General features: G+C 69.2%; 54 protein-coding genes and 1 riboswitch (1 of these 55 running past the window's edge). Of the genes, 31 read left to right on the top strand and 23 right to left on the bottom strand.

Going from position 1 to position 55,187, the window contains the following annotated elements:
* The 5 genes from ACTVZP_RS19145 to ychF form a co-directional block, all read right to left on the bottom strand.
* Window positions 1–1,527 carry the 5' portion of a 4Fe-4S binding protein gene (locus tag ACTVZP_RS19145; RefSeq protein WP_443213772.1) on the bottom strand. It extends 684 nt beyond the left edge of the window, so only the first 1,527 of its 2,211 coding nucleotides appear in the window; the start codon lies at window positions 1,525–1,527; its stop codon lies off the left edge, out of view.
* A gap of 3 nt (window positions 1,528–1,530) precedes the next feature.
* The gene (locus ACTVZP_RS19140; protein ID WP_443213771.1) at window positions 1,531–1,908 is read right to left on the bottom strand and encodes a hypothetical protein; all 378 of its coding nucleotides are present in this window, start codon (window positions 1,906–1,908) and stop codon (window positions 1,531–1,533) included.
* 190 nt (window positions 1,909–2,098) lie between these two features.
* Window positions 2,099–5,200, bottom strand: coding sequence for an AAA family ATPase (locus ACTVZP_RS19135; protein ID WP_443213770.1), 3,102 nt, complete (start codon window positions 5,198–5,200; stop codon window positions 2,099–2,101).
* Window positions 5,197–6,339: an exonuclease SbcCD subunit D gene (locus tag ACTVZP_RS19130; RefSeq protein WP_443213769.1), complete on the bottom strand. Its 1,143-nt coding sequence runs from the start codon at window positions 6,337–6,339 to the stop codon at window positions 5,197–5,199. The genes ACTVZP_RS19135 and ACTVZP_RS19130 overlap by 4 nt, the downstream gene beginning before the upstream one ends.
* Window positions 6,340–6,557: 218 nt before the next feature.
* A complete protein-coding gene (gene ychF, locus ACTVZP_RS19125; protein ID WP_443213768.1) occupies window positions 6,558–7,655 on the bottom strand; it encodes a redox-regulated ATPase YchF in 1,098 nt (365 codons plus the stop codon).
* Between the two features lie 300 nt (window positions 7,656–7,955).
* Here ychF and trpA point away from each other — a divergent pair, with 300 nt between their 5' ends.
* The 3 genes from trpA to ACTVZP_RS19110 all read left to right on the top strand — a co-directional run bounded on the left by trpA (window position 7,956) and on the right by ACTVZP_RS19110 (window position 11,434).
* The gene (trpA, locus tag ACTVZP_RS19120; protein WP_443213767.1) at window positions 7,956–8,747 is read left to right on the top strand and encodes a tryptophan synthase subunit alpha; all 792 of its coding nucleotides are present in this window, start codon (window positions 7,956–7,958) and stop codon (window positions 8,745–8,747) included.
* 34 nt (window positions 8,748–8,781) lie between these two features.
* A complete protein-coding gene (locus tag ACTVZP_RS19115; RefSeq protein WP_443213766.1) occupies window positions 8,782–9,882 on the top strand; it encodes an HPP family protein in 1,101 nt (366 codons plus the stop codon).
* 388 nt (window positions 9,883–10,270) lie between these two features.
* Window positions 10,271–11,434 carry an alpha-hydroxy acid oxidase gene (locus ACTVZP_RS19110; RefSeq protein ID WP_443213781.1) on the top strand — a complete coding sequence of 388 codons (1,164 nt, stop codon included), beginning with the start codon at window positions 10,271–10,273 and terminating at the stop codon, window positions 11,432–11,434.
* A 47-nt stretch (window positions 11,435–11,481) separates the two neighbouring features.
* Here ACTVZP_RS19110 and ACTVZP_RS19105 read toward each other — a convergent pair whose 3' ends face one another.
* On the bottom strand, window positions 11,482–12,639 hold the full coding sequence (locus tag ACTVZP_RS19105) for an MFS transporter (protein WP_443213765.1): 1,158 nt from the start codon (window positions 12,637–12,639) through the stop codon (window positions 11,482–11,484).
* A gap of 189 nt (window positions 12,640–12,828) precedes the next feature.
* Here ACTVZP_RS19105 and ACTVZP_RS19100 point away from each other — a divergent pair, with 189 nt between their 5' ends.
* Complete coding sequence (locus tag ACTVZP_RS19100; protein WP_443213764.1) at window positions 12,829–13,440, top strand: 50S ribosomal protein L25/general stress protein Ctc; 612 nt, start codon at window positions 12,829–12,831, stop codon at window positions 13,438–13,440.
* A 133-nt stretch (window positions 13,441–13,573) separates the two neighbouring features.
* The gene (locus ACTVZP_RS19095; protein WP_443213763.1) at window positions 13,574–14,290 is read left to right on the top strand and encodes a DUF5765 domain-containing protein; all 717 of its coding nucleotides are present in this window, start codon (window positions 13,574–13,576) and stop codon (window positions 14,288–14,290) included.
* Window positions 14,291–14,294: 4 nt separating this feature from the next.
* On the opposite strand, the gene ACTVZP_RS19090 is transcribed toward ACTVZP_RS19095, so the two are convergent.
* Window positions 14,295–14,609, bottom strand: a complete 315-nt coding sequence (locus tag ACTVZP_RS19090) for an antibiotic biosynthesis monooxygenase family protein (protein WP_443213762.1) — start codon at window positions 14,607–14,609, stop codon at window positions 14,295–14,297.
* A gap of 296 nt (window positions 14,610–14,905) precedes the next feature.
* On the opposite strand from ACTVZP_RS19090, the gene pth reads away from it, so the two are divergent.
* Window positions 14,906–15,583 (top strand): aminoacyl-tRNA hydrolase, encoded by a 678-nt coding sequence (gene pth, locus ACTVZP_RS19085; protein WP_443213761.1) that lies wholly within the window; start codon window positions 14,906–14,908, stop codon window positions 15,581–15,583.
* A gap of 159 nt (window positions 15,584–15,742) precedes the next feature.
* Here pth and ACTVZP_RS19080 read toward each other — a convergent pair whose 3' ends face one another.
* Window positions 15,743–16,507, bottom strand: coding sequence for an NAD kinase (locus ACTVZP_RS19080; protein WP_443213760.1), 765 nt, complete (start codon window positions 16,505–16,507; stop codon window positions 15,743–15,745).
* Window positions 16,508–16,673: 166 nt separating this feature from the next.
* On the opposite strand from ACTVZP_RS19080, the gene glyA reads away from it, so the two are divergent.
* Window positions 16,674–17,969: a serine hydroxymethyltransferase gene (gene glyA / locus ACTVZP_RS19075; protein ID WP_443213759.1), complete on the top strand. Its 1,296-nt coding sequence runs from the start codon at window positions 16,674–16,676 to the stop codon at window positions 17,967–17,969.
* 173 nt (window positions 17,970–18,142) lie between these two features.
* On the opposite strand, the gene ACTVZP_RS19070 is transcribed toward glyA, so the two are convergent.
* A complete protein-coding gene (locus tag ACTVZP_RS19070) occupies window positions 18,143–18,514 on the bottom strand; it encodes a hypothetical protein (RefSeq protein ID WP_443213758.1) in 372 nt (123 codons plus the stop codon).
* Window positions 18,515–18,606: 92 nt separating this feature from the next.
* Here ACTVZP_RS19070 and ACTVZP_RS19065 point away from each other — a divergent pair, with 92 nt between their 5' ends.
* Window positions 18,607–19,380 (top strand): alpha/beta fold hydrolase, encoded by a 774-nt coding sequence (locus ACTVZP_RS19065; RefSeq protein ID WP_443213757.1) that lies wholly within the window; start codon window positions 18,607–18,609, stop codon window positions 19,378–19,380.
* Between the two features lie 72 nt (window positions 19,381–19,452).
* Here the strand turns inward: ACTVZP_RS19065 and ACTVZP_RS19060 are convergent, their stop codons facing one another.
* The 3 genes from ACTVZP_RS19060 to ACTVZP_RS19050 form a co-directional block, all read right to left on the bottom strand.
* Window positions 19,453–19,962: a cytochrome b gene (locus ACTVZP_RS19060; protein ID WP_443213756.1), complete on the bottom strand. Its 510-nt coding sequence runs from the start codon at window positions 19,960–19,962 to the stop codon at window positions 19,453–19,455.
* 29 nt (window positions 19,963–19,991) lie between these two features.
* Window positions 19,992–20,168, bottom strand: coding sequence for a CTP synthetase (locus ACTVZP_RS19055; protein WP_443213755.1), 177 nt, complete (start codon window positions 20,166–20,168; stop codon window positions 19,992–19,994).
* A 402-nt stretch (window positions 20,169–20,570) separates the two neighbouring features.
* A complete protein-coding gene (locus ACTVZP_RS19050; RefSeq protein ID WP_443213754.1) occupies window positions 20,571–21,920 on the bottom strand; it encodes a DEAD/DEAH box helicase in 1,350 nt (449 codons plus the stop codon).
* Window positions 21,921–22,362: 442 nt separating this feature from the next.
* On the opposite strand from ACTVZP_RS19050, the gene ACTVZP_RS19045 reads away from it, so the two are divergent.
* Window positions 22,363–22,689 carry a hypothetical protein gene (locus ACTVZP_RS19045; RefSeq protein WP_443213753.1) on the top strand — a complete coding sequence of 109 codons (327 nt, stop codon included), beginning with the start codon at window positions 22,363–22,365 and terminating at the stop codon, window positions 22,687–22,689.
* A gap of 304 nt (window positions 22,690–22,993) precedes the next feature.
* On the opposite strand, the gene carB is transcribed toward ACTVZP_RS19045, so the two are convergent.
* Window positions 22,994–26,323 (bottom strand): carbamoyl-phosphate synthase large subunit, encoded by a 3,330-nt coding sequence (carB, locus tag ACTVZP_RS19040; protein WP_443213752.1) that lies wholly within the window; start codon window positions 26,321–26,323, stop codon window positions 22,994–22,996.
* Window positions 26,324–26,510: 187 nt separating this feature from the next.
* Here carB and ACTVZP_RS19035 point away from each other — a divergent pair, with 187 nt between their 5' ends.
* From ACTVZP_RS19035 to ACTVZP_RS19015, 5 genes are all read left to right on the top strand, one after another.
* Window positions 26,511–27,650 carry an aminodeoxychorismate synthase component I gene (locus tag ACTVZP_RS19035; RefSeq protein WP_443213751.1) on the top strand — a complete coding sequence of 380 codons (1,140 nt, stop codon included), beginning with the start codon at window positions 26,511–26,513 and terminating at the stop codon, window positions 27,648–27,650.
* Window positions 27,608–28,249, top strand: coding sequence for an aminotransferase class IV family protein (locus ACTVZP_RS19030; protein WP_443213750.1), 642 nt, complete (start codon window positions 27,608–27,610; stop codon window positions 28,247–28,249). Before ACTVZP_RS19035 ends, ACTVZP_RS19030 begins: the two co-directional genes overlap by 43 nt.
* Window positions 28,250–28,380: 131 nt before the next feature.
* Window positions 28,381–29,034, top strand: coding sequence for a lysostaphin resistance A-like protein (locus ACTVZP_RS19025; RefSeq protein ID WP_443213749.1), 654 nt, complete (start codon window positions 28,381–28,383; stop codon window positions 29,032–29,034).
* A gap of 179 nt (window positions 29,035–29,213) precedes the next feature.
* Entirely contained in the window at window positions 29,214–30,989 is a 1,776-nt protein-coding gene (gene aspS / locus ACTVZP_RS19020; RefSeq protein ID WP_443213748.1) for an aspartate--tRNA ligase, read from the top strand.
* A 3-nt stretch (window positions 30,990–30,992) separates the two neighbouring features.
* Window positions 30,993–31,697: a GNAT family N-acetyltransferase gene (locus tag ACTVZP_RS19015; RefSeq protein ID WP_443213747.1), complete on the top strand. Its 705-nt coding sequence runs from the start codon at window positions 30,993–30,995 to the stop codon at window positions 31,695–31,697.
* A gap of 17 nt (window positions 31,698–31,714) precedes the next feature.
* Here the strand turns inward: ACTVZP_RS19015 and ACTVZP_RS19010 are convergent, their stop codons facing one another.
* Window positions 31,715–32,416, bottom strand: a complete 702-nt coding sequence (locus ACTVZP_RS19010; protein ID WP_443213746.1) for a response regulator — start codon at window positions 32,414–32,416, stop codon at window positions 31,715–31,717.
* Between the two features lie 285 nt (window positions 32,417–32,701).
* Between ACTVZP_RS19010 and mce the strand changes: the two genes are divergently transcribed.
* On the top strand, window positions 32,702–33,106 hold the full coding sequence (gene mce / locus ACTVZP_RS19005) for a methylmalonyl-CoA epimerase (protein WP_443213745.1): 405 nt from the start codon (window positions 32,702–32,704) through the stop codon (window positions 33,104–33,106).
* Window positions 33,103–33,384, top strand: a complete 282-nt coding sequence (locus tag ACTVZP_RS19000; RefSeq protein WP_443213744.1) for a DUF1467 family protein — start codon at window positions 33,103–33,105, stop codon at window positions 33,382–33,384. Before mce ends, ACTVZP_RS19000 begins: the two co-directional genes overlap by 4 nt.
* Before the next feature lie 72 nt (window positions 33,385–33,456).
* Here the strand turns inward: ACTVZP_RS19000 and ACTVZP_RS18995 are convergent, their stop codons facing one another.
* The gene (locus tag ACTVZP_RS18995; protein ID WP_443213743.1) at window positions 33,457–34,152 is read right to left on the bottom strand and encodes an EI24 domain-containing protein; all 696 of its coding nucleotides are present in this window, start codon (window positions 34,150–34,152) and stop codon (window positions 33,457–33,459) included.
* The gene (locus ACTVZP_RS18990) at window positions 34,149–34,727 is read right to left on the bottom strand and encodes a nitroreductase family protein (protein ID WP_443213742.1); all 579 of its coding nucleotides are present in this window, start codon (window positions 34,725–34,727) and stop codon (window positions 34,149–34,151) included. Before ACTVZP_RS18990 ends, ACTVZP_RS18995 begins: the two co-directional genes overlap by 4 nt.
* 452 nt (window positions 34,728–35,179) lie before the next feature.
* Here ACTVZP_RS18990 and ACTVZP_RS18985 point away from each other — a divergent pair, with 452 nt between their 5' ends.
* The 7 genes from ACTVZP_RS18985 (at window position 35,180) to ACTVZP_RS18955 (ending at window position 41,766) form a co-directional block, all read left to right on the top strand.
* Window positions 35,180–36,769, top strand: a complete 1,590-nt coding sequence (locus ACTVZP_RS18985; RefSeq protein ID WP_443213741.1) for an ABC transporter substrate-binding protein — start codon at window positions 35,180–35,182, stop codon at window positions 36,767–36,769.
* Window positions 36,770–37,840: an ABC transporter permease gene (locus ACTVZP_RS18980; protein WP_443213740.1), complete on the top strand. Its 1,071-nt coding sequence runs from the start codon at window positions 36,770–36,772 to the stop codon at window positions 37,838–37,840.
* Window positions 37,837–38,739, top strand: coding sequence for an ABC transporter permease (locus ACTVZP_RS18975; protein ID WP_443213739.1), 903 nt, complete (start codon window positions 37,837–37,839; stop codon window positions 38,737–38,739). The genes ACTVZP_RS18980 and ACTVZP_RS18975 overlap by 4 nt, the downstream gene beginning before the upstream one ends.
* Window positions 38,740–38,839: 100 nt before the next feature.
* Window positions 38,840–39,664: an ABC transporter ATP-binding protein gene (locus ACTVZP_RS18970; protein WP_443213738.1), complete on the top strand. Its 825-nt coding sequence runs from the start codon at window positions 38,840–38,842 to the stop codon at window positions 39,662–39,664.
* Window positions 39,664–40,419: an ABC transporter ATP-binding protein gene (locus ACTVZP_RS18965; protein ID WP_443213737.1), complete on the top strand. Its 756-nt coding sequence runs from the start codon at window positions 39,664–39,666 to the stop codon at window positions 40,417–40,419. The genes ACTVZP_RS18970 and ACTVZP_RS18965 overlap by 1 nt, the downstream gene beginning before the upstream one ends.
* Entirely contained in the window at window positions 40,416–41,483 is a 1,068-nt protein-coding gene (locus ACTVZP_RS18960; protein WP_443213736.1) for a dipeptidase, read from the top strand. The genes ACTVZP_RS18965 and ACTVZP_RS18960 overlap by 4 nt, the downstream gene beginning before the upstream one ends.
* 28 nt (window positions 41,484–41,511) lie before the next feature.
* Window positions 41,512–41,766 carry a DUF167 domain-containing protein gene (locus ACTVZP_RS18955; protein WP_443213735.1) on the top strand — a complete coding sequence of 85 codons (255 nt, stop codon included), beginning with the start codon at window positions 41,512–41,514 and terminating at the stop codon, window positions 41,764–41,766.
* A gap of 189 nt (window positions 41,767–41,955) precedes the next feature.
* On the opposite strand, the gene ACTVZP_RS18950 is transcribed toward ACTVZP_RS18955, so the two are convergent.
* Complete coding sequence (locus tag ACTVZP_RS18950; RefSeq protein WP_443213734.1) at window positions 41,956–42,879, bottom strand: MBL fold metallo-hydrolase; 924 nt, start codon at window positions 42,877–42,879, stop codon at window positions 41,956–41,958.
* Window positions 42,880–43,160: 281 nt separating this feature from the next.
* Complete coding sequence (locus ACTVZP_RS18945; protein WP_443213733.1) at window positions 43,161–43,571, bottom strand: metallopeptidase family protein; 411 nt, start codon at window positions 43,569–43,571, stop codon at window positions 43,161–43,163.
* A 440-nt stretch (window positions 43,572–44,011) separates the two neighbouring features.
* Between ACTVZP_RS18945 and gltX the strand changes: the two genes are divergently transcribed.
* Entirely contained in the window at window positions 44,012–45,337 is a 1,326-nt protein-coding gene (gltX, locus tag ACTVZP_RS18940) for a glutamate--tRNA ligase (protein ID WP_443213732.1), read from the top strand.
* Here the strand turns inward: gltX and ACTVZP_RS18935 are convergent, their stop codons facing one another.
* Window positions 45,338–45,718 carry an AAA+ family ATPase gene (locus ACTVZP_RS18935; protein ID WP_443213731.1) on the bottom strand — a complete coding sequence of 127 codons (381 nt, stop codon included), beginning with the start codon at window positions 45,716–45,718 and terminating at the stop codon, window positions 45,338–45,340.
* Between the two features lie 79 nt (window positions 45,719–45,797).
* A complete protein-coding gene (locus ACTVZP_RS18930; RefSeq protein ID WP_443213730.1) occupies window positions 45,798–47,243 on the bottom strand; it encodes a cobyric acid synthase in 1,446 nt (481 codons plus the stop codon).
* Between the two features lie 144 nt (window positions 47,244–47,387).
* On the opposite strand from ACTVZP_RS18930, the gene ACTVZP_RS18925 reads away from it, so the two are divergent.
* From ACTVZP_RS18925 to pqqE, 7 genes are all read left to right on the top strand, one after another.
* Window positions 47,388–47,807, top strand: coding sequence for a YciI family protein (locus ACTVZP_RS18925; protein WP_443213729.1), 420 nt, complete (start codon window positions 47,388–47,390; stop codon window positions 47,805–47,807).
* Window positions 47,808–47,903: 96 nt separating this feature from the next.
* A complete protein-coding gene (locus ACTVZP_RS18920) occupies window positions 47,904–48,914 on the top strand; it encodes a LysR family transcriptional regulator (RefSeq protein WP_443213728.1) in 1,011 nt (336 codons plus the stop codon).
* A 281-nt stretch (window positions 48,915–49,195) separates the two neighbouring features.
* On the top strand, window positions 49,196–49,276 hold the full coding sequence (gene pqqA, locus ACTVZP_RS18915) for a pyrroloquinoline quinone precursor peptide PqqA (protein ID WP_002720979.1): 81 nt from the start codon (window positions 49,196–49,198) through the stop codon (window positions 49,274–49,276).
* Between the two features lie 18 nt (window positions 49,277–49,294).
* The gene (pqqB, locus tag ACTVZP_RS18910) at window positions 49,295–50,197 is read left to right on the top strand and encodes a pyrroloquinoline quinone biosynthesis protein PqqB (RefSeq protein ID WP_443213727.1); all 903 of its coding nucleotides are present in this window, start codon (window positions 49,295–49,297) and stop codon (window positions 50,195–50,197) included.
* Window positions 50,194–50,961: a pyrroloquinoline-quinone synthase PqqC gene (gene pqqC / locus ACTVZP_RS18905; protein ID WP_443213726.1), complete on the top strand. Its 768-nt coding sequence runs from the start codon at window positions 50,194–50,196 to the stop codon at window positions 50,959–50,961. The genes pqqB and pqqC overlap by 4 nt, the downstream gene beginning before the upstream one ends.
* Complete coding sequence (gene pqqD, locus ACTVZP_RS18900) at window positions 50,958–51,254, top strand: pyrroloquinoline quinone biosynthesis peptide chaperone PqqD (protein ID WP_443213725.1); 297 nt, start codon at window positions 50,958–50,960, stop codon at window positions 51,252–51,254. Before pqqC ends, pqqD begins: the two co-directional genes overlap by 4 nt.
* Entirely contained in the window at window positions 51,254–52,396 is a 1,143-nt protein-coding gene (gene pqqE / locus ACTVZP_RS18895; protein ID WP_443213724.1) for a pyrroloquinoline quinone biosynthesis protein PqqE, read from the top strand. Before pqqD ends, pqqE begins: the two co-directional genes overlap by 1 nt.
* Before the next feature lie 106 nt (window positions 52,397–52,502).
* Here the strand turns inward: pqqE and cobD are convergent, their stop codons facing one another.
* Genes cobD through ACTVZP_RS18880 form a run of 3 tightly spaced genes read right to left on the bottom strand, consistent with a single transcriptional unit; the run spans window position 52,503 to window position 54,731 of the window.
* Window positions 52,503–53,477, bottom strand: a complete 975-nt coding sequence (gene cobD, locus ACTVZP_RS18890; protein WP_443213723.1) for a threonine-phosphate decarboxylase CobD — start codon at window positions 53,475–53,477, stop codon at window positions 52,503–52,505.
* A gap of 10 nt (window positions 53,478–53,487) precedes the next feature.
* Window positions 53,488–54,318: a propanediol utilization protein gene (locus ACTVZP_RS18885; RefSeq protein ID WP_443213722.1), complete on the bottom strand. Its 831-nt coding sequence runs from the start codon at window positions 54,316–54,318 to the stop codon at window positions 53,488–53,490.
* Window positions 54,315–54,731: a hypothetical protein gene (locus ACTVZP_RS18880; protein WP_443213721.1), complete on the bottom strand. Its 417-nt coding sequence runs from the start codon at window positions 54,729–54,731 to the stop codon at window positions 54,315–54,317. Before ACTVZP_RS18880 ends, ACTVZP_RS18885 begins: the two co-directional genes overlap by 4 nt.
* An 86-nt stretch (window positions 54,732–54,817) precedes the next feature.
* Window positions 54,818–55,023, bottom strand: a riboswitch (cobalamin riboswitch).
* Window positions 55,024–55,187 lie beyond the last annotated feature (164 nt).

Genomic DNA, 55,187 nt, shown 5'->3' with positions numbered 1-55,187 from the left:
CAGGATGAAGGTGAAGGGGTCGAGCAGGAAGGCCTGCCACGAGAAGCCGTCGCGCAGGGACGAGACGAGCGCCATCAGGTTGACGACGGAAAGCTGGGCGTTCGACATCCAGCCGAGCCAGACGAGGGTGGTCGACAGGAAGGCGATCCGGAACCAGAAGGTCACGCGCGCGGAGCGCGTCACGAGCGACTGGAAGAAGAAGGCGGCCGTCAGGACGCCAAGCATGGTCAGGAGGGCTGCGATCCCCGTCCGGTTGTCCTGCCAGATCCGCTTCCAGAGCTGGGCCTGCGCGGCTTCCTCGCCCGTGGCGGCCGGTGGCGCCTCGGCGCGCGCGGTCGCGACGGGCCGAAGGTAGCTCTCGGGCAGTTGGTAGCCGAGGTCGAACGTGGTGAAGACCTTCTCGATGGCACCGACGCTGCGCTGCACCAGAAGCTGGATGCGGAACGGCTGCGCCGGGTCGAAGCCCGAGTCTGCCGGGATGCGGAAGAGGTCCATCTCGGTCATGTGCGGCGCAGCATCCGCCGCGATGTCGCCGAGGCGGCGATGCATCCGGTCACGGAAGCGGATCGAGAGGTCGCCCTGCACCAGCACGATGCGGTCGAAGATCCCGCCGCGCACGTAGCCCGACCCCTTGTAGGAATACTCGCCACGCCCGGCGAGCATCAGCGCATGGTCGCCCGGCTGAAGCCACGCTGCCAGGTTCGCCTCCTCGTCGGGACCGAGCAGGCTCCGGCCGATGCCGGGAACGCTGACGAGCGAAGCATACATGTCGATGAAGGTCGTGTCGGGGGCCCCCGCGTGAGGGCGCGCCGCCGCACGCGGATCCTCGCTCTGCTCGAAGGCGGCGTTGATCTGGCCCACATCCAGCGACAGGCGCCGGACCGTGCCGTCCCCGGTCAGCGTCAGCCAGTCCGCGGGCGCCTCGGCTTCGGGATTGACCTCGAGCCTCGGCCCCGACGAGGCGGCTCCGGCAGAGAGACCTCCGAGCCCCAGCGCGCGTGCAACCTTCAGGCCCGACCGGACGACGGAATCGTCGATCACCATGACGGTGACGGTCGCGCCCGAGATGATGTCGAGATCATGCGCCGACCCGAGCGCGGCCGCTTCCTGCACGAGATCCATGCCGACGTAGCCCGCGGCCATGGCCTTGATGCGCGTGTCCGGGATGCCGACGAGCACGATGGGTTCGGAATGCTTGACGAGCCTGACGCCCAGCACCTTTCCGTCGAGGCCAAGCGCGACCATCACGTGGATGGGCTTGCCCGAGTAGCCCGTCGTGCCCACGAAGTCCGAGGTGATGTAGGCGTAGCCCTCGGTCTCGCCCCGCTTCAGCACCGGGACGACGGGTATGTCCTCGCGCAGCGCCCCGTAGCCGTCGGCGCCCGGCACCAGTTCGGCCGCCGGAACCTCCGAGGCGAACTGCGCGATGAAGGGAGCATCGGCCCGGACGAGTGCCGGAACGAGCAGCATGATGGCCGCGAAGAGGGGGAGGAGCAGGGAGCGGCCGAAGGCCGAAGCGTCACGCATGGGTCAGGCTTTCCGAAGGGGCGGACCGCGAGCCCGCACATGGGCCGGGCTGCAGAGATCCCGGCCGACGCCGGCACCCCATGCGAAATGCCGGCCGGCGATGGCCAGGGGAGCGGCTTGAGTGGTCGGGGCGGGCAGGGCCACGGCGGAAGGCAGGCACTTGGTGCAGCCTCGGGCGCAGCAGTCGCGAGCGGGATCCACCTGCCGGCCGCTCGCGTCGAGGAGCACGACCTCGGTGCTCCCGTGGGCACAGATCACGGCCTGCGTGACCGGCCCGCGTGCGGCCTCACGCGCGCCGGCCGCACCCGTCAGCATGAGCATCGCGGTCAAGGCGATGGCCAGCATCAGGACAAGGCAGAGGCTGAGGGGGCGGTGCTGCATGTGCCGGAAAATGCAGCGATGCCGCGCGAGGGACGTTGATATGGGTCAAACAACGTGTCTCTTTTGGGTCTCGGTCTCGGTCTCGGTCTCGGTCTCGGTCTCGGTCTCGGTCTCCGCCTCCGCCGATGCGCCGCGGCATGGTGGGGCGCGACGAAGACGCTCTCGGCGCAAGGTCCGGTTGCCGAGGCGATCAGACGAAGGAAACGCCCGGCTGCGTCCAGGCCTGCCGCCTCTCCTCCAGATGGCTCCCGGTCGGCCCCTTGCGGATAAAGAAGCCGTTCGGGATCGCCTCCTGCACCAGCGGCACATGCGAGATCAGGCCCACCGCCCGGTTCTGGCTCACCAGCGAATTCAGCACCTGCAGAACCTGGTCGAGCGTGCCGGAGCCGTTTTCGGTGTCGAGGCTGCCGAAGCCCTCGTCGATGAAGATCGTGTCGAGCCGGACCTTGCCGCTCGTGCTCTCGACCACATCCGCCAGCCCGAGAGCCAGCGCCAATGCGGCGATGAAGGTCTCGCCGCCCGAGAGCGTGCTGGCGGGCCTCGCCTTCCCGGTGAACAGGTCGAACACCTCGATGCCGAGGCCGCGCCTGCCGCGGCCTGCCGCGTCGAGGTCGCGCTCAAGACGGTAACGTTGGGCCGTCATCGGCCCCAGCCGCAGGTTCGCCGCCTGAAGCACCCGGTCGAACATCGCGCCGATGGCGTAGGTCTCGAGATCCAGCCTCTGGCCGTTCGATCCGTTCACGAGACCGGCAAGCAGGCGCAGCGGACCTGACGCGGCCTCGGACTCGTCAAGCTTCCGCAGCGTCTCGGACAGGCTGTCGCGCAGCTGGGTCAACTGGCCCAGCCGCGCCTCGGCACCCGCGCGCCGCGCCGTCGCCTCGGTCAGCCGCGCCGCTGCATCGCGCTGGAGCCCGGAGAGCAGATCCAGATCGGGGCGGGCCAGATCCGCGACGGCTGCCGAGGTCGATCGGGCGAGGTCCTGCGACAGGGCAAGCCTGCGCCGGAAGTCGTCGATGCGCTCGCGATCTTCCTTGAGCGTGTCGATGGCCGGCTTCAGGGACTGAAGCTCGGTCTCGGACAGTCCGCAATCCGCCAGGCGGATGCGGAAGGCATCGAGCGCCCGTTCGCGCCGCTCCCGGCAGCCTGCCAGAGCCTGCACGGCCGCCTCGCGATCCTTCCGCGCGGCCAGCGCCGCCTCGCGACCGGTGCGCGCCGCCGCCTCCGCATCCGCCCGCGCCTTCACGCGCAGCGCGAGCGCATGGCCGGCATCCCGAATCGCGGCGGCGAGGGCTGCCGCGTCCTGCAGGTCTTCGGGCACGCCGGAGAGGATCTCGGACCGGCGCGCCCGCTCGCCTGCCGCATGCCGCTGTTGCGCGGCCAGCGCGTCGCGGGCGAGGTCCCGCTGCTCCTCGGCGGCGGCGATGTCGCGCAGGAGGCGCTGAAGCTCTTCCTCCGTCCCAGCCGGGTCGGTTGCCGGCGCGAGGGCGGCGATGGAGGACAGAAGCCTCTCGAGATCGGCCGACAGGACGGATGCCTCGCCCGCCGGACGTTCGAGGCTCTGCAGCCGATCGTTCCTTTCCCGGAGCGCGCCCTGTGCCGCCGCGAGGGCTTCGCTCGCTGCGCGGCCCTCGGCGTCGGCCCTCTGCCAGACTTCCCTCGCGATGCGGAAGGCGTGGTCCAGCCCGCCGTGATCGATGGATCCGTTGGCCGGGGCGGGATGCTCGGTCGCTCCGCAGACGGGGCAGGCACAGCCCGGCTGAAGCTTCGAGGCGAGGTGCAGCGCCTGAGCCGCAGACAGCGCGCCCTCGGCCTGCTCGAAGGTCGACCTCGCCCGATCCGCTTGCGCCGCCGCCGCCGCATTGGCCCTGCTGCGGGCGGCGCAATCGGCTTCCGCCGCCGCAACAGCCGCTTCGCAGGCGCCATAGGCGTGCGCGGCGTTAAGAGCCGCTTCCACCATGGCAATCTGCATGTGCAGGTCGCGCCGGCGCCTCTCGCTCTCGCGGCTTGCCCTGATGGCCTCCTCGCTGTGACGGCGGGCCTCGTGCAGGACCTCCAGCCTGTCCTTCGCCGTGGTCAGGGCAGCATCGGCTTGCGCCTCCAGCCGCTCGGCTTCGGCAAGGCGTTCGGCCACGCCGGACGCCCTTTCAATCGCCGCCCGGTGACGTTCGAGAGCGTCGAGTTCTCTGCGAAGGGCCTCCCGTTCCGGCTCTCGGCCCAGTTCCGCCTCAAGCGCTGCTGCGGCAGACGTGTCAGCGGCCTCGGCCCTCCCGGCTGTGGCTTCCGCCGCGGCCAGAGCCTCCTCGGCGCGCATCGCTTCCTGCCGGGTCTCCTCGGCGCGGGCTTCGACGTCGAGAAGCGACCGCGCCTGTTCCGCCTGCGCCACGCGAGCTGCAAGCGCGTTCATCCCGGCTTCATGCGCGGCGAGCGACGCCAGATCGGCACGCGACCGTTCTGCCGCGAGGAATTTCGCCTCGACGGCTTCGGCCTCGCGCAGGGCGGTCTGCGCAAGCTCGCAGGCGGTCCGCGCAATGTCTTCCTGCGCAAGGGCCAGCTCATGACCGGCCGCCGCTGCCTCCAGTCCGGCCGCCAGCGCGTCCGTGCTCTCGAACCCTTCGGCCGCGAGCCGACGGGCGCAGAGTTCGCGTTCGTCCCGGACGTGACGCTCGGCGGCCTCGGCGGCCGTCTTCAACTCCTGCATCAGCGACTGGTAGAGCGACACGTCAAAGAGGTCGCGCAGGATCGCCAGCCGCTCGCGGGTCTTGGCAGAAAGGAAGGTCTCGAACCGGCCCTGCGGCAGCAGGACGATCTGGCGGAACTGCTCGGCGCCATAGCCCAGCATCCCCTCGATGGCGGCATCGACCTCGCGCACCTTCTTCTCGGCCAGGATGCGACCGCGCCGCCCCTCGACGATCTCCTCGGGCGACAGACCGGTCGCGTCGAAGAGGAACGCCTCGTGCGGCAACCGCGTCTCGCCCTCGCCGCGCTGCTTCGGCCGCATCTGGTCGGGACGGCGCAGCACCACGAGACGCCGGTCGCCGATGTCGAACACGAACTCCACTTCGGTCACGGTGCCGGGGTCCGCGTGATCGGACCGCAGGGCAGGCGCCTCCTGTTCCGCGCGGGCGGGCTCGCCGAAGAGCGCGAAGGTCATGGCACTGAAGATCGTCGACTTGCCGGACCCGGTCTGGCCGTAGATCCCGAAGAGACCGGCCTCGATCGCGGCGCGGAAGTCGACCACGACCCGATCCGGGTAGGGCCCGAAAGCCTGGATCGCAAGCCGCACCGGCCTCATCGGCCCTCCTCCTTCTCGCCGATGCGGTTGAGGGCCTGCGTCAGCACCTCTCGCTCGGCTTCGCTCAGCGGCTCCTCCCGCAGGAGCGCGAGGAAATCCTGCAGCACCTCCATCGGTTCGACCGCCCGCGGCGCATGCTGCCCGACATCGAGGAGCGCCGCGGCCCGTTCCTCTCGCTCGTAGCCAAGCTCGCAGGCGTTGGGGAACAGGCTGCGCAGGCGCTTCATCGCGTCGATCACCGGCACTTCGTCCAGAAGGCGCGCCTTGATGAAATCTCCGGACGGCTCCGCCAGCATCAGCTCCGCATGCCTGCCGCGCAGGATCCGCACCTGATGCAAGGGGCGGAAGGGCAGCATCTCGACCGTCACCGCGCCGGCGGCGTCCATCTCGACGAGGGTCATGGATTTCTCCTGACCGGCCTCGTCGAAGCCGAAAGCCAGGGGAGAGCCGGAGTAGCGGATGTGAGGCGCGCCGACGTGCTGGGGCCGGTGCAGGTGGCCAAGCGCCACGTAATGCGCGCCACGGAATGTCTCGGCCCGCACCGTCTCGATGGTGCCGACCCGCGCAAGGGGCCTTTCGCTGTCGCTGCCGGTGGCGCCCGCCACGAAAGCATGTGCGGCGACGATCCAGCGCGCGCCCTCGGGCAGGTGTCGCCTCGCCGAGGCGAGTTGCGCCGACAGAACGTCCTCCGGCGACTGGATCGTCTCGTCGCCGAAGCACTCGCGCGCGGCATATTCATAGGCGAAGGGCAGGGCCGAGAAGGCGACAGCGCCATGTGTATCCGCCAGCAAGAGCGGCCGCTCGTCCGCGGCGAGGGTGCCGCGGATCAATGCGCGCCTCCGGTCGGTCAGCACGGCCATGGCCTCGATCCGGTCGCCCGAGTCGTGGTTCCCCGCGATCAGCACGACGGCAGCCTCCGTCTCCGAGGCCACACGGGACAGGAAGGCGTTGAACTGGCGCACGGCGGTGGCCGGCGGAGAGGGCCGGTCGAACACGTCGCCTGCGATCAGGAGAACATCCGCCGCCCGTTCGTGCAGCGCCGTCAGGATCTGGTCGAGCACGGCCTGCTGGTCCGGCTCGAGCGAGATCCCGTTGAACTGGCGGCCGAGGTGAAGGTCGGCGGTGTGCAGGATCCTCATGGCGCTCGTCCATCCGTTGCAGGCTGCGCATCCCCGACCGCGCGCCTGCATCCTTCACGGAGCCGGCAGCCGAGGGCAAGGGCATCGGCCCGGACCTGCCCCGTCGGCCGGACCTGCCCTGTCGGCGGGGGCGGCGTCCGGCAGAGGCTGGATCCCCGAGTTTGCGGATCTGCGACCGGATGACCCCCGCGCGCCTGCCCGGATTGCCCGAAAGCGGCTCAGGCGTTGAAGAGGAAGTGCAGCACGTCGCCGTCCTGCACCTCGTAGGTCTTGCCCTCGATGCGGAACTTTCCGGATTCCTTCGCGCCCGCCTCACCGCGCCCGGCGACGTAGTCCTCGTAGGCCACGGTCTCGGCGCGGATGAAACCCTTCTCGAAGTCGCCATGGATGACACCCGCGGCCTGTGGCGCGAGCATCCCCCGGGTGATCGTCCAGGCGCGCGCTTCCTTCGGGCCGACGGTGAAATAGGTCTGCAGGCCCAGAAGCTCGTAGCCCGCGCGGATGAGCCGGTCGAGCCCGGCCTCCTCGAGGCCCATCTCGGCCAGGAACATCCCGGCCTCGTCGGGGGGAAGCTGGGCGATCTCCTCCTCGATCCGGGCCGAGATCACGACGGTGGCCGCACCCTGCGCCCGGGCCATCTCGGCCACGCGGGCCGATTGCGAATTGCCGGAAGCCGCCGAGGCTTCCTCGACGTTGCAGACGTAGAGCACGGGTTTCGAGGTCAGCAGTTGCAGCATGCCCCAGGCGCGCCGGTCGTCGGCCGCGACGGCGACCGTCCGGGCCGGTTTGCCCGCCTCGAGCGCCGCCATGGCCGCGCGCAGCAGGCGATCCTGATCGGCGGCCTCCTTGTCGCCGCCCTTCAGCTTGCGCGCGAGGTTGGCGAGGCGCCGCTCGATGGACTCCATGTCGGCGAGCATCAGTTCGGTCTCGATGGTCTCGGCATCGGCCACCGGGTCGATCCGGCCCTCGACATGGGTGATGTCGCCGTCCTCGAAGCAGCGCAGCACATGGGCAATGGCGTCGCACTCGCGGATGTTGGCGAGGAACTGGTTGCCCAGCCCCTCGCCGCGCGAGGCGCCGCGCACGAGGCCCGCGATATCGACGAAGGTCATCCGCGTGGGGATGATCTGCTTCGACCCGGCGATCTCGGCCAGGATCTCGAGTCGTGCATCGGGAACCGCGACCTCGCCCACGTTGGGCTCGATGGTGCAGAAGGGAAAGTTCGCCGCCTGCGCGGCGGCCGTGCGGGTGAGGGCGTTGAAGAGCGTGGATTTGCCCACGTTCGGCAAGCCGACGATCCCCATGCGGAAGCCCATGATCCACTCCTTGAAAGACTTGCCGCTTCATAGGGAAGCGCCTTGGTCAAGGCAAGTCGGGCGGCAGAGAGCATCGGCCGGCGACTGCCGCTCGGCTGGACCGCAAAGGGCGGGGCCGCGGCGCGGAACAGGCGCGGTGATGCCGCGCGCCGTCGGAACGCGTGCAAGGGGCGCCCGCGCGGTGGGAAACGGGATCCCTGCCGCCGGCCCGCCTCCCGGTGGCATGCCGTGCCGTTTCGCCCGTTGATTTTCCCGCGCCGGTGACGCAAACCGGCAGCCGACACGGGCGAGGGCAGGATCATGACGCGGATCGACGACACCTTCCGGCGGCTTCGGGCCGAGGGGAAGAAGGCTTTCGTGGCCTATATCATGGCGGGCGATCCCGATCTCGAGACCTCTCTTGCGGTGATGAAGGGCCTGCCGGGCGCGGGCGTCGACATCATCGAGCTGGGCATGCCCTTCACCGATCCGATGGCCGACGGTCCGACGATCCAGACCGCGGGGCAGCGGGCGCTGGAAGGCGGACAGACGCTGGCAAGGACGCTCGAGATGGTGCGCGCCTTCCGGGCCGAGGATCCTTCGACGCCGATCGTGATGATGGGATATTACAACCCGATCTACGCCCGGGGGGTCGAGACCTTCCTCGCCGAGGCGAGGGAGGCCGGGATCGACGGGCTGATCGTCGTGGACCTGCCGCCGGAGGAGGATGCCGAGCTTTGCCTGCCCGCGCAGGCGGCGGGGCTCAACTTCATCCGCCTCGCGACCCCCACGACCGACGATCGCCGCCTGCCGAAGGTGCTGCAGAACACCTCGGGATTCGTCTATTACGTCTCGATCACCGGGATCACCGGGGCCGCGGCCGCGCAAACGGTGGACGTGGCGCCCGAAGTGGCGCGGATCAAGGCCGCGACCGAATTGCCGGTGATCGTGGGCTTCGGCATCACCACGCCGGAGGCGGCGCAGGACATTGCCGGCATCGCGGACGGGTGCGTCGTGGGCTCGGCGATCGTGAAGCTCGTGGGCGAGGGACGCCCGGTGGCCGAGGTGCTCGACCGGGTGGCCGCGCTCGCGGCGGGGGCCCACGCCGCCTGAGGACGGTCGGGCCGGACAGAGGGCGGAGGCGGATGTGACGGGCAAGGCCGACGGCAAGCGCCTCTCACGGGTCCTGAAGCCGCTCGGCCCGGCGATCCCGGCGATCCCCCTGCGCGAGGTGCTGAGGACGGCGGGCGGCATCACGCTGGCGCTTGGACTGCTGGCGGCCTTCGTCCTGCCGCCCCATGTCGATCTGGATCACGGCTTCTACCTGGTCGCTCCGCTCGCGGCCTCGTCCGTGCTGCTCTTCGCCCTGCCGAACAGCCCGCTCGCGCAGCCATGGTCGGTCCTGGTCGGCAACGTCGTCTCGGCGCTCGCGGCGGTGGCGATGCTGCACCTCGTGCCCGGGCAGGTGATGGGGCTGGCGACCGCCGTCGGCGCGGCCATCTTCGCCATGATGGCGCTCAGGGCATTGCATCCGCCGGGCGCGGCCGTGGCAATGACGGCCGCACTCAATCCGGAAGCCACGCGAGAGCTGGGCTACCACTTTGCGCTGGCGCCGGTGGGTCTCGGCACGGCGGCACTCATCCTGCTGGCCTTCCTCTATGCCCGGCTTACGGGGCGCGTCTATCCCATGCGCCAGCCCCGGATGCCGAACGGCTTCGGCACGCGGGACCGCCCGGCGCCGCAGCGGCTGGGCCTCGGCGCCGAGGAACTCGAGGCCATCCTGCGCGAGAACCGCCAGCAGGCGAACCTCGGGCCGGAGGATCTCTCGCGCCTGATCGCGGCGGCCGAGCAGCAGGCGGCGGGGCGCAGGCTCAGCACGATCCGCTGTGCGGAGCTGATGGCGCAGGACCTCGTGACGGTCGCGGCCGAGACGCCGGTGGCGGAGGTGGCGCGCATCTTCCGGCAGCACCGCTTCACCTCGATCCCCGTGACGGAGCAGGGACGCCTGCTGGGTCTGATCTTTCCGATCCACCTGATCGGCGCCGCGCCGGCGGCGCAGGCCGCCGACGTGATGGAACGCGATGTGCCGCATGTCCATCCCGCGACCGATGCGGGCGCGCTCCTGCCCATCCTCGGCGAGGGCCGGATCGACGCGATCCCGGTGGTGGAAGATGACCGCCTGGTCGGGATCGTGACCCGCACCGATCTCGTGGCCGCAATGGCGGCGAAGCTCCGCACCACCGGATGAGGGCCCGCGGGAGGTGCCGTCTCCGGGGGCATCGAACCCCCGGAGACGGCGTTGCCACGGAAGAAGGACCGGGAGGCGCGTCGCGACCTGCCCTCGGTCCGGGCGGCGGGCGGATCGCCGCCGGTCGCCGCGGCAGGCGAGGGGAGCGGACGTTCGGCGGCCGCATCTTCGAAAGACCCGTCCATTGCCGTCCCGATGAACCAGCCGAAGCTGTCGTGCCGTCCCGTCCGGCCCGGATGCCGGTGCCGGATCCGGGAAACGGCGACGGCGATCCCGATCGACAGACGTCGAGTCGCGCCGCGACCTGCCGCCGGCCGCCGCATCTTGCGTTGATCTGCCCCGCCTCGATCGGTAAGGAAACATGACCAGTTCCAGCGCGGAGACCGCCATGCCCGTCATCACCTGCATCGAGGACCTGAAGCGGATGCACCGCCGGCGGGCGCCCCGCATGTTCTTCGACTACTGCGAATCCGGCAGCTACACCGAGCAGACCTTTCGCGACAACTGCTCGGACTTCCAGCAGATCCGGCTTCGGCAGAAGGTGGCGGTGGACATGCTCGGCCGCTCGACCCGGTCCGAGATGATCGGCGAACCGGTGGCGATGCCCGTGGCGCTCGCTCCGGTCGGCATGACCGGGATGCAATGCGCCGACGGCGAGATCAAGGCGGCGCGCGCGGCCGAGGCCTTCGGCGTGCCCTACACGCTCTCCACCATGTCGATCTGCTCGGTCGAGGACGTGGCGGCGGCGACGACGAAGCCGTTCTGGTTCCAGCTCTACGTCATGAAGGACGAGGAGTTCGTCGATGGGATGCTCGAGCGGGCGAAGAAGGCGGGCTGCTCGGCGCTGGTGCTGACACTCGACCTCCAGATCCTCGGCCAGCGCCACAAGGACCTGAAGAACGGTCTTTCGGCGCCGCCGAAGCTGACGCTGCCGGTGATGCTCGACCTCGCCACGAAATGGGGATGGGGGCTCGAGATGCTGAAGACGCCCCGGCGGAGCTTCGGCAACATCGTCGGCCATGCGAAGGGTGTGGGCGACACGTCGAGCCTGATGAGCTGGACCGCCGAGCAGTTCGATCCGCAACTCGACTGGGGCAAGATCGCGCGGCTGCGCGACAAGTGGGGCGGCAAGCTGATCCTGAAGGGTATCCTCGACGAGGAAGACGCCCGCCGCGCCGCCGATTTCGGAGCGGACGCCATCATCGTCTCGAACCACGGTGGTCGGCAGCTGGATGGGGCGCTGTCGTCGATCCGGATGCTGCCGCCCATCGTGCGCGCGGTGGGCGATCAGGTCGAGATCCACATGGACGGCGGGATTCGCTCGGGCCAGGACGTGTTGAAGGCGCTGGCGATGGGGGCGAAGGGGACCTACATCGGCCGGTCCTACATCTACGGGTTGGGCGCGATGGGCGAGGCGGGCGTGAGGCGCGCGCTCGAGGTGATCTGGAAGGAGCTCGACATCTCGATGGCGCTCTGCGGCGAGAAGGACGTGACGGCGCTGGGGCCGCACAACCTTCTGGTCCCGAAGGACTTCGAGGGAAGCTGGGCCTGAAGGGGCGATCCCGCGGCTCCTGACCCGGACGGTGGCCCGGCCCCGCCTCAGGAGCGGCGGGACATGAGCGGGGCGAGCACGAGGACCGAGAGCAGCGCCACCGCCGTGAAGGCGAAGGCCGCCCGCAGGCCGAAGGCCGCGGCGAGAAGGCCGAGCGTCGGAGGCCCGAAGAAGTAGCCGAAGTAGCCAAGGATCGTCGCCCGGGCCACGGCCCGGGCTCGCGCCTCTGGCCGGGCGGCGCGTCCGACCATCGAGAAGGCGGTGGGCGCAATCACCGAGGCGCCGATCCCCATGATGATGAACCCGGCATGCGCCTGCGCCGGACTGGCCGCCAGCGCCGCCACCAGCGCGCCCAAGCCTGCAACCAGTGCCCCGCCCGACAGGAGCGTCGCGGGCGCGACACGGGCGAGCAACCCCTGGCCTGCAAGCCGCGCCACCCCCATGGTGATCGCGAGCAGGGCCGGCCCGAGGCTACCCTCCGTCGCCGATCCGCCGAGCGTCCGCTCAACATGAAGCGCCGACCAGCTCTCGGCCGCGTTCTCGCTGAGGAAGGCGATCATCACCATCGCCCCCCCGATCAGCGGCGCCGCCCCGAGCGCGGCATGTCCCCGCGGCGGGCGCGAAAGCCCCTGGATCGTGCCGTCGCGCTCCAGCGTCGCGAAGGCCACGAGCAGCGTGGCCAGCGCCGCGGCCGTCAGGATGGCACCCGGCCCCTGTCCTGCCCCCCGGGCGAGGCCCGTGCCGATGGCCGCCGCCGCAAAGGCCAGCGAGTAGACGGCATGGCAGAGGTTCATCAGGTTCAGTCCCCGCTCCGATTCGAGCGCGGTGACGCGGGCGTTCATCAGCACGTCGAGCGCCCCGGTCGTGGCACCGCAGAGCAGCATGGCTGCGGCGAAGGCCCAGACGGCGGGCGCATGTCCCGGCAGGGCGAAGGCGAGCCCCATGGCGAGGGTCATCAGCGGCAGCGCATAACGCCCGAGCGCGCTGCCCATGCGCGCCGCGGCCAGCATCGCCACGATCGCCGCCACCGGCGCGAAGAGCATCAGCAGGCCAAGTCCTGCCTCGTCCACCCGCAGCATCGCCTTGACGTCCGGAACGACTGCAGCGAAGGTTCCCCAGCAGATCCCCATGCCGGCGAAGGCGGCAAGGGCCGGGCGCGCCACCCGGAAGGGGCCGCCGACTCGGGTGGATCGAAGTGTCTGCATCATCTTCTGCCTAGCCGCTTTCGGCCCGTCCGCCGAGCCCCGGCAGGGCCGGTCGGCAGGAAAGCCCCGTCGTGCGGCGCCGGAATGACGAAGCAGCCCCTTTCCTTTCGCGGCCGGATCGGCTAAGGCGGCGCCTCGCGACCCCATGCACCCTTGGAGGATGGGGCGTTTCACATATGGAGAACCTCAATGGCTGGTGAAATCCCGGATTTCAACGCCGAGGTACGGACGGGGACAGGCAAGGGGGCCGCTCGTCAAGCTCGTCGTGAGGGCTACGTACCCGGTATCGTCTACGGTGGCGGTCAGGAACCGCTGTCGATCAACGTTCCGTACAACGACCTGCTGAACCGGCTGAAGAAGGGCCGCTTCCTGCAGACGCTGTTCAACCTCAAGGTCGAAGGCCAGGAAGACGTCCGCGTCATCTGCCGCGGCGTCCAGCGCGACGTCGTGAAGGACCTGCCGACGCATGTCGACTTCATGCGCCTGCGCCGCACGAGCCGGATCAACCTGTTCATCCACGTCACCTTCGAGAACCACGACAAGGCCCCCGGCCTGAAGCGTGGCGGCACCCTGACCGTGGTGCGCCCCGAGGTGGAACTGGAAGTGACCGCGGGCGACATTCCGGATCACATCACGGTGGACCTGACCGACCGTCAGATCGGCGACGTCATCCACATCAACGACATTCCGCTGCCGGAAGGCGCGACGCCGACGATCAGCCGGAACTTCGTCGTGGCCAACATCTCGGCGCCGTCGGGCCTGCGCTCGTCGGACAACGAGGAAGAAGCGGAAGAGGCCTGAGCCTCGATCCGACCGGACGGAAGGCGCGGGACCCCGGTCCTGCGCCTTCTTCATTTTCCGAAGCTGCGCATCTTCGTTTGCCTCCCTGGACACGGTCGGACATGCTCGTCCGGGTGGCTGGTGGGAGGTTCGCATGTGCTGGGGGACAGAGGTGACGTCGGTCATGGTCGCCGCCGGAGTGGCGGGAGCGGCCCTGACCTGGCACAGGAAGGATCCTGTCGCGGTCCCGGTCACGCTCCTCTACTTCGCGCTGATGGAGGGGCTGCAACTCGCCGGCTACATGGTCATCGACCAGTGCGGCAGTCCCGTCAACAGGGCCGCCACGCTGCTTTCGGTGCTGCACATCGCCTTCCAGCCGATCTTCGTGAATGCCTTTGCACTGGCAGTCGTCGCGCCCGGAATCGGTGCTGCTGGCCGGAAGCTCATCCTGTCGCTGGCCGCGTTGTCGTCCGCCCTGATGGTTGCGCAACTGCTGCCGGTCGAGGCGCTGGGCCAGTGTCAGATAGGACGCCCCCTCTGCGGGACGCCGCTCTGCACCGTGTCGGGCGAATGGCACCAGGCGTGGAACGTGCCTTATAATGGCCTGATGACGTGGTTCGACACCCTGCTCGGCACCAATCTCGGGTTCCCGCCCTACGTCCTGACGGTCTTCGTCATGCCCGTCTTCTACGGTGCCTGGCGCTTCGCCATCTTCCACCTCCTGCTCGGTCCGGTCCTGGCCTTCAGCCTGACCTCCAATCCGAACGAGGGCCCGGCCATCTGGTGCCTCTTCTCGATCGGCATCCTCGCCATCGCGCTTCTGCCGGCGGTGCGCCGGCAGTTCCGCGTCCCGACCGCCGTCAGCACCTGACGTCTCAGGCGCTGATGGACTGGACCGAGGAGAAGAGTTCGAGCTCGGGCGCGCCTGCATAGATGTCGCCCGTGCTGCCGGCCGAGCGGTGCGCCATGCGGAAGGCCTCGGACTTTGTCCAGGCGGTAAAGTCCTCCTCGGAAGCCCAGATCGTGTGGGATGCGTAGAGCGTGTGGCCCTCGCGCCCGGGTCCTCGCAACAGGTGGAACGAGACGAAGCCCGGCACCTCGGTCAACCGGCTGTCGCGGGTCTTCCAGACCTCCTCGAAGGCCGATTCCTGCCCGGTCTTCACCCGGAAGCGGTTCATGGCGAGATACATGCGCGACTCCTTCAGCTGGACGTGAAGTCTCGTCGCTTGCGGCAACAGGGGTCAAGGCCCGGGCCAACAGGGAGCCGAGGGCAAAGGCGGTCCTCTGCCGGACGTTGGGGGCGGACCGCCGTGCGTGCCCCGGCGCGGCATCGGAAGCGCGGTCCGGCCGCAGGGGGGCGCAGACGCGACCGAGGCCCGTCCGGCTTTCCGCAACTGCCCCGGGCGGTGCTGCATCTGGCAGAGGCCGGCCTTGCCGGACAGGCGGTGCGACCGTAAGTAAGCCGGGTTGCGGAAGGAGCCTGCGCATGAAGCTGTTCGTCGGTCTCGGCAATCCCGGTGCGCGCTACGCGGGCAACCGGCACAACATCGGCTACATGGCGGTCGAGGCCATTGCCGGCGCCCACGGCTTCGCCCCCTGGCGCTCGCGGTTTCAGGGTTTGACCTCCGAGGGGCGGCTCGGGTCCGAGCAGGTCCTGCTGCTGAAGCCCGAGACCTTCATGAACCTCTCGGGCCAGTCGGTCGGCGAGGCCATGCGCTTCTACAAGATAGCGCCCGCCGATGTCATCGTCTTCCATGACGAACTGGACCTTGCGCCGGGGAAGCTGCGGCTGAAGCAGGGCGGCGGTCATGCCGGGCACAACGGGCTGCGGTCGATCCATTCCCATGTGGGCGAGGCCTATGGCCGCGTGCGGCTCGGGATCGGCCATCCGGGGCACAAGGATGCGGTCTCGGCCTATGTGCTGAACGACTTCGCCAAGGCGGACCAGGCTTGGCTCGATGACCTGTTGCGGGGGATCGCGGACGGGGCCGAGGCGCTGGCGCGGGGAGACGGAGCGAAGTTCCAGAATGCTGTGGCGCTGCGCATGCAGCCGCCAAAGCCCGAGAAGCCGAAGCCTGCCGAGCGGGTGACGCCTGCCGACGCAGCCGAGGCCCAGCCGGATCCGCGAAACGCGCTTCAGCGCCTTGCCAACCGGTTCCGCTGATCCGGCAGCCGCCCTCGGTCCGACCGGATCGGCTGGCGCCGCTGCCGGGTGATCTTCGACCGGCTGTGCCGACCGCATCCGGCGACCCGGCATCCGGTCCGTCTGCCCCGCCATCGCGCCTGTCATGGTCCGCTCTGGCCCCGGAGCAGGGGCCCGGGCCTAGACGAACTGTTCCCGGATCAGCCGCTCCTCGAGCCCGTGGCCCACGTCGAAGAGCAGGCGGTGCCGCACCGCGGGCTCGGTGCGGATCTCGACCGAGACCACGTCGCGCACCGACCGTCCGTCGGCATCCGCCATGACCGGACGCTTCTTCGAGTCAATCACGTCGAAGCGGACCAGCGCCGTCTTGGGCAGCAGCGCCCCCCGCCAGCGCCGCGGACGGAAGGGCGCAATGGCCGTCAGCGCCAGCACGTCCGCGCCGATGGGCAGGATCGGCCCGTGCGCCGAGTAGTTGTAGGCCGTCGAGCCGGCGGGCGTGCAGACAAGAGCCCCGTCGCAGACGAGCTCCTCCATCCGCATCTTGCCGTCGACCGAGATCTTCAGCCAGGCCGCCTGCGGCCCGGCCCGCAGGAGCGAGACCTCGTTGATCGCGAGGCGGGTAAAGACCTCGCCCGTCTCGGTCATGGCGGTCATGATCAGCGGGTTGATGACTTCTTCCTCGGCCTCGGCGAGCCGTTCCCGCAGCCCGTCCTCGGAAAAGCCGTTCATCAGGAAGCCGACCGTCCCCCGGTTCATCCCATAGACCGGGATGTCGAGCTTCTGCGTCTCGTGCAGCGTCTGCAGCATGAAGCCGTCGCCGCCGAAGGCCACGATCACGTCCGCCTCGGGCAGCGGGCACTGGCCGTAGCGGTCGGCCATCCTTGCCAGCGCCTCCTGCGCGACGGGCGCGTTGCTCGCCACGAATCCGATGCGCTGTGGCGTCATGTGCCCCTCCGGCTGCCGTGGCGGCCAGTGTTGGACGCGGGCGGCGCCAAACTCAACCCCTGCAGGGAGACTGCTTCGCGCATTCCCGGGCTTGCGTCGTTTTCCTGCCTTTCTGTCGCGGCCCGGATGCTCTAAATGGGCGCATCCCTTGCCACAGGAGACGCCCATGAACGCCCCGCACCGCGACGATGGCTTCTTTACCGAAAGCCTGTCCTCTCGCGACCCCGAGCTTTTCGCCTCGATCACCGGCGAACTCGGCCGTCAGCGCGATGAGATCGAGCTGATCGCCTCGGAGAACATCGTGAGCCGCGCCGTGATGGAGGCGCAAGGCTCGGTCATGACGAACAAATATGCCGAAGGCTATGCGGGCAAGCGCTACTACGGCGGCTGCGACTACGTCGACGTGGCCGAGACGCTGGCCATCGAGCGCGCGAAGCAGCTCTTCGGCTGCGCCTTCGCCAACGTGCAGCCGAACTCGGGCAGCCAGGCCAACCAGGGCGTGTTTCAGGCGCTGATCAAGCCGGGCGACACCATCCTCGGGATGGAACTGGCCTCGGGCGGCCACCTCACGCACGGCGCGGCTCCGAACCAGTCCGGCAAGTGGTTCAACGCGATCCAGTATGGCGTGCGCCAGCAGGACCAGCTGATCGACTATGACCAGGTGGCGGCGCTCGCACGCGAGCACAAGCCGAAGCTGATCATCGCCGGCGGCTCGGCCATCCCGCGGCAGATCGATTTCGCGAAGTTCCGTGCGATCGCGGACGAGGTGGGCGCCTGGCTGATGGTGGACATGGCGCATTTCGCGGGCCTCGTCGCGGGCGGCGCGCATCCCTCGCCCTTCCCGCATGCCGATGTGGCGACCACCACGACGCACAAGACGCTCCGCGGCCCGCGCGGCGGCATGATCCTCACGAACAACGAGGAGATCGCCAAGAAGGTGAACTCGGCGATCTTCCCGGGCATTCAGGGCGGCCCGCTGATGCATGTGATCGCCGCGAAGGCGGTGGCCTTCGGCGAGGCGCTGCGGCCCGAGTTCAAGGCCTATGCCGCGCAGGTCGTGAAGAACGCGCAGGCTCTGGCGGACGAGCTGATGAAGGGCGGACTCGACATCGTCACCGGCGGCACCGACACGCATGTGATGCTCGTGGACCTGCGGCCGAAGGGCGTGAAGGGCAACGCGACCGAGAAGGCGCTTGGCCGCGCGCATATCACCTGCAACAAGAACGGCATCCCCTTCGACCCCGAGAAGCCGACCGTGACCTCGGGTGTCCGCCTCGGCACCCCGGCGGGCACCACCCGCGGCTTCGGCGAAGAGGAGTTCCGCGAGATCGCCCGGCTGATCGTCGAGGTGGTGGACGGGCTTGCAGCCAATGGTGAAGAGGGCAACGGCGCCGTCGAAGAGGCGGTCAAGGCCAAGGTGGCCGCTCTCTGCACGCGCTTCCCGCTCTACCCGACGCTCTGAGCGGACAGGGGCGCGCATCCCCGCGATGCGCCCCCTGCTTCATGGGCTTGACCGAGAGGCCTTCGGACGCCGCGGCGCTTGGAAGGCCACGGTGGGGCCTCCGGTCGCAGGACTCGGGCCGCAACGACCCGCAACGTGTCGCCGCCCCGGCCGATGTGCCGTGCGACGCCTTTTCAGATCAGACCGCGCCAGCGGGCGATGGCAAGTCCCGCGGCCCCGGCCACAAGTGCCAGCACGAGAGCCACCCGGAGGAAAGCCAGGAGCTTCCCCGCGATCCGCGCCTTCGCATCGACCGTGCCGAGATGCCGGACGCAGAGATCATAGTCCTCGGACACCTTTCCGAAATCGACCTGTATCAGGAGGCGCGGGTTCTGCGCCATCTCGCCCGCCTGTGCGAGGTCCCGCGCCGCTGCCCGGATCCTGCGCGGCAGGCGGCCCGCCCCGCGCCGCAGCTTGGCGACGCTGTCCTTGCCCCGCACGTGCAGCCGCTCCTCCATCAGGGCCGCCACACGATCCACCATCTGTCTGATCGCTACTGCACTCATCCCGTTCCCCTGCCTTCACGGCAGATTAGGAAGCGGCGCGGTCGCGATCAACCGGTCTGGCAGGCCACGCGACAAGAGGCTAGAACCGCGGCATGCTGAACACGACCTTCTACCGGGCCGAGCGCCCGAGCGATGCTCCTCCTCTGCTGATCGCGCATGGCCTCTTCGGGTCGGCGCGGAACTGGGGCGTGATCTGCCGGCGCCTCGCCGATACGCGGGATGTGATGGCGGTGGACATGCGCAACCACGGCGAAAGTGCCTGGACGGAAAGCCATCGCTATCCCGACATGGCCGCGGACCTTGCCGAGGTGATCGCAGCCAATGGCGGCCGCGCGGACGTGCTGGGCCATTCGATGGGTGGCAAGGCCGCCATGACGCTGGCGCTGACCGAGCCTCGGCTCGTGCGACGGCTGGTGGTGGCCGACGTGGCGCCCGTGGCCTACGATCACGACCAGACGCACCACATCGACGCGATGCGCAGCCTCGATCTGTCGAACGTTGCGACGCGGGGCGACGCCGACCGACGCCTCGCCGACGTGCTGCCCGATGCCGGGCTGCGCGCCTTCTTCCTCCAGTCGCTCGACCTCAGGTCCGACCCGCCCCGGTGGCGGCTGAACCTCGATCTGCTGGCGGCGGAGATGCCGCATATCGTGGGCTGGCCCGGGTGCGAGGGCGCTTTCGACGGACCGACGCTGTTTCTCACCGGCGAAAATTCGAACTACGTTCGCTCGGAATATCGGCAGACGATCCTATCGCTGTTTCCGAATGCGCGCTTCGCCGAGCTGAAGGGGACGGGGCACTGGCTCCACGCGGAGAAGCCCCGCGCCTTCGAGGAAACGGTCCGGATCTTCCTCGGCTCCGCTTGAGGCACTGCCAGTCACCTCTCCGGAAGCTGCGAGGGGCGCCGCGCGGGCGCCCCTCGCCGAACAGCTTGCGCGTCAGTCGCGGAGCTTCCGCATCCGGTCGAGCGAGCCGTCGCGCAGCACGAACTGGTGGAACAGCGAGATGCTGACATGCACCGCCACCACGAGGATCAGCAGGTATTTCATGCTGGCATGGGCCGAAGCCGCGACATCGTTCTGGTAGAACCATCCGATCGCGCCGAGGACCGGAATGGCGAGGATCGTGAGGTAGAGGAAGAACGTGAGTTCGTGCGTGACGAAGGCCAGGAATCCCTGCTCGGGCGTCTGAGGCTCGAACGTGGGCGCCGGCACGCCGCGGGCGAAGCGCAGCCCGACCCGCCAGCAGGCGATGAACAGCACCACGAACCCGATGCCGACATGCAGCCATGCCAGGACAGGCAGTCCCTGCGGCGTGCCGGTCTTCATCCCCTCGTAGACGGTCGTCATGGCGGGTCCGAGCAGGAATTGCACGACGACAAGCACCGGGACGGCCCAGTGCAGGATGATCTGCATTCGCGAATAGCCTGCCGGCACGTCCTTCGGCATGGGAATCTCCTTATCTGGCTGGCCGGGAATCAGGCGAGCTTGCGCGCGATGATGAAGCTGGCGGGCAGGGCTGCCACGAAGCCGATTGCCGCAGCAACCACGATCGGCATGAGAGTGTCGTTGCCGGTCACGAGGGCGATCACGATGCAGATGCCCATCAGCGTGACGGAGATGAACGAGAACAGGATCATCATCAGGCGGGTCATGGTTAAGGTCTCCGGGGTCCGGACCAACGCGTCCGACAGCAGTCTGCAGCGGAGAGAGAACTGATCGCCTTGATCCGCATCAACCCGGCCCGGCCAGCGCCGGCAACTCGTGCAGCCTGGCCGTTGTGCAGGGCGCAGCGCGGCGCCGTGAGGTGACGGGGAGGGGAGAAGGTGTTGCAGCGAAGGGTTGCCCGGCAGGCGGATGGCTGTGCCACCGGCGTCTGCCGGGCCCCCTCACGCAATACGTTGGTACTCGTAAAATAAACCTCCGGCGCTGCAGTCGCCGGGCACTCGTTACCACTCCGGCACACCGGACTTTCATTATGCGCGATCCTGCATGCGAACGCGCGTCGGAATCGTGGCCTGCGTCACCAGGAAGCAGGCCACGCCGCAGTCATCTTTTCAGCCGCGCGCGGCGTCTCCGCGCCGCGGACCGCGCTGGGGCCGCTTCGGCGCCGCAAGGCCTCCGGGCGCGCCCGACGTGCGGCCGGCCCGCGGATGCGCCTTGGCCGGCCCCTGGGGCTTGCCCTGGGGTTTGCCTTGAGGCTTCGCACCGGCCTTCGGCCGGCCGCCCTGCCGCGGCTTCTGCCCGGGGCGCGGCGCAGCGGCCACGATGTCGGCAGCCCAGGGGGCACCGCCCATGACCGGGATCGGCTGCTTGAGGAGCTTCTCCACCGCGCGCAGTTCTTCCATCTCGGCCGGTGCCACGAAGGCCACCGCGCTGCCCGCCGCCCCCGCCCGCGCGGTGCGGCCGATGCGGTGCACGTAATTCTCGGGCACGTTCGGCATGTCGTAGTTATAGACGTGGCGCACGCCCGGAATGTCGATGCCGCGCGCGGCGACGTCCGTCGCCACCAGCACGTCGAGCGTGCCGTCTCGGAACTCGGTCAGCGTGCGGTCGCGCTGGTTCTGGCTCTTGTTGCCGTGGATCGAGCCCGCCTTGAAGCCCCAGCTGACCAAGAGCTTCATCAGCTTCTCCGACCCGTGCTTGGTGCGGCCGAAGACCAGCGCCTGCTCGCCCGGATGCTTCTGGAGGTAGCTTTCCAGCAGCTTCGCCTTGTCGCCCTGCGGGGTGAAGTGAACGCCCTGCTCGATCTTCTCGACCGGCTTTCCGGGGGGCGCGACCTGCACCTTCACCGGATCGCGCAGGTAGGTGTGGGCCAGCTCCTCGATCAGCTTCGGCATCGTGGCCGAGAACAGCAGAGTCTGGCGGCGCAGTGGCAGGTAGCGCGCGATCTTCCGGAGGCTGTGGATGAAGCCCATGTCCAGCATCTGGTCGGCCTCGTCCAGGACCAGATAGCCCGTGTCGTCGAGGATCACCGCGTTGCGGTCGATCAGGTCGATCAGGCGGCCCGGCGTCGCCACCATGATGTCGGCCCCGCGGGCGAGCTTCTCGGTCTGGCGGTTGATCGAGGCGCCGCCGGTAATGGTCAGCACCTTGATCGGCGTGCCCTTGGTGAAGAGTTCGAGGTTCGCAGCGATCTGGCTCACCAGTTCGCGCGTCGGCGCGAGGATCAGCGCGCGGATGGTGCGCGGCGGCGGCGGGTGGCCCACGCCCAGCAGCCGGTGGAGGAGCGGCAGACCGAAGGCCAGCGTCTTGCCGGTGCCGGTCTGGGCGAGGCCCATCAGGTCGCGTCCCTGCATCACATGCGGGATCGCCTCCATCTGGATCGGGGTGGGCTTGGTGAACTGGGCCTTCGCGAGGCCCTGCATCAGGCGCTCGGAGAGGCCCAGGTTGCTGAAATCAGCCATGTCGATCTTTCGGTATATGCGGGCAGGCAGCCCGCGGAATGGGTTGTCTTCCCCCGAGGGGGAGCGGCAGGCGGGGCGGCACGTCGTGCCGCGGTGCCCCTGCGTGACGGTGGGAACCAGTCGCCGGACCCTGGCCCATGAGGGCGGCTGCTCACGCGGCAGCGGGTCGGAGGCGTCGCAGCGGACATGCGCGTTCGCTCTCGGTAAGTCAAGTCCGCTCTGGGCGGCTGCGCTTGAATCGAGTCGACTTCGCAAGCACCATTTCATGGCGCTCTGGCGGGTCAATCATTGCAACACTTAGGCTGGGAACGATTTTCCCGGCACACCCACATCCCTTCCACCCGCGCGAGCGCCGTCCTGCATGGCTCCGGTTCTGCCGGAGGATCTTCTGGCGGTTCCCGTCTTCCCGCGCCGGCAATCGCATTGTGACTGGGAGAAGCACGTGTGGCCCCTCGCGGTTCTGCTAGTGATCAGCATTGTGACCCTGCTTGGCGATTACCTCATCAAGAAGGCGACGGGGACCGAGCAGGGTCTGCTGAGCCTGACCTTTCTGGTCGGCATGCTCTTCTACGGATTGCCTGCCGTGGGCTGGTTCTACCTGATGAAGAGCCATTCGCTGGCGATGCTCGGCGTGCTCTACGCCTCGTCGACGGTTCTCCTGATGGCCGCCCTCGGGGTGTTCGTCTTCCGCGAGGCCTTCGGCCTTCGCGAGGCGATCGGCGTCAGCCTGGCGGTGGCGTCCATCCTGATCATGAGCCTGAGCGAGTAGGGGCCTTCCCTCCGCGATTGGAGGCAGGTCAACCGCGTGGCAATGCCCGGCGTTGACGATCATTTGCCGACAGGCCGACGGGCCAGTTCCGGCCCACCGCTTGCGCTCGGGGCATTCGGCTCACGATCCTCCACCGGAGGATCGTCCGGGCGCGCCTGTTCCGGCCAACCGCTTGCGCGCCGGGCGTTCGGCTCTGACGATCTTTGAACGGAGGATCGTCCGGGCGCGCCTGTTCCGGCCCATCGCTTGCGCGCTGGGCGTTCAGCGCTGACGATCCTCCACCGGAGGATCGTCCGGGCGCGCCTCACCCCTGCAGGGTGCGGACGCCGTAGCCTTCGCCGCGAACCTGCATGGCCTCGACGGCGGCGATGCTGGCTGCGGCGGTGGTGAAATACGGGATCTTGTCCATCAGCGCCACGCGGCGGATGTCCCGGCTGTCCGAGATCGCCTGCGCGCCCTCGGTCGTGTTCATCACCAGCGTGATGTCGCCGTTCTTCAGCAGATCCACGATGTTGGGCCGGCCCTCGTAGACCTTGTTGACGGAAACCGCCTCAATTCCCTGGGAGGCGAGCCACGAAGCCGTGCCGCGCGTGGCGACGATCTCGAAGCCCATGCCGGCAAGTCCCCGTGCCGCACCCGCCAGCGCGTCGGACTTGTCGGCATCCTTCACGGACAGGAAGACCTTGCCGCCCTCGGGCAGATGCGTGCCGGCGCCCATCTGAGCCTTGAGGAAGGCGAGCGGGAAGCTGCGGTCCCAACCCATGACCTCGCCGGTCGACCGCATCTCGGGTCCGAGGAGCGGGTCCACGCCGGGGAAGCGGGCAAAGGGCAGCACCGATTCCTTCACCGAGAACCATGGCGTGATCGGATCGGCGAGCGTCAGCGGATCGGCCAGCGGCAGGTCGGTGTCCGGCCCCACGCCCGCCGGATAGGGCGCGCGCACCGGGAAGGCCGAGAGCGGCTCGCCCGCCATCAGCCGCGCTGCGATCGAGGCGATGGCGCTGTCGGTGGCCTTGGCCACGAAGGGCACGGTGCGCGAGGCGCGCGGGTTGACCTCGAGGACGAAGATCACCCCGTCCTTGATGGCGAACTGCACGTTCATCAGGCCGACGACATGCAGCGCGCGGGCCATCTCGACCGTCTGACGCTTGAGTTCCTCGATGATATCCGAGGACAGCGAATGCGGCGGCAGGCAGCAGGCCGAGTCGCCCGAGTGCACGCCCGCCTCCTCGATATGCTCCATGATGCCCGCGACATGCACGTTCTCGCCGTCGCAGAGCGCGTCCACGTCCACCTCGATGGCGCCCGCAAGGTAGCTGTCGAGCAGCACGGGGCTGTCGCCCGAGACATGCACCGCCTCACGGATGTAGCGTTCAAGCTGCGCGTCGTCGCGCACGATCTCCATCGCGCGCCCGCCCAGCACGTAGGAAGGCCGGATCACCAGCGGATAACCGATCTCGCCCGCGATGCGGAACGCCTCGTCGCGCGAGCGGGCCATGCCGTTGACCGGCTGGCGCAGGGTCAGCTTGTGCAGAAGCTGCTGGAACCGCTCGCGGTCCTCGGCGAGGTCGATGGCGTCCGGCGTAGTGCCGAGGATCGGGATCCCCTCGGATGCCAGCGCCTGCGCGAGTTTCAGCGGCGTCTGCCCACCGAACTGCACGATCACGCCGTGCAAGGTGCCGTTGTCCTGCTCCACCCGCAGGATTTCCAGCACATGCTCCAGCGTCAGCGGCTCGAAATAGAGCCGGTCCGAGGTGTCGTAGTCGGTCGACACGGTCTCGGGGTTGCAGTTGATCATGATGGTCTCATAGCCCGCCGCGGTCAGCGCGAAGCAGGCATGGCAGCAGCAGTAGTCGAACTCGATGCCCTGACCGATCCGGTTGGGGCCCCCGCCGAGGATCACCACCTTCTTCGCCGCAGACGGCCGCGCCTCGCATTCCACGTCGCCCATCGCGGGGGCCTCGTAGGTGGAATACATGTAGGGGGTCTGGGCCTCGAACTCGGCCGCGCAGGTGTCGATGCGCTTGAAGACCGCCTTCACCCCGAGATTCCGGCGCGCGCGGCGCACCTGCGCCTCGTCGCGCCCCGTCAGCTTCGCCAGCCGAGCGTCGGTAAAGCCCATCATCTTCAGCTTGCGCAGGCCCTCTTCGGTGACCGGCAGGCCCTTGGAGCGGATCTGCGCTTCCGCATCCATGATCTCGCGGATGCGGGCGAGGAACCACGGATCGAAGGCCGTGGCGGCCTGGATCTCGTCATCCGACAGCCCGTGGCGCATCGCCTGCGCGATCAGGCGCAGCCGGTCGGGGGTCTGGGCCGAGATCGCCTTGATGACCGCGGCCTTGTCCGGCGCGCCGGGGATCGCGATCTCGTCGAAGCCCGAGAGGCCCGTCTCGAGCGAGGCCAGCGCCTTCTGCATCGATTCGTGGAAGGTGCGGCCGATGGCCATGACCTCGCCCACCGACTTCATCGCGGTGGTCAGTTCCGGCTTGCTGCCCGGAAACTTCTCGAAGGCGAAGCGCGGGATCTTGGTCACGACATAGTCGATGGACGGCTCGAAGGACGCGGGCGTCACCTTGGTGATGTCGTTGTCCAGCTCGTCCAGCGTGTAGCCCACGGCCAGTTTCGCCGCGATCTTCGCGATGGGGAAGCCCGTGGCCTTGGACGCCAGCGCCGAGGAGCGCGACACCCGCGGGTTCATCTCGATCACGACCATCCGGCCGTCGGCCGGGTTGATCGCCCATTGCACGTTCGAGCCGCCGGTCTCGACCCCGATCTCGCGCAGCACGGCGATGGAGCCGTTGCGCATGATCTGGTATTCCTTGTCGGTCAGCGTCAGCGCCGGGGCGACGGTGATCGAGTCGCCCGTGTGCACGCCCATCGGGTCCACGTTCTCGATGGAGCAGACGATGATCGCATTGTCCGCGCGGTCGCGGACCACCTCCATCTCGTATTCCTTCCAGCCGAGCAGGCTTTCATCGACGAGGATCTGCGCCACCGGCGAGGCATCGAGACCCGAGCGGCAGATCGCTTCATAGTCGTCGCGGTTGTAGGCCACGCCGCCCCCGGTGCCGCCCAGCGTGAAGGCGGGGCGGATGATCGCGGGCAGGCCCACATATTCGATCGCGGCCATCGCGGCGGCCACGCCCGCGTTGATGTCGTAGCGGCCGTTTTCCAGCTTTGGCGCTGCGATGATGGTGGCGCGGGGGTTCTCCAGCCCGATCCGGTCCATCGCCTCGCGGAACAGCTTGCGGTCCTCGGCCATCTCGATGGCCTCGCGGTTGGCGCCGATCAGCTGCACGCCGAACTTTTCCAGCACGCCCATGTCGGCCAGCGCCAGCGCGGTGTTCAGCCCGGTCTGCCCGCCCATCGTGGGCAGCAGCGCGTCGGGCCGCTCCTTCTCGATGATCTTGGCGACCACTTCGGGGGTGATCGGCTCGATATAGGTGGCGTCGGCCAGACCGGGGTCGGTCATGATCGTGGCCGGGTTCGAGTTCACCAGGATCACCCGGTAGCCTTCCTCGCGGAGTGCCTTGCAGGCCTGGGCACCGGAATAGTCGAATTCGCAGGCCTGGCCGATGATGATGGGACCAGCTCCGATGATCATGATCGAGCTGATATCGGTTCTCTTCGGCATTTGTGGCCCCACATCTATGGTCCCGCGGCGATCGGGCTGCAGGATTTTCCGGATTCTACGCTCTGCGCAAATTGGCGCGGTTATAGACTTGCCGCCGGGCGGCGCAACCCTCTTGCACAAGGTCGCAGCCGGGCTGTCCCGGGCCGGCAGCGCGTGCTAGATGCCCACGACCGGAGGGGAGAAGAGCGTGTTCCTGTGCGAGAACGGGCCTGAAGGCGGCCCCGCCCTGTTTGGGGACGCCGTCGAGACGGTGATCGTGACCGAGCCCGAGGCGCTGTGCCCGGCGCTCGCGCGTCTCGATGCCCTGCGGGACAGCGGCCTGTGGATCGCGGGAACGGTGGCCTACGAGGCGGGCCTTGTCTTCGAACCGCGCCTCGCGCCCCTCATGCCGGCACGGCGCGAGGAGCCGCTGCTGGTGTTCGGGGCCTTTGCCGCACCCCGGGACGCCGGCGGGATGCTCGAGCAGGCGGCGCGGGACGCGGGCTCGGTCCGGCTCGGCGCGTTGCAGCCGCGGATCGGTCGCAAGGCCTATGATGCAGCCTTCGACCGGCTCATGGCCTACATCGCGGCAGGCGACTGCTATCAGGTGAACCTCACCTTCCCGATGGACGGCCGGCTCGAGTCCGGCACCGCCCTCGGGCTCTATGGTGCCTTGCGCGCCCGCCAGCCGGTGCGGCACGGCGCGTTCTGCAGTCTGGGCGGCCCCGTGGCGATCTCGGCCTCGCCCGAACTGTTCTTCGACTGCGATGCCGAAGGCGCGATCTCGACCCGCCCGATGAAGGGCACGGCGCCCCGCGATCCCGATCCCCGGCGCGATGCGGAACTGGCGCAAGCCCTCCGGGCGAGCGAGAAGGGGCGGGCCGAGAACCTGATGATCGTGGACCTTCTGCGCAACGACATCAGCCGGATCGCGCAGGTCGGATCGGTCCGGGTGCCGGATCTCTTCGCCATCGAAAGCTATGCCACCGTGCATCAGATGGTCAGCCGGGTAACCGGGAGGCTCAGGGAAAGGCCGGGCCTCGAAGGGCTCCTCCGAGCGCTCCATCCCTGCGGTTCCGTCACCGGAGCGCCGAAGATTCGGGCCATGGAAATCATCGCGGAACTGGAACCTTTTCCGCGCGGCCTCTATTGCGGAGCGATGGGCTGGATGGCGCCGGACGGGCGCGCCGCCTTCAATGTGGCAATCCGGACGCTCCGGCTGTTCCCGGACGGCAGGCTGCGACTGGATGTGGGCGGAGGGATCGTGCAGGACTCGACCGCCGATGGCGAATGGGAGGAAGCCTTGTGGAAGACCCGCTTCGCGGAGCTGCCGACGACCCCGAGCTGAGGCTGATCGAGACGATGCTCTGGGACGGGAGCCGGATCGTCCGGCTCCGGCGCCACCTCAACCGGCTCGAGACCGCCGCCGCGCGCCTCGGCTGGCGCTGTTCCGGAGCGGGAGAGGCGCTGAAGGAGGCCGTGCCCGCGCATCCGGCGCGGATGCGCCTCACTCTGGACGGAAGCGGTGCCCTGACGGTCGAGGCAGCGCCGGTGCCTGCCGGGAAGCCGGTCTGGCGGCTGGGCCTTGCGGCCGAGCGTCTCGCCTCCGCCGATCCGTGGCTTCAGATCAAGTCCAGCCGTCGGCCGGCCTACGATGCGGCGCGCGCCTCGCTGGCCGAGGATCTCGACGAGGTTCTCTTCCTCAACGAGCGGGACGAGGTCTGCGACGGGACGATCACGACGGTCTTCTTCGACGCCGGCGAGGGGATGCGGACCCCTCCGCTTTCGGCGGGGCTGCTGCCGGGCGTCCTGCGCGCGACGATGCTCGACACCGGCCGCTGCCGCGAGGCTCCGCTTCCGGCGGAGGCCTTGCCGCGGGCGCGTCTCTGGGTCGGGAACTCGCTCCGCGGCCTGATCCCGGCCGAATGGGCGGGGGGGCCGGTCTGAGGCGGCCTGCTCCGAAGACTGCCTGATCCCGGGCCTCAGGAGCCCGCCCGCAGCGCAGGCTCGTCCCGCTGCTCGGAACCGCGGGGCCCTGCCTTCGTTCGCCCTCTGAAGCGTCGAACGGAACAGCGGACATGCCGGCCAATTCATCATCGCGGACAAGGCTCTGGGCCGAGTTCGTCTCGTTCTACCTCTTCGTGCCGGTCGTGATCGCGCTCTTCCTGCCGCCGTCGCAGATGTTCCTCGCGCTGTTCGGATTCACGGCGCTGGGTCTGGTCCTTCTCGACCTCACGCCCGGTTTCGCGTGGTCGCAACTGCTGCGCGGATGGCGGGCGATCGACGGCGGCCTTGTCCTCTTCTTCGCGGCGGCGACGCTTGCCGGGGCCGTGCTCATCGTGCTCGCGACGCGGCCTGACAGGCTGTTCGATCTCGCCCGCGACCACCCGACCATGCTGGCGGCGCTGCTCCTCCTCTATCCCTTTCTCTCCGTGCTGCCGCAGGAGGTGATCTACCGGCCGCTCTTCTTCCGTCGATACGGCCCGCTGATGCCGCCCGGATGGGCGCGGATCGCGATCAACGCGGCGCTCTTCTCGCTCGTGCATCTGCTCTACTGGAGCGCGCTCGTCGCCGTTCTGACCTTCTGCGGCGGACTGGTCTTCGGCTGGGCCTACGAGAGACGCCGGAGCTTTCCCATGGCGGTGGTTCTTCATGCGGTAGCGGGCGGCATCATGTTCGCCGCGGGCCTCGGCGCGCATTTCGTCGCGGCGAATGCGGTGCGGCCCTTCTGAATCCAGCGGAGGCGGTTCCCGCCAAGCCTTTTGCCTCGCCACGGCGGCAGGGCCGCCGTGGCTCAGGTCTGCTCCGCAGGGGATATTTGTGGCAGAGTGAAAGGGGCGGCGGCTTGACTTCCCCCGCGGTGCGGAGTGTATCGGCGCGGACGAACCAGAGCCTCGGGAAGGGGAGCCGCATGCACGCCTATCGCAGCCATACCTGCACGGAACTGAACGCCGCGCATGTCGGTCAGGAGGTGCGGCTCTCGGGCTGGGTGCACCGCGTGCGCGACCACGGCGGCGTGCTCTTCATCGACCTGCGCGACCATTACGGCATCACCCAGGTGATCGCCGACGCGGACTCTCCGGCCTTCGCCGAGCTCGAGAAGCTGCGCGCCGAATGGGTGATCCGCATCGAGGGCAGGGTGAAGGCGCGCGACGCTTCGCTCGTGAACCCCAAGCTCGCGACCGGCGAGATCGAGGTCTATGCCACCGGCATGAGCGTGCTGGGTGCGGCGGACGAGCTGCCGCTGCCGGTGTTCGGCGAGACCGACTATCCCGAGGAGACGCGGCTGACCTACCGCTTCCTCGATCTGCGGCGCGAGAAGCTGCACGCCAACATGATGCTGCGCTCGAACGTGGTGCGGAGCTTGCGCAACCGGATGTGGGACGCGGGCTTCAACGAGTTCCAGACGCCGATCATCACCGCCTCCTCGCCCGAGGGCGCGCGCGACTTCCTGGTGCCCTCGCGGCTCCATCCGGGCAAGTTCTACGCCCTGCCGCAGGCGCCGCAGCAGTTCAAGCAGCTCATCATGGTGGCGGGCTTCGACCGCTACTTCCAGATCGCGCCCTGCTTCCGCGACGAGGACCCGCGCGCCGACCGCTCGCCCACCGACTTCTACCAGCTCGACATCGAGATGAGCTTTGTGGAGCAGGAGGATGTGTTCGCGGCCGTCCAGCCGGTGATCCAGGGGCTCTTCGAGGAGTTCGGCGGCGGGCGCCGCGTGGATGCCGACTGGCCGCGGATCGCCTATCGCGATGCGATGCTGTGGTATGGCTCGGACAAGCCGGACCTTCGCAACCCGATCCGGATGCAGGTCGTCAGCGAGCATTTCCGCGGCTCGGGCTTTGCGATCTTCGCCAAGCTGCTGGAGAACGAGGGCACCGAGATCCGCGCGATCCCGGCACCCACGGGCGGGAGCCGCAAGTTCTGCGACCGGATGAACGCCTTCGCGCAATCGCAGGGCCTGCCGGGGATGGGCTACATCTTCTGGCGCAAGGGTGACGATGGCTCGATGGAGGCCGCGGGGCCGCTGGCCAAGAACATCGGGCCGGAGCGGACCGAGGCGATCCGGGTGCAGCTGGGGCTGGGCGAGGGCGATGCGGCCTTCTTCCTCGGCGGCAAGCCCGAGACCTTCGAGGCGGTGGCGGGGCGTGCGCGCAACGAGATCGGCCGCGAGCTGGGTCTGGCCGAGGAAAACTGCTTCAAGTTCGCCTGGATCGTCGATTTCCCGATGTACGAGAAGGACGACGAAGGGAAGATCGACTTCAGCCACAACCCCTTCTCGATGCCGCAGGGCGGGATGGACGCGCTGGAGGGCGATCCGCTGAAGGTCCACGCCTTTCAGTACGACCTCGCCTGCAACGGCTACGAGCTGATCTCGGGCGGGATCCGCAACCACAAGCCCGAGATCATGTTCAAGGCCTTCGAACTCGCGGGCTATCCCAAGGAAGAGGTCGAGAAGCGCTTCGGCGGCATGGTCAAGGCCTTCCGCTACGGCGCGCCGCCCCACGGCGGCTGTGCTGCGGGCATCGACCGGATCGTCATGCTGCTGGCGGACGAGGCGAACATCCGCGAAGTCATCATGTTCCCGATGAACCAGCGGGCCGAGGATCTGCTGATGGGCGCACCCTCGGAGCCCACCAACGAGCAGTTGCGCGAGTTGCGCCTGCGCGTCGTGCCGAAGGACTGAGGCGTGAAGCGGTTCGGCGAGCCAGTTCCGGGCTGGTCCGCCCCTGCCCGCCCCTCGGGCGAGGCGCTGGAAGGGCGTCACGCCCGGCTGGAGCGGCTCTCCGCCGACCACCATGCCGCCGACCTGCATCAGGCCTTCTCGGCCGATGATGCGGTCTGGGACTACCTGCCCTACGGGCCTTTCGCCTCGACGGCCGCCTACCATCACTGGGTGCGGACGGTGGAGGACGGGTCCGACCCGTACTTCTACACGATCCGCGGCCGCAGCGCCGGGCATTTCGCCGGCGTGGCGAGCTTCCTGCGCATCGCGCCGGAAGCGGGGACGATCGAGATCGGCCACATCTGCCTCGCGCCCGAGTTGCAGCGCACGCCGGCGGCCACCGAGGCGCTCTTCCTGATGATGGCCTGGAGCTTCGCGGCCGGCTACCGGCGCGTCGAATGGAAATGCGATGCGCTGAACCTGGCCTCTCGCCGGGCGGCGCAGCGGCTGGGCTTCAGCTATGAGGGCACGTTCCGGCAGGCGACGGTGGTCAAGGGGCGCAATCGCGACACGGCCTGGTTCTCGGTCATCGACAAGGAATGGCCCGCCCTGCGCGAAGCCTTCGAGCTTTGGCTCGCGCCACGGAACTTCGACGACTTCGGGCGGCAGAGAGAGCGGCTTTCCGACCTGACCGGTCTCGTGCGCGGCGGAACGGATCCCCTGCTCTGACGCGTCGGAAGCGGGCGTCAGAAGGCGGCTGCGGCAATGGCGAGCCGGGCCGAGATCAGCCGGCGCAGCACCTCCAGCGCCTCGTCGCTGTCGGGCGCGGCGACGGCGGCCTGCTCCAGCGCCTTGTCGCCGCTGCTGCGGGCGATGCCGGTGACGAAACCCGAGAGATAGCGGGCTCGCGCCGTTCCGGGCAGGAGGGACGCGGCGAGGCCTGCCGCCCGATGCAGATCCTCCCGCAGCGAGAAGGGATCGGGCGGGGGCAGGGTCTCATCTTCGGCCCGACGATTCCTGCCCGGCAGATGGTCGAGCAGGACCTGCTGGAAGAGGGCGAGGCTGTCGAGCGGCTTCTCGAGGAAGGCATGGGCGCCGGCCTCGAGGGCGGCCTCGCGCCGCGAGGCGTCCCCGCTTGCCGCGAGAATGACCGGGCCGGGCCGGGCTGCCAGTTCGGCGATCAGCATCTCGCCCGCGCCGTCGGGCAGGCCCAGATCGACGATCACCGCATCCGGGCTGTAGCGCTGGAGATGCTTGCGGGCGCCCTGCAGATCGTCGGCCCGTCGCAGCCGCGCGCCCGAGCGGTGGCAGAGGAGCCGCATCGCCTCTGCCGCGAAGTGGCTGTCCTCGACCGCCAGAACCGTCAGGCCGGCAAGGGGCAGGGGGCCAGGGGCGCGGCGCGGCGAAAAGGGCGGCAGTGGATCGGGCAGGAGGTGCAGATGGGGCATCGGGGCTTTCCGAAGTTCTCGACTCGCGGCAGTGAAGCCCATCCGGGTCAAGATCCCGTTAAGCCGATGCTCTCGGCCTGAGCGATCCTGTGGCCGCTGCGGCCGACCATGCCACGAACCCCGGCCGCGGGAGGAGCTTTGCGCCCGGCCTCGACCCGTGACCGAAGCGACCTGCGGGCAGGGCATGGCCCCGACCCGTTCCGCCCGCCTCCGCGCGACGGGCTGCCCCCTTGCACGGTCGAGGGGCCGCTTCCATAACGGGCCGACCTGACGGAGGGAGAGAACATGATCGGACGCCTGAACCACGTGGCCATTGCCGTGCCCGACCTGGAGGCCGCGGCGGCGCAGTATCGCAATACGCTGGGCGCCGAGGTGGGCGCGCCGCAGGACGAGCCCGACCACGGCGTCACCGTGATCTTCATCACGCTCCCCAACACGAAGATCGAGCTTCTCTATCCGCTGGGCGAGGGCTCTCCGATCGCGGGCTTCCTCGAGAAGAACCCGGCGGGCGGGATCCATCACATCTGCTACGAGGTCGAAGACATCCTGGCTGCGCGCGACCGGCTGAAGGCCACGGGCGCACGGGTGCTGGGATCGGGCGAGCCGAAGATCGGCGCGCATGGCAAGCCCGTGCTCTTCCTCCATCCCAAGGACTTCAACGGCTGCCTGGTGGAACTGGAGCAGGTATGAGCATCACCGGCGCCATCGTCCTCTATGCGGTGACCTGGTTCATGGTGTTCTTCATCCTGCTCCCCCTGAGGGTGCAGAGCCAGGACGAGGCGGGGAAGGTGGTGCCGGGGACGCCGCGCGGCGCTCCGGCTGGCTATGTCATCCGCCGCAAGGCCTGGCTCACGACGCTCTGGGGCACGCTGGTCTGGGCGGTGCTCTGCGGGATCATCCTGTCGGGAGTGATCTCGTTGCGCGACATCGACATCATGGGACGCATGCCGCCGCCGCCGCCCCTCTGAAGCCGGAATGCCCTCTCGCGTCGGGGCCGGGATGCGGCCGGCCCGCACACCGGGCCTGCCGCGAGGCAGCGATCAGACCCGCCGGCCGCCGTTCAGCCGGTGGAAGAGATGCGTGAAGGTCGCCACGCCCAGCACGGGCACGACGAGGTTCAGGATCGGGATCGAGAGCGGCGCCGCCATCAGCGTGCCCGCGATCCAGATCTGCCCGGCGTGACGAGCGCGGAGCGCCTTCGCGCCCCCCCGGCCGAGCCTTCGCATCGCGACCAGCGTGAAGTACTCGCGACCGAGCAGGAAGCCGTTCAGCGCCCAGAAGAGGATCGGTCCCACCGGCCCCGCAAAGATGAAGACCACGAGCGCGATCACGTTGACGAGGACGAGCACCGCGAAGAAGTTCGCGCTGTCGATCAGCTGATCCGTCATCGGAAGCGGAGTGGCGGGGGGGAGCTGCGGATAGTGCTTCTCCTCGACGGCATCCACGACCCGGTCGAGGAAGAGGCCGGTGAAGGCCGAGGCGACCGGGATCATCAGGAACACCGACAGTCCCAGCATGAGGACGGCCGAGCCCCAGGACAGGACCGTATCGACGCCGCCGACCTCGCCGATCCAGGGCACGGTCAGCGTGTCGGGCACGAACATGTTCAGCAGGAACAGGAACCCTGCATAGATCGCCATCAGCAGCAGCAGCGAGAGGCCGATGCCGAAGAGGACGACCCGTCGGAAGGGGGGGTCGCCGATCTGGCCGATGGCACGGAGGAAATCGCGGATCATTCACTTACCCATGTGGTGAGACTGGCAACATCAGGTCGCGGGCGCTCGGGCGGGGCGACGGTCTCGCTGCCGATATGCACGATGCCCGCGACGAATTCGTGATCCTCGAGGCCCAGCCCCTCGCGCAGGAAGCCTCGGTCGTGGGCGGGCCAGCCGGTGAGCCAGTTCGCCCCCCAGCCGGCCGCCAGCGCCGCGTTCAGCAGCGAGAGGCAGACGGCGCCCGCCGAAAGTGTCTGCTCGATGTCCGGCACCTTGTCGGAAGGCTGCGGCCGCGCCACGACGATAACGGCCAGATGGCTCTGCTCGAACTGCGATCGACCCTTGCCACGCTTCTCGTCGTCGAGGCCGAGCGCATCGGCGCGGGCATCTGCCAGCGCCGCGAGCCTCGGCATCGCGCCCGCCTGAACCACGATCAGCCGCCATGGCTCGAGCTTGCCGTGATCCGGCGTGCGCAGGGCGGCGGTCAGGATCGGCTCCAGTGCCGCACGGTCCGGCACCGGCAGCGCCAGCGTCTTGGCGGGCCGCGAGCGACGGTTGAGGAGGAAGTCAAGGACCTCGGGCTTCGCATCGGGCATGGGCATCTCCTTTGGCCGCGATCTTGAGGATCGGGCAAGCAGCGTCAAGCGGCGTTCTGGAACGCCGGACCCGCCGGCGGCCACGGGGCAAAGCCTGCCGACGCGCGAAATTGTCGGCGTGACCCGGCCACGGACCGACCGGCGCGAAGGGGTGTCGCCGAGGTGGGGCTGCGGCCGGGCGGCATGGAAACGCAGCAGGCGACCGCCGCCGACCGCGCCGGCAGGGTCAGGGCTGCCTGATCTGCGGGCGCCTCCGTCCCCGGCCTTTTGCGGCCGCCCGCTGACCGGGCGCTTCCGGAGGCGGCGGTGCCCCGGTCCCGGCCGATCTTCTCGGGTCGAGAGCAACCCTTGACAGTTTCATGACCCGCTGTTCAGCATGTCAGCGGGGCCCGTCCCGACGCCTGGCGAAGGACAGGAGCCTGCGCAAAAAAAACTTCGACAGGGGGTTCTCCATGTTCATCCGAGCGCGCTTGCTGGCGACGGCGGCCGTTGCCGCTTTCGCCCTGACCACGGCTCCGCTATCCGCCGAGACGCCGCCCGACACCTTCATCCAGGCCTGGGCGATCGACGACATGATCACCCTCGACCCGGCCGAGGTGTTCGAATTCACTGCCTCCGAGATCATCGGCAACAGCTACGAGACGATCATCGGCTACGACATCGAGGACGTCTCGAACATCTTCGGCCGCGTGGCTGAAAGCTGGGAGCTGTCCGAGGACGGCAAGACCATGAGCTTCACGGTCCGTCAGGGCAAGAAATTCGCCTCGGGCAACGACCTGACCGCCGAGGACGTGGTCTACAGCCTCGTCCGCGCGGTGAAGCTCGACAAGTCGCCGGCCTTCATCCTGGGCCAGTTCGGCCTGACGCCCGACAATGTCGAGGAGAAGGTCAAGCAGACCGGCGACTATTCCTTCACCTTCGAGATGGACAAGGCCTATGCGCCGACCTTCCTGCTCTACTGCCTGACGGCGACCGTCGCCTCGGTGGTGGACAAGGATCTCGTCCAGTCGAACGAGGCGGACGGCGACTGGGGCTACAACTGGCTCAAGACGAATTACGCAGGCTCCGGCCCCTTCACGATCCGCGAATGGCGCGCCAACGAGGCCGTCGTGATGGAGCGCAACGACAACTGGGATGGCGACAAGCCCGCCATGGCGCGTTCGATCTACCGCCACATCCCCGAGGCCGCGACCGAGCGGCTGCTGCTCGAGCAGGGCGACATCGACATTGCGCGCAAGCTTTTGCCCGAAGAGATCGAGGCGCTGAGCCAGAACCCCGACATCAAGATCCAGAGCGGGGTGAAGGGCACGATCTTCTACCTCGGCCTGAACCAGAAGAACGAGAACCTGGCCAAGCCCGAGGTGCGTGAGGCGATGAAATGGCTCGTCGATTACGACGCCATCGCCGAGACGCTGGTCAAGGGCATGAAGAAGACCCACCAGACCTTCCTGCCCGAAGGGTTCCTCGGCGCGCTGGACGAGACGCCCTACAGCTTCGATCCGGCCAAGGCCAAGGAGCTTCTGGCGCAGGCGGGCCTGCCCGACGGCTTCACCGTCACGATGGATACCCGCAACACGCCCGAAGTGACCTCGATCGCGCAGGCGATCCAGCAGACCATGGCGCAGGCGGGTATCACCATCGAGATCATTCCCGGCGACGGCGGCCAGACGCTCGAGAAATACCGTGCGCGGACGCATGACATCTACATCGGCCAGTGGGGACCCGACTATCAGGACCCGCATACCAACGCGACCTTCGCGCAGAACCCGGACAACTCCGACGATGCGGCCTCGAAGCCGCTGGCCTGGCGCAACGCCTGGGAGATCCCGGAGCTGACCGCCAAGGCGGATGCCGCCGTGCTCGAACGCGACACCGAGAAGCGCGCCCAGATGTATCGCGACATGCAGGAGGAGGTGCTGAAGACCTCGCCCTTCGTGATCATGTTCCAGGAATCGGAAGTGGTCGCCATGCGCAAGAACGTCGAGGGCTACATCATCGGCCCCTCGTTCAACGACAACTCGTTCCGGGCCGTGACGAAGTAGATGGCCGCAACCCCGCAGTTCGGAAGGGGGCGCACGGGCGCCCTCTCCCTCTGGCTCTGGAAGGGCCTCAAGGTGGCGCTGACCGTCGCCGTGACCTTCCTGGGCCTCCTTCTCGTCACATTCGCCATCAGCCGCTACATGTCGGTGGACCCGGTGCTGCGGGCGGTCGGAGACCGCGCGAGCCAGTCCACCTACGACGCCATGTATCGCGCGATGGGCCTCGACCGACCGGTCTGGGAGCAGTTCTGGATCTACCTGCGCAACGTGCTCTCGGGCGATCTCGGAAGCTCCTTCCTCAGCAAGCGCCCGGTGGCCGACGATCTCGCGCGGGTCTTCCCCGCGACGCTGGAGCTTGCGACCGTGGGGATCCTGATCGGCACGCTGGTAGGCATCCCTCTGGGCGTCATCACCGCCGTCAGGCAGGGCAGCGCCATCGACCAGATCGTCCGCGTCCTCGGCCTTGTCGGCTATTCGGCCCCGATCTTCTGGCTGGGGCTGCTTGGCCTTCTCGTCTTCTACGCCCGGCTCGGCTGGGTCGCGGGGCCGGGCCGTATCGACATCGCCTATGAATACAGCTTCACCGTGACGACGGGCCTCCTCCTCCTCGACAGCGCCATGCAGGGCGCCTGGGACGCGTTCGGCAATGCCTTCTCGCACATCATCCTGCCCGGGGCGCTGCTCGGCTATTTCTCGATGGCCTACATCAGCCGCATGACGCGCAGCTTCATGCTGGCCGAGCTCGCGCAGGAATATGTCACCACCGCCCGGGTGAAGGGCGTGCCCGAGTGGCGCATCGTCTGGGTCCATGCGCTGCGCAACGCGGCCGTACCGCTCGTGACAGTGGTGGCGCTTTCATACGCAGGCCTCCTCGAAGGCTCGGTCCTGACCGAGACGGTCTTCGCCTGGCCGGGGCTCGGCCTCTACCTCACCAACAGCCTGCAGGTGGCGGACATGAACGCCGTCCTCGGCGGGACGCTCGTGATCGGCGCGGTGTTCGTGGCGCTGAACCTGCTGTCGGACCTGCTCTACACCCTTCTCGATCCACGCACGCGGCGGCAGGTGCGGCCATGACCCGGACCGAGTGGCTCCTCTCCGAGCAACCCGCCTCGCGGCGGCAGGCGCGCCTCGGCCAGGCCTACCGCACCTGGCTCGCGCTGAAGGCCAACCGGCTCGCCATGGTGGGGCTCGGCCTCGTGCTCGCGCTGATCGCGGTGGCGATCCTCGCGCCCTGGATCGCGCCCCACGATCCGATCGTGGGCGGCGACCTGCGCACCGAGCGCCTCCTGCCCCCCTCGTGGGAGCATCCGATGGGTACCGACGACCTTGCGCGCGACATCCTGAGCCGGGTGATCCATGGCTCGCGGCTCACGCTCATGGTCGTGGTGCTGGTGGCGGTGATCGCCACGCCCATCGGCCTCGCCATCGGCACGACGGCGGGCTATTTCGGCGGCTGGGTCGATACGGTGCTGATGCGGGCGACCGACATCTTCCTGGCCTTCCCGCGGCTGATCCTGGCGCTGGCCTTCGTGGCGGCGCTGGGGCCGGGGATCGAGAATGCGATCATCGCCATCGCGCTCACCTCCTGGCCGCCCTATGCGCGCCTCGCACGGGCCGAGACGCTCATGATCCGCGACAGCGACTTCATCAACGCAGCGCGGCTTCAGGGCGCCTCCGCGCTCCGCATTCTCTGGGGCCATGTGACGCCGCTCTGCCTCTCCTCGGTGATCGTGCGGGTGACGCTCGACATGGCGGGGATCATCCTCACCGCGGCAGGCCTCGGCTTCCTCGGCCTCGGCGCCCAGCCGCCGCAGCCGGAATGGGGCGCCATGATCGCGGGCGGCCGCCGCTTCATCATCGACCAGTGGTGGGTCGCCACCATGCCGGGCCTCGCCATCTTCGCCGTCTCGCTCGGCTTCAACCTGCTCGGCGACGGCCTGCGCGACGTGCTCGACCCGAAGGCCCGCAAATGACCCCGAACCGCCCCCGCGCCGCCTCTCTCGCCAGCTTTCATTCTCGCACAAATATCCCCGCCGGAGGCTCCGACGCCTCCGCCGGGCGGAGCACCGGCCGATGACGCTCCTCCATGTCGAGAACCTCCGCGTGACTTTCCCGACCCGTCAGGGTCCCTCGGAAGTCGTCCGCGGCGTGAGCTTCACCCTCGGGCGTGAGCGGCTCGGGATCGTGGGCGAAAGCGGCTCGGGCAAGAGCCAGACCGGCCGCGCGATCCTGGGCCTGACGCCGCCGCCGGGCCGGGCCACCGCCGACCGGCTCGAGTTCGACGGCATCGACCTCCGCGCGGCCACGCCGCGCCAGTGGCGCGGCCTGCGTGGCATCCGCATGTCGATGGTCATGCAGGATCCGAAGTTCTCGCTGAACCCCGTGATGACCATCGGCCGCCAGCTGATGGAGGCCGCGCGCCGCACCGCCTCTCGCGGCGAGGCGAAGGACCGCGCGATGGCCATGCTCGAGGCCGTGCAGATCCGCGACCCGGCCCGCGTCTTCGGCGCCTATCCGCACGAGCTTTCGGGCGGCATGGGCCAGCGCGCCATGATCGCCATGATGCTCATCGCCGAGCCGGACCTCTTGATCGCGGACGAGCCCACCTCGGCGCTCGACGTGACGGTGCAGATCGAGGTGCTGCGCATCCTCGACCGGCTGGTGCAGGACCGCGGCATGGGCCTCGTCTTCATCAGCCACGACCTGCGCCTCGTCGGCAGCTTCTGCGACCGGGTGCTGGTGATGTATGCCGGCCGCGTGGTCGAGGAGTTGCGCGCCGCGGATCTGGCGCAGGCGCGCCATCCCTACACGCAGGGGCTGCTGAACTGCCTGCCTCGGATCGAGGGCGGGCGCCGGCCGCTGCCCGTGCTGGAGCGCGACGAAGGATGGGCCGTCTGATGGCGCTGATCGACGTTTCCGACCTCCATGTCCGCTTCGGCGAGGTCCACGCCGTGCGTGGCGTCTCGTTCCGCGTGGCCGAGGGCGAAAGCTATGGCATCGTAGGCGAGAGCGGCTCGGGCAAGTCCACCGTGCTCCGCGCCATCTGCGGGCTTGCGCCGATCTCGGCGGGCGCCGTCACGGTGGCGGGCGAAGAGCTCGGGCGCCGCCGCTCGGCCGGGTTCCACCGCCGGCTGCAGATGGTGTTCCAGGACCCCTATGCCTCGCTCCACCCGCGCCACACCATCGACCGCGTGCTGGCCGAGCCGCTGGCTATCCACGGCTTCGACGACCGCGAGGCGCGCATCCTGCGCGCGCTCGACGAGGTGGGCCTGGGCCAGGGCTTCCGCTTCCGCTATCCGCACCAGCTTTCGGGCGGGCAGCGCCAGCGGGTGGCCATCGCCCGCGCCCTGATCCTCGAGCCGCGGGTGATGCTGCTCGACGAGCCGACCTCGGCGCTCGACGCCTCGATCCAGGCCGAGGTGCTGAACCTGCTCGACCGTCTGCGGGCCGAGAGGGGCCTCACCTACATCCTCGTCTCCCACGACCTCGCGGTCGTCGCCCACATGTGCGAGCGGCTGCTCGTCATGCAGCACGGGCAGGCGGTCGAGGAACTGACCCGCGAGGACCTGCGCGCGCGCGCCGCGCGCGAAACCTACACCCAGGACCTTCTGGCCGCGTCCGAAGGCTACCGCCCCGCCGAGAGCACCCCATGACCGACACGATCCCCGTCTTCGACGGCCACAACGACTTCCTGCTGCGCCTGCTGCGCAATCCAGCCAACCGCGAGACCATCTGGCTGCGCGGCGACGGGACCGGCCACCTCGACCTGCCGCGGATGAGTGCCGGCGGCTTCGCGGGCGGCTTCTTCGCCATCTACATCCCCTCGCCGCAGGCGCATGACGCGCCCGACTTCGAGACGATGATGAACAACCCGCCCTTCGACCTGCCGCTGCCGCCGATGATCCGGGCCGAGCACGCGCAGCCGGTGGCGCTCGCGATGGCCGGACACATGCTCTGGATGGAGCGGGCGGCGCGCGGTCGCTTCAAGGTCTGCCGCACGGCGGCCGATATCCGCACCTGCCACTCCGAGGGAGTCATTTCCGGCATCATGCACATGGAGGGGGCGGAGGCGATCGGCGCGGATCTCGACGCGCTCCACCTCTTTCACTCGCTCGGGCTGCGCTCGCTCGGCCCGGTCTGGAGCCGGCCCACGGTCTTCGGCCATGGCGTGCCCTTCCGCTTCCCCGGCTCGCCCGACACCGGCGAGGGGCTGACCGAGGCCGGGCGGCGCCTCGTGGCCGAGTGCAACCGGCTGAAGATCATGCTCGACCTGTCGCACCTGAACGAGAAGGGCTTCGACGACGTCGCGCGGCTGAGCGATGCCCCGCTGGTCGCGACCCATTCCAACGCCCATGCCGTGACGCCCTCGACCCGCAACCTCACCGACCGGCAGCTGGCCATGATCCGCGAGAGCCGCGGCATGGTCGGGCTGAACTTCGCGACCTCCTTCCTGCGCGAGGACGGCAAGCAGTCGCCCGAGATGGGCTGGGATCCTGTGCTGCGCCATCTCGACCACCTGATCGGACAGCTGGGCGAGGATCACGTCGGCATGGGCTCGGACTTCGACGGCGCGACGATCCCGCAGGGGATCGGCGACGTCACGGGCCTGCCTGCCCTTCAGGCGGCGATGCGCGCGCATGGCTATGACGAGCCTCTGATGCGCAAGCTCTGCCACGAGAACTGGCACGCGGTGCTGGAGCGGACATGGCGCAGCTGATGGCGACCGTGCCCGGACCGGCCGTTCCATGACCGGCGACGCGCTGCTCGATCTCGTCGCGCCCGGCGTGCCCTTCGCGGTGCGGGTGACGCCACGGGCGTCACGCGGCAAGGTCGAGGTGCAGGACGGCACCGTGCGCGTCCATGTCACCTGCGTGCCCGAAGACGGCAAGGCCAACCGGGCCGTCACGGAAGCGCTGGCCAAGGCGCTCGGCGTTGCCAAGAGCCGCCTGACCCTCGTCCGCGGCGCCACGAGCCGGGACAAGACCTTCCGCCTCGACTGAGGACCACCCCAAGGTCCGGAGGATGCCAAGGACATGTCCCGTCGCCGGAGCAGCCCGGGGAGCACTCTGCCGACCCAAGCAGACCGACGATCTGGCCGAAGTCCCGGGGACGTTCGATGCCTGCCCGCTCTTCGAAGCCCCGACCGACCGCACGAGCGCTTAGGCCCCGAGGTCCGGCCCGCGATCCCGTCAGCCGTTCAGCATCAGCTGGTAGCTCTCGGGCACGAAGCGGAATCCGTCCTCCGTGGCCTCGACGAAACCGACGGCGGGGAAGGGCATGTGATATCCGATGAAGGGGATGCGCTCCTCCGCGATCCGGCCGAAGAGCTCGCGCCGCGTGGCCGCGGCCGCGGCCTTGTCCATGTCGAACTTCACCTCCCAGTCCGGATGGCCCAGCGAGAAGGCATAGTGGTTCGCCGCATCCGCCGTCAGCATCAGCGCCTCCCCCTCGCTTTCGAGCCGGAAGGCCAAGTGGCCGGGGGTGTGCCCGAAGGCCTCGACCGCCACGATGCCGGGTGCCACCTCGTCGCCGCCCGAGATGAAGGTCATCTTGTCCAGCAGGGGGCGCACCTTGCTCTCGTAGCCTTCGTTCTGCTGCGCGGACCAGTGATCGTTCTCGACCTGTCCGGTGACGTAGCGGGCGTTGGCGAAGGTCGGCGTCTCGCCGTCCATCAGGCCGCCGATGTGGTCTCCGTGCATGTGGGTGATCACGACGAGATCCACCTCGTCGGCGGTGTGGCCCGCGGCTTCGAGCGCGGAGGTGATGCCTTCGGCCGCAAGGCCGGTGTCGAAGAGGACGAGCTCGGATCCGGTATTGACGAGCGTGGGTGTGAAGAAGCCCTGCGCCCGGTCCGTCGGCAGGAAGGCCGCCCGTGCCGCGGCCTCGAACTCCTCCTGCGACACGTTGAGCGCGAAGATGTCCTTGGGGTTCTCCTGCACCCTGGTCCCGGCCAGCAGCGGCGCGACCTCGAAGGCGCCGAGGCCGTAGCGCCGGAAGGACGGGGTCGTGGGGCCTCGCATGTCGGCTGCCGCGAAACCGGCGCCGGGCGCAAAGGCGGGAACGAGGGGCAGGGTGGCCCCGGCCAGAAGGGCGTGTCGGCGCGTCATGGTCATCGGCATCCTCCGGGTCAGGTTGGGTCGACCCTCATGGTAGCCGCCGGCCGGCGGCTTGCACCGCCGCTGACGCAAAGGTGATCGGCAGGGCGGTCAACCGCTCATTTTGCAGAACGCGAGGAAAACACCTGGCTACCGTCCGGACCCGCCCGGCACCCGGACTGCCTCCGCTCCCTGGCCGGCCCGAGCCCGTCCACGACAGATGCCGGAGCGGCGGCTCGCCGTCCGGTTCCGCTTTCGGCGCGGCGGCTCTCGCCGGAGACGGTGGCAGAGGTTCGCGTCTACTCCCACCAGGGGTCGATCGAGGCGATATCCTCGTCGGACCAGCCGAAGTGGTGGGCGAGCTCGTGGATCATCACATGGGTCACGAGCTCGCGCAGCGTGACGTCGCCGCGCTCGACCCATTCGTCGAGGATCGGGCGGCGGAAGAGCCAGATCGTGTCGGGCTGCATCGGCTGGTCCATCACGGACTTCTCGGTCAGCGGCACGCCCTCGTAGAGGCCGGTCAGGTCGTAGGGATCGTCGATCTCCATCTCGTCGAGGATCTCGTCCGGCGGAAGATCGGCGACCCGCAGCAACACCGCGGCCGCGGCGGAGCGATATCCGTCAGGCAGGCCATCGACCGCCTCGCGCGCGAGACGCTCCAGAAGGTCGAGGTCGGGGGCCGTGGACTGCGCCGGATCCTGAGTCATGCGCGGAGCATAATCAGCCGTCCTCGCCGCGAAAAGCCCCGCCACCGACGGCCGGCCAAGGCGATCCGACTGGATTGCTCCGGTCCGCGCGGGAAGCGGGCTGCCGCCCGAGGCGCCCCCTTGTTCATCCGCTGGGGGATCTCCGTCCCGCCGAGGCGTGGCTGCAACGTCTGGGAGAGCTCTCGGTTGGCCTCGGCATGCCTCCGTCCGCGCAGGCGTGGCTGCATCGATCAATCCTGCGCCGTTCAGCTTCGGCAGTGCCTCCGTCCCGCGCGGCGCGGCGGCATCGCCCGGATAAGGTCTGGCCGCGGCGGCCGAACCTCCGACCTGCGCAGGCGTGGCTGCATGGGGTGCCTGTGCCGGCTGTCACGCAGCCGGGGCGGCTGAACTGGACAATCGCCGCGCCTTGTGAAACAGGAGCGGGATCAGGAGAGCCGCCGATGACCACCGTTACCCGTTTCGCCCCGTCGCCCACCGGCTACATCCACGTGGGCAATCTCCGCACCGCGCTGATGAACTGGGCCATAGCCCGCAAGTCCGGCGGCACCTTCATCCTGCGTCTGGACGACACCGACCGCGAGCGGTCGAAGCAGGAATATTCCGACGGGATCATGCAGGATCTCGAGTGGCTGGGCCTGACCTGGGACCGGCTCGAGCGGCAGTCGGACCGGCTGGGCCGCTACGAGGAAGCCGCCGACGAGCTGCGCCGCGCGGGCCGCTTCTACGAATGCTTCGAGAGCCCGACCGAACTCGACCTCAAGCGCAAGAAGCTGCTCAACATGGGCAAGCCACCGGTCTACGACCGCGCGGCGCTGAAGCTGTCGGACGAGGACCGCGCCCGGCTGCGCGACGAGCGCGGCGGCTACTGGCGCTTCCTGCTCGATCAGGAGCGGATCGAATGGGCCGACGGCATCCTGGGTCCGATCTCGATCGACGCGGCCTCGGTTTCGGATCCGGTGCTGATCCGGGCCGACGGGCAGGTGCTCTACACCTTCGCCTCCTCGGTCGATGACATCGACATGGGCGTGACCTTCATCGTCCGCGGCGGCGATCATGTGACGAACACGGCCACGCAGATCCAGATCATGCAGGCGCTTGGCGGCACGCCGCCCTCCTTCGCGCACCATTCGCTGCTGACGGGCGCGCAGGGCGAGGCGCTCTCGAAGCGGCTGGGCACGCTCAGCCTGCGCGACTTGCGCGCGCGCGGGGTGGAGCCGATGGCGCTTCTGTCGCTGATGGCGCGTCTGGGCTCGTCGCAGCCGGTCGAGCTGTTCCGCACGCATGAGGAACTGCTCGCGGGCTTCGACGTGGGCACGTTCGGGGCGGCGCCGACCAAGTTCGACGCCGAGGATCTGTTCCCGCTGACCCGTCACTACGTGCAGGGACTGCCGTTCGAGGCGGTCCGGGCGCGCATTGCGGCACTAGGCGTGCCGGATGCCATGGCGGAGCCCTTCTGGCGCGTGGCCAGAGAGAACATCTCGGTGCTGGACGATCTCGGCGGCTGGTGGACGCTGGTCTCGGAAGGGGCCGAGCCGCAGGTCGAGCCCGAGGATGCCGACTTCATCCGTCAGGCGATGGCTCTTCTGCCCGAGCCGCCCTATGGGCCCGAAAGCTGGGCGCAGTGGACCTCCGCGGTGAAGGAGGCGACGGGCCGGAAGGGCAAGGGCCTCTTCATGCCGCTCAGGAAGGCCGTGACCGGGCAGGCGCACGGGCCGGACATGTCCGAACTCATGCCGCTCCTGCAGAAGGTGCGCGCGAAGGGCTGATCAGAGGTCGATGCCGGGCGCGTCCGAGGGCGCGCCGGGCTCGGCCTCGGGCGTGTCCTCCGGCAGCGGAGGCGCATCGGCCTTGCGGCGGATCAGGATGTCGCCGTTCGGCAGCCGCTCGGGCATCTCGTAGTTGCTCAGATCGTCCACCTTGGCGAGCAAGTCTTTCAGCGCGGGCTGCAGTTCGCCCATCGCCTCGCCCATGTCCCGCATCGCCGGCTCCATCTCGTCCATCAGGCCGCGGAAGAGCAGCTTTGCGCCCTCGTTCAGAAGGCTGAAGCCCTCCTCCACGTCGCCGTCCGTGTCGGGAGCGGGCGCTTCCTGCGCCTGAACCGGTGCTGCGAGAAGGCAGAGGGCGAAGATGGCTGCGATCTGTTTCATGCGCAGAATATAGGATGCCCCGGGCCGTTCACCTAGAGCCTCCGCTGCCGCGCCCGCGTCGCAGCCTCGGAGTTGCCTGTCAGCGGGCGAGAGACAGCAGCCCCGGGACGTCGAGATGCGCCTCGAGATGCTCGGCGAGCGCATCGAGGACCTCCTCGACCCGGGCGTCATAGGCGAGGTCGGAGGTCTTGGCGCCGAGGCTCGCGAGAAAGGCCCGGCGGAACCGGTCCGAGCCGAACATGCCGTGCAGGTAGCTGCCCGTCACCCGCCCATCGGTCGAAGTGGCGCCCTCGGGCCTGCCGTCCACCTCGGCGAAGGGCCGGGCGCAGTCCGGGCCTTCGGTCGCGCCGATGTGGATCTCGTAACCCGAGAGAGGCTCTCCGCTCGGTCTGTGCCGCGCCTCGACGCGGGTCAGGTGCTTGTCGGGATGCATGACCGTCGCGACATCGAGCAGTCCGAGCCCCTCCGTGATGCCCGGCTCGCCCTCCAGGCCCTGCGGGTCGGCCACGCTGCGTCCAAGCATCTGGTAGCCGCCGCAGATGCCGAGCACCCGTCCGCCCCGGCGATGGTGCGCCAGCAGGTCCACGTCCCAACCCTGCGCGCGCAGGAAGGCGAGGTCTCCGCGCGTCGACTTGGTCCCCGGAAGGATCACCAGGTCGGCCTCGGCCGGGATCGGCTGTCCCGGACGCACCATGAGCACGGTCAGCCCCGGCTCCTGCTTCAGCGGGTCGAGGTCGTCGAAGTTGGCGACGCGCGAGAAGGCGAGCCAGGCAACGGTCAGCCCGCCCCGCTCGACCGGGCGGCCGAGGTCGAGCGCGTCCTCGGCCGGCAGCAGCGCGGCCCGGGGGAAGAACGGCACGACGCCGAAGCCGCGCCAGCCGGTGCGGGCCTCGATCAGACGGTAGCCGTCGTCGAAGAGCCTCACGTCGCCGCGGAACTTGTTGACGAGGAAGCCTGCGATCATGGCGGCATCCTCGGGCTCGATCACGGCCTGCGTGCCCACGATCTGCGCGATCACCCCGCCGCGGTCGATGTCGCCTGCGAGCACGACCGGCACGTCCGCCGCTCGGGCGAAGCCCATGTTGGCGATGTCGCCCTGGCGCAGGTTCACCTCGGCCGGGCTGCCCGCGCCCTCGACGATCACGAGGTCATGCGCCGCCTTCAGCCTTCTGAAGCTCTCGAGCACGGGCGCCATCAGCGCGGGCTTTCGCTCGAACCAGTCGCGGGCGCGCAGCGTGCCGACGCGGCGGCCCTGCACGATCACCTGCGAACCCTGATCGCTCTCGGGCTTCAGCAGCACCGGGTTCATGTCGGTCAACGGCTCGAGCCCGGCGGCGCGCGCCTGCAGGGCCTGCGCCCGCCCGATCTCGCCGCCGTCGGCGGTGACGGCCGCGTTGTTCGACATGTTCTGCGGCTTGAAGGGCGCAACCGAGAGGCCTCGGCGCCGCGCCGCGCGGCAGAGGCCTGCCACGATCAGCGACTTGCCCACGTCCGAACCCGTTCCCTGGATCATCACGGCGGGCATGGTCGTCTCCTTCGGGCATCGTCTGGCTTGCCGCTTCTCGCCCGTCGGCCACGATTTGCCAAGATCGCACGCGACGCAAAAAAGTTTTGTCGCGGGCGTATCTTTGCGCCGATGCTGGTCCGGCCATTCAGGGGAGGAAGTTCCATGCGCGTCATCGTGATGGTGAAGGCAACCGGCGACAGCGAGGCGGGCGTCATGCCGGAGCCCGGAATGTTCGAGGCGATGCACCGGTTCAACGAGGAACTGGTCGCCGCGGGCCTCATGAAGTCGGGAGACGGGTTGAGGCCGTCGTCGCACGGCGCGCGCGTGCGCTTCGACGGCGCATCCCGCAGCGTGACGATGGGACCCTTCGGCCCGCCGGAGGAACTGGTGGCCGGGTTCTGGCTCTGGGAGGTTCGCGATCTGGATGAGGCGATCGACTGGGTAAAGCGCTGCCCCAACCCGATGCCCGGTCCGTCCGACATCGAGATCCGGCCGCTCTACGAGATGGAGGATTTCGGCGACGCGCTGCCCCCCGAGGTTGCCGAGCAGGAAGAGGAGATGCGCCGCCGTCTCGGGGGCTGACCGCAGCGAGACCCGTTCGCCGCCTCCTCCCTTCGTCGGGGCAGACGGCGCAACCGCCTGCTGCCACTCTGCCTGATACGGCAGGGAGGACCGGACATGCAGAAGGCGGTGCGGGAGGCGAGGCCCGCTTCTTCCGATCTCAGGCTCGGAGTGCAGACGGGGCCGGAACTGACTTTCCGCAAGCTGAAGGCCTTCTGGGCCGTCGCGCAGTCGCAGTCCCTGACAGGGGCGGCGAAGCTTCTCGGCATCACGCAGCCCTCGCTGTCGCAGCAGATCATCGGGCTCGAGCAGAGCCTCGGGTTCCCCCTGTTCGTGCGCCGGTCGAACCGGATGATCCTGACCGAGGCCGGCGTGCTGATGCTGCGCAAGGCCGAGCCCGTGCTGCGCGGGATGCAGGATCTGGAGGATACGCTCGCCTCCTATGGCAGCGGCCAGCGCCATCCGCTGCGTCTGGCGGGGGTCGAATCGCTTCTGCGGACGATCCTGCCCGAGGCGCTCCGGCACATGGACCTCGACGGCACGACCGAATGCGACCTGCTTGAAGGCGCGCCCGCGGACGTGCTCGAGATGCTCTATTCCCGGCAGGCGGACATCGGTCTTCTGGCCGCGAATTCAATCTCGGAGGCAAGCACCGGCTTTCTCCAGATCCCCATCATGGCCGACCCGACCGTCCTCGCGGTCCCCGAGTCGCTGGACCTCGGCGGCGTGGAGCGGCTGGAGGATCTTGCCCTCGATCAGCAGGCGGTCCTGAACGCCTCGATACAGATCGCCTTCGGCACCCAGCACAGTCGGCGCATCGAAAGCTGGTTCGCCGAGATGCTGCCGCAGAACCGGATGACGGCGCGGGTGAGGAGCTTCGAGACGGCGCTCTCGATGGTGCGCGCGGGGCTCGGGGTCTGCATCGTGCCGGCGCTCTCGGTCGGCGCGGCGCCTGGGCTCCGGCTTTACCATGCGGGGCTCGAACCGCGTCGGATCGTGGCGTTGATCCAGCCGTCCCAGCACCGCGCCGGCCGTCATGCGGCAGTCGTGGCCGCCCTGCAGGCGGCCGGCGCCGCCGTCCGCCTGCCGGTCATCGACGCGCTGCCGCCCCTGCTGACACGTCCCTGACATACGGTCGCTGGACCTGCGACGCCGCAGGCTCGCCACGCGCAACATCGGTGCGTTCTACGGGCGTTACCGCGCACCGACACTTTGTGCCGGCGCATGCACGGCAGGACTTTCCTTTCCCCGCGCTGGCCGGAACGGGCCACCGACGCGGAAGCCAGTGGAGCACCTACTGCCCGGCAATAGGTTCTGCCTATCCTCTCCATAACTGGCGACCCTTTGTCGCAGCCCCAATACTCAGATCGGCCGCCCTGGAGCGGCGCCATCACGGAGGAGGAGATCCCATGGCCTGGAAGACCCCGCGTTACGACGAGACCCCGGTGGGGATGGAAATCAACATGTATTCCTGCGCCAAGCGCAAGTAACGAGTGGAGCCTGCTGCGATGCTCCGGATCATTGTCCTCGGCTCCGCAGCAGGCGGCGGCCTGCCGCAGTGGAACTGCAACTGCGCTGGATGCCAGGAGGCGCGGGCCCGGCCCGCGCTCCGAAACGGCCAATGCTCGCTCGCGGCAAGCGCCGATGGCGAGACATGGTTTCTCGTGAATGCCTCGCCCGACCTGCGCCAGCAGATCCTCGACACGCCGGCGCTGCATCCGCGACAGGGCCTGCGCCATTCACCCATCGCAGGCGTGATCCTGACCAATGCCGAGGTCGACGCGGTGGCGGGGCTGCTCACGATGCGCGAGGGCTGGCCCTTCGCCATCCATGCCCATCCTGACGTGCTCGCGGTGCTGGCGGCCAACCCGATCTTCGGCGTCCTGCGCCACGATATCGTGCCGCGCCGCCCCATGCTGCCCGAGACGCCCTTCGAGCCGGTGCTTACCGACGGACGCTCCTCCGGGCTTGCGGTGCGGAGCTTCGCCGTGCCCGGCAAGCCCGCCCTCTGGCGCGAGGAAGAGGGGGCGGCGGAAGGCGACAGCATCGGCCTCGAGCTGTCGGCCGGCGGCCGGCGCGCCTTCATCCTGCCCGGCTGCGCGGAGGTCACGCCCGCGCTGGCCGAGCGGCTTGCCGGGGCGGATCTCGTCTTCTTCGACGGCACGCTCTGGCAGGACGACGAGATGATCCGCGCGGGCCTCTCGCAGAAGACCGGGCGGCGCATGGGCCATATCTCGATGAGCGGGCCCGAGGGCGCGATGGCGGCGCTGGAGCCTCTGGGGATCGCCCGCAAGGTCTTCGTCCACATCAACAACTCGAACCCGGTGCTGATGCCGGGTTCGCCCGAAAGAGATGCCGCCGAGCGCGCCGGATGGTGCGTTCCCGCCCCCGGAATGGAGTTCGTCGCATGAGCCTCGACCTGAGCACCGCCCTGTCGCCCGCCCGGCCGCTGGAGAGCGCCGACGCCATGGAAGAGCGGCTGCGCGAGATCGGCGCGGCGCGCTACCACGACCGCCACCCGTTCCACCATATGCTGCACGGCGGCGAACTCACGAAGGGCCAGGTGCAGGCCTGGGCGCTGAACCGCTATTACTACCAGTGCACGATCCCGGTGAAGGATGCGGTGGTGATCTCGCGCTTCCGCGATCGTGCCACGCGGATCGAGTGGCGCCACCGGCTCGAAGATCACGACGGCGCCGAGGGGGCCGAGGGCGGGATCGACCGCTGGCTGATCCTGACGGACGGGCTTGGGCTCGACCGGGCCTATGTGGAATCGACCGATGGCATCCTGCCCGCCACCCGCTTCGCGGTCGAGGCCTACGTCCATTTCGTCCGCGACCGCAGCCCGCTCGAGGCCATCGCCTCCTGCCTGACGGAGCTTTTCGCGCCGAACATCCATGCCACCCGGATCTCGGGGATGCTGTCGTACTACGATTTCATCAATCCGACAGTCATGGCCTATTTCCAGCGCCGTCTGACGCAGGCGCCGCGCGACGCGGACTATGCGCTGCGCTATGTCCGCGAACATGCCCGCACGCCCGAGGAGCGCGCGGCGGTGTGCAATGCGCTGATCTTCAAGACACAGGTGCTCTGGACCCAGCTCGACGCGCTCCACCATGCCTATGTGCTGGGCCATGTCCCGCCCGGCGCCTTCGTGCCGGAGGAGATGCGGTGAGCCGCCTCGAGCTTTCGTCCGGCAGCGTGCCGCAGCTTGCCCGTCATGCCCGGCTGCGCTTTGACCAGAGCCGTCAGCAGTGGGTGCTTCTGGTGCCCGAGCGGGTGATGACGCCCGACGAGATCTGCGTCGAGATCCTGCAGGCTTGCGACGGGCAGGAGACGGTGGCGGGGCTGACCGCGCTTTTCGAGCGGAAATATGTGGCCGAGCCCGGCGTCATCGCGCACGAGGTGCTGGCGCTGCTGCAGGATTTGGCCGACCGCGGCTATCTGATCGATCGGGAGGCCGCCTGATGGACGATCGCGCCTTCGCCGCCCCCGAGCCCGCCGCCCGGACAGCGCCCGCGCTGCCGATGGCGGTGCTGGCCGAGCTTACACACCGCTGCCCGCTGCAATGTCCCTATTGCTCGAACCCGGTGGAGCTGGAGGCGGCGAGCCGCGAGCTCTCGACCGACGAATGGCAACGGGTGATCGGCGAGCTGGCGGCGCTCGGGGTCCTCCAGATCCATTTTTCGGGCGGCGAACCGCTGGTGCGGCGCGATCTGATGGAACTCGTGGCCCATGCCGACCGGGCGGGCCTCTATACCAACCTCATCACCTCGGCGGTGATGTTCACGCGCGCCAAGGTGGCCGAACTGGCCGAGGCGGGGCTTGCCCATGTGCAGGTGAGCCTGCAGGGCGCGAGCGCGCCGCTGGCCGAGCGCATCGGCGGATTCCGCGGCGGTCATGCGAAGAAGATCGAGGCCGCGGGTTGGGTGCGTGCCGAGGGGATGGCGCTCACGCTCAACGCCGTGATGCACCGCCAGAACCTCGAGGAGTTGCCCCGCATCATCGACATGGCGGTCGAGACGGGCGCGCAGCGGCTCGAGGTGGCGCATGTGCAATATTACGGTTGGGCGCTGAAGAACCGCGCGGCGCTGATGCCGACACTCGCGCAGCTCGACGAGGCGACGCGGATCGTCGAGGAGGCGCAGGCGCGGCTCGCGGGCGTGCTCGCCATCGACTATGTGATCCCGGACTATTACGCGGTGCGACCGAAGACCTGCATGGGCGGCTGGGGGCGGCAGTTCTTCAACATCTCGCCCTCGGGCAAGGTGCTGCCCTGCCACGCAGCCGAGACGATCACCGGGCTCCGGTTCGATTCGGTGCGCGAGGCGCCGCTGGCCGAGATCTGGCAGCGGTCCGAGGCGCTGAACCTCTACCGCGGCACCGGCTGGATGCAGGAACCCTGCCGGTCCTGCATCCACGCCGAGGAGGATTTCGGCGGCTGCCGCTGTCAGGCCTTCGCGCTGGCGGGCGACGCGGCCGCGACCGATCCGGCCTGCGCCAAGTCGCCGCTTCATGCGCAGCTTTTCTCGCTCGCGGGCGCCGAGGCCGAGGCCGGCTCAAACCGCTTCCTCTATCGCAACTTCTCGGGCGGCACGCCGGAGGGCTGAGCCTCGGTCACGGGCAGCCTGCCGGGCGGCGCGCGGACTGCTCATGCCCGGGGTCCGGTGAATGGGAAGAAGGGTCGCGGCGCGCTTTCGGTCGCTGAACGGCGGCCTACCGCGTCCTAGCCCTGAAGGCCGCGTCGAGACGCGCCCATTCCGTCTCGCCGCCCGGCAGGCCGAGGCGGATCAGCCGGTCCGACCAGGGGAAGATCCGGCTCCAGATCCGGGCGCGGGCGAGGTGGTCCTGCGCCGCACGGGCATCGGGGGTATCGTAGAGCCGGAAGAGATGCGCGCCTCCGGCCAGCCGCCAGCCCATGCGGGCGGTCAGCGAGTCGAGCCGCGGCCCCTCGGCTTCGAGTCGCGCGATCGTGGACTGCGCCCAGTCACGGTCGGCCAAGGCTACCTCTCCCGCGGCAATGGCCGGCCCCGAGACCGACCACGGCCCGGCCATCCGCGCCAGCGCCGCCACGTCGTCGGCACCGCCCAGCAAGAAGCCCAGACGCAGCCCCGCAAGACCGTAGAACTTGCCGAAGGAGCGCAGCACCAGAAGCCCCGGCACCCCGGCGTCGGGGGCGAGCGACAGATCGGGCAGCGGATCGGCGAAGCTCTCGTCCACCAGAAGCCGGCCCACGCGCGGCAGGAGTGCCCGAAGGCTCTCCGGTGCATGGCGCCGGCCGTCGGGGTTGTTCGGATTGACGAGCACGGCAAGGTCGGCGCCGGCGAGGTCGCCGAGGTCACCCACCTCCTCGACCTGCCAGCCCGCGGCCCGGAGGCTTGCCGCATGTTCATTGTAGGTCGGGCCGAGCACGCGGGCGACGCCCGGCGACGCGAGCCGCGGGACGAGCTGGATCGCGGCCTGCGCCCCGGCCACGGCAAGCATCGGAGCCTCGGTACGATAGGCGGCGCGGGCAGCGGCCATAAGGCGCGCCTCGGCTGCCGCATCGGGCAGGGCAGTCAGGGCGCGGCCGGGCAGGACGGGCATCGGATAGGGGACGCGGTTGATCCCGGTGGAGAGGTCGAGCCAGTCCTCGGTCGCGCCGCCGTAGAGCGCCGCCGCGCTGTCGAGATTTCCGCCGTGGTCGCGCATGTCCTCTCCCTCAGGCTCCGCCGATGCGGAAGCGGGTGATGCGCGAAAAGCCCGCCGCCCGCAATGCCTCGGCGGCCCCGCACGGGACGGCACCCGGGGGGAAGATCAGCGCGCGGGCGGAGCCCGTGTGGCCGATGGCCCAGCCGAGCGCGTCCAGCCGCTCGGCGAGCGCGGCTGTCGGATCCTCCGCCGGTCCGCGCAGTGCCAGGCAGCGCATCGCGGACAGGGTGGCGAGCCGGGCGAGGCCGGGCAGGTCGGCCGAGGGCCAGTCCTCCACCAGATCTGCGATGTCAGGGAAGGCGAGGTCGGCGGGATCGGTGCGCCGCGGCGAACCGAAGAAGCCGCCGATGACCTCCATCCGGGGCAGGGGCGGCAGGCAGGCGAGCACCCGCCCCTCCCGCGAGGCCCAGAGCAACCGCTCGGGCCGGTCGAACATCAGGGGATCGCTTGCACCCTCCGAGGCGAGGCAGGCGCGGAAGAGGGTGGTGGCCTCGCCCACGCCCGCCGCGCGCAGGATCGCCACGCGGGCGGCGGTCGAGGCCCCGGCGCCTCCACCGGGCGGCATGTCGAGCGCCAGCCGGAACCGGCCTTCCGCACGTAGGCCCGCAGCCGTCAGCAGCCGGCGCAGCGCCGGCAGCGAGAGCATCCGCGCGCCCGGCTGGTGCAGCGCGAGGCGGCCCGGCAGGCGCGCCGCCTCGGCGGTCAGGGCAGGGCAGGGCAGCGTCACCAGCGCGAGCGGCCCCGCCGGGCCGATCCGTCCCTGCAGGAACTCGCCCAGATGGCCCGCCACCCGCGCGCGATTTCCGGCCGCGCCCTGTGCCTGCACCTCGGTCAGGATCAATGCAAAGCCGCCTCGCGCTTCGGGCCGGACAATCCGACCGTCTGCCCGGCCGACGGTTCGGGTGCCGAGGCGATGACGATGGCCGCCGGCTCGACCGCGAGCCGGCCGGAGAAGGAGCCGCCGTCCTCCAGCATCTCGGCCAGCCGCACGAGGCCCGGCGACCAGTCCCCGGGTTCGAGGTCGCAGAAGAGCTGGAGACCGCCCGCCGTCAGCCGGAAGAGCGCTGTGCACGGCCGGATGCAGCCCGTGAGCCGCACGCAGCCCTGCATCTCGAACTCCGGCCCCATGAGCCCTTGGGTGCAGCGGGCCGAACTCGCCAGATGCTCGACCACCGAGAGCCCCTTCAGGCAGGGCCCCTTCCGGTGCCGGCACTGGGTGAGGCTGTAGGTCCGTCCGTTCTTCGTCACGATCATCGCGCCCTCCGCGCATATTGAAGGCGGGCAGGCGAAGGGGCGGCGCGTCGGGCGCACGCACCCTGCGCCCGGGACACCCCGCCCGGTGTTACAGGCCTGTGACGGCAGGTCTCCTGACTTGCGGGTCTCGGCTTGCCCCGCCCTTCCCGGCCTGTCCTGGGCCAGTGGGCATGATGGGACGCGCTCGCCGCCTACAGTTGCGGGGGCAGTCGCGGCTTTGGATCCTTCGGCCCGCACCGCATTCCCTCTTCGCCCGGAGCTTCCCCCGGGAACCGTCGCCCGCACCATCGGTCTTTCGCCGGCCGGGCGCAAGGCTCGCCGGGTCGCAGGCCACATCTCGGGAGACAGGCGGAAACGGGACTGGTGGCCATCACTTGACGCCGCATCCGAGCCATGTCCGGCTCTCCGCTCTCCGCTCTCCGCTCTCCGCTCTCCGCTCTCCGCTCTCCGCTCTCC

Origin of the sequence: Rhodobacter sp. NSM, from assembly GCF_052244495.1 — a bacterium.
Lineage (GTDB): Bacteria > Pseudomonadota > Alphaproteobacteria > Rhodobacterales > Rhodobacteraceae > Cereibacter_A.
Note: the sequence above shows the minus strand (reverse complement) of the source record. Positions and strands in the feature narration are given on the sequence as shown.

Bases quoted from the DNA above. Each gene is read 5' to 3' on its own strand.
- ACTVZP_RS19065 (WP_443213757.1), top strand. From the start codon at position 18,607: ATGCTGAACACGACCTTCTACCGGGCCGAGCGCCCGAGCGATGCTCCT.
- ACTVZP_RS19090 (WP_443213762.1), bottom strand. From the start codon at position 14,609: ATGTATCTCGCCATGAACCGCTTCCGGGTGAAGACCGGGCAGGAATCG.
- ACTVZP_RS19080 (WP_443213760.1), bottom strand. From the start codon at position 16,507: ATGACGCCACAGCGCATCGGATTCGTGGCGAGCAACGCGCCCGTCGCG.
- ACTVZP_RS18880 (WP_443213721.1), bottom strand. From the start codon at position 54,731: ATGATCGTGACGAAGAACGGACGGACCTACAGCCTCACCCAGTGCCGG.
- ACTVZP_RS19105 (WP_443213765.1), bottom strand. From the start codon at position 12,639: ATGCAGACACTTCGATCCACCCGAGTCGGCGGCCCCTTCCGGGTGGCG.
- ACTVZP_RS19000 (WP_443213744.1), top strand. From the start codon at position 33,103: ATGAGCATCACCGGCGCCATCGTCCTCTATGCGGTGACCTGGTTCATG.
- carB (WP_443213752.1), bottom strand. From the start codon at position 26,323: ATGCCGAAGAGAACCGATATCAGCTCGATCATGATCATCGGAGCTGGT.
- pqqB (WP_443213727.1), top strand. From the start codon at position 49,295: ATGCTCCGGATCATTGTCCTCGGCTCCGCAGCAGGCGGCGGCCTGCCG.
- cobD (WP_443213723.1), bottom strand. From the start codon at position 53,477: ATGCGCGACCACGGCGGAAATCTCGACAGCGCGGCGGCGCTCTACGGC.
- ACTVZP_RS19055 (WP_443213755.1), bottom strand. From the start codon at position 20,168: ATGACCCGCCTGATGATGATCCTGTTCTCGTTCATCTCCGTCACGCTG.
- ACTVZP_RS18965 (WP_443213737.1), top strand. From the start codon at position 39,664: ATGGCGCTGATCGACGTTTCCGACCTCCATGTCCGCTTCGGCGAGGTC.
- pqqA (WP_002720979.1), top strand. From the start codon at position 49,196: ATGGCCTGGAAGACCCCGCGTTACGACGAGACCCCGGTGGGGATGGAA.
- ACTVZP_RS18990 (WP_443213742.1), bottom strand. From the start codon at position 34,727: ATGCCCGATGCGAAGCCCGAGGTCCTTGACTTCCTCCTCAACCGTCGC.
- glyA (WP_443213759.1), top strand. From the start codon at position 16,674: ATGAACGCCCCGCACCGCGACGATGGCTTCTTTACCGAAAGCCTGTCC.
- ACTVZP_RS19095 (WP_443213763.1), top strand. From the start codon at position 13,574: ATGTGCTGGGGGACAGAGGTGACGTCGGTCATGGTCGCCGCCGGAGTG.
- pth (WP_443213761.1), top strand. From the start codon at position 14,906: ATGAAGCTGTTCGTCGGTCTCGGCAATCCCGGTGCGCGCTACGCGGGC.
- ACTVZP_RS18980 (WP_443213740.1), top strand. From the start codon at position 36,770: ATGGCCGCAACCCCGCAGTTCGGAAGGGGGCGCACGGGCGCCCTCTCC.
- ACTVZP_RS19110 (WP_443213781.1), top strand. From the start codon at position 10,271: ATGCCCGTCATCACCTGCATCGAGGACCTGAAGCGGATGCACCGCCGG.
- ACTVZP_RS19025 (WP_443213749.1), top strand. From the start codon at position 28,381: ATGCCGGCCAATTCATCATCGCGGACAAGGCTCTGGGCCGAGTTCGTC.
- pqqC (WP_443213726.1), top strand. From the start codon at position 50,194: ATGAGCCTCGACCTGAGCACCGCCCTGTCGCCCGCCCGGCCGCTGGAG.
- ACTVZP_RS19100 (WP_443213764.1), top strand. From the start codon at position 12,829: ATGGCTGGTGAAATCCCGGATTTCAACGCCGAGGTACGGACGGGGACA.
- ACTVZP_RS18970 (WP_443213738.1), top strand. From the start codon at position 38,840: ATGACGCTCCTCCATGTCGAGAACCTCCGCGTGACTTTCCCGACCCGT.
- gltX (WP_443213732.1), top strand. From the start codon at position 44,012: ATGACCACCGTTACCCGTTTCGCCCCGTCGCCCACCGGCTACATCCAC.
- ACTVZP_RS18955 (WP_443213735.1), top strand. From the start codon at position 41,512: ATGACCGGCGACGCGCTGCTCGATCTCGTCGCGCCCGGCGTGCCCTTC.
- mce (WP_443213745.1), top strand. From the start codon at position 32,702: ATGATCGGACGCCTGAACCACGTGGCCATTGCCGTGCCCGACCTGGAG.
- trpA (WP_443213767.1), top strand. From the start codon at position 7,956: ATGACGCGGATCGACGACACCTTCCGGCGGCTTCGGGCCGAGGGGAAG.
- ACTVZP_RS19135 (WP_443213770.1), bottom strand. From the start codon at position 5,200: ATGAGGCCGGTGCGGCTTGCGATCCAGGCTTTCGGGCCCTACCCGGAT.
- ACTVZP_RS19070 (WP_443213758.1), bottom strand. From the start codon at position 18,514: ATGAGTGCAGTAGCGATCAGACAGATGGTGGATCGTGTGGCGGCCCTG.
- ACTVZP_RS18945 (WP_443213733.1), bottom strand. From the start codon at position 43,571: ATGACTCAGGATCCGGCGCAGTCCACGGCCCCCGACCTCGACCTTCTG.
- ACTVZP_RS19130 (WP_443213769.1), bottom strand. From the start codon at position 6,339: ATGAGGATCCTGCACACCGCCGACCTTCACCTCGGCCGCCAGTTCAAC.
- aspS (WP_443213748.1), top strand. From the start codon at position 29,214: ATGCACGCCTATCGCAGCCATACCTGCACGGAACTGAACGCCGCGCAT.
- ACTVZP_RS18995 (WP_443213743.1), bottom strand. From the start codon at position 34,152: ATGATCCGCGATTTCCTCCGTGCCATCGGCCAGATCGGCGACCCCCCC.
- ACTVZP_RS18975 (WP_443213739.1), top strand. From the start codon at position 37,837: ATGACCCGGACCGAGTGGCTCCTCTCCGAGCAACCCGCCTCGCGGCGG.
- ACTVZP_RS18930 (WP_443213730.1), bottom strand. From the start codon at position 47,243: ATGCCCGCCGTGATGATCCAGGGAACGGGTTCGGACGTGGGCAAGTCG.
- ACTVZP_RS19050 (WP_443213754.1), bottom strand. From the start codon at position 21,920: ATGGCTGATTTCAGCAACCTGGGCCTCTCCGAGCGCCTGATGCAGGGC.
- ACTVZP_RS18950 (WP_443213734.1), bottom strand. From the start codon at position 42,879: ATGACCATGACGCGCCGACACGCCCTTCTGGCCGGGGCCACCCTGCCC.
- ACTVZP_RS18985 (WP_443213741.1), top strand. From the start codon at position 35,180: ATGTTCATCCGAGCGCGCTTGCTGGCGACGGCGGCCGTTGCCGCTTTC.
- ACTVZP_RS18925 (WP_443213729.1), top strand. From the start codon at position 47,388: ATGCGCGTCATCGTGATGGTGAAGGCAACCGGCGACAGCGAGGCGGGC.
- ACTVZP_RS19140 (WP_443213771.1), bottom strand. From the start codon at position 1,908: ATGCAGCACCGCCCCCTCAGCCTCTGCCTTGTCCTGATGCTGGCCATC.
- pqqE (WP_443213724.1), top strand. From the start codon at position 51,254: ATGGACGATCGCGCCTTCGCCGCCCCCGAGCCCGCCGCCCGGACAGCG.
- ACTVZP_RS19060 (WP_443213756.1), bottom strand. From the start codon at position 19,962: ATGCCGAAGGACGTGCCGGCAGGCTATTCGCGAATGCAGATCATCCTG.
- ACTVZP_RS18935 (WP_443213731.1), bottom strand. From the start codon at position 45,718: ATGAAACAGATCGCAGCCATCTTCGCCCTCTGCCTTCTCGCAGCACCG.
- ychF (WP_443213768.1), bottom strand. From the start codon at position 7,655: ATGGGCTTCCGCATGGGGATCGTCGGCTTGCCGAACGTGGGCAAATCC.
- ACTVZP_RS19010 (WP_443213746.1), bottom strand. From the start codon at position 32,416: ATGCCCCATCTGCACCTCCTGCCCGATCCACTGCCGCCCTTTTCGCCG.
- ACTVZP_RS18960 (WP_443213736.1), top strand. From the start codon at position 40,416: ATGACCGACACGATCCCCGTCTTCGACGGCCACAACGACTTCCTGCTG.
- ACTVZP_RS18920 (WP_443213728.1), top strand. From the start codon at position 47,904: ATGCAGAAGGCGGTGCGGGAGGCGAGGCCCGCTTCTTCCGATCTCAGG.